This is a genomic window from Mesorhizobium sp. M0816, from assembly GCF_040320005.1.
Taxonomy (GTDB): Bacteria; Pseudomonadota; Alphaproteobacteria; order Rhizobiales; family Rhizobiaceae; genus Mesorhizobium.
Genome location: NZ_JAMYOT010000028.1, coordinates 1 through 56233, shown reverse-complemented (window position 1 = coordinate 56233; position 56233 = coordinate 1). Strand labels below are relative to the sequence as shown.

At 59.7% G+C, this 56233-nt stretch carries 53 protein-coding genes and 9 pseudogenes (1 of these 62 cut by a window edge); 27 read left to right on the top strand and 35 right to left on the bottom strand.

Annotated elements, in window-relative coordinates; all coding sequences use genetic code 11:
• The 3 genes from NKI17_RS29810 to NKI17_RS29800 form a co-directional block, all read right to left on the bottom strand.
• Positions 1-494 carry the 5' portion of an alpha/beta fold hydrolase gene (locus NKI17_RS29810; protein ID WP_352693770.1) on the bottom strand. Its footprint begins 418 nt before the window's first position, so 494 of the gene's 912 nt are visible here — the first part of the coding sequence; its start codon is at positions 492-494; its stop codon lies off the left edge, out of view.
• 181 nt (positions 495-675) lie between these two features.
• Positions 676-1662, bottom strand: coding sequence for an alpha/beta fold hydrolase (locus NKI17_RS29805; RefSeq protein WP_352725690.1), 987 nt, complete (start codon positions 1660-1662; stop codon positions 676-678).
• Between the two features lie 84 nt (positions 1663-1746).
• Positions 1747-2568, bottom strand: coding sequence for an alpha/beta fold hydrolase (locus NKI17_RS29800; protein ID WP_502894654.1), 822 nt, complete (start codon positions 2566-2568; stop codon positions 1747-1749).
• 393 nt (positions 2569-2961) lie between these two features.
• Here NKI17_RS29800 and NKI17_RS29795 point away from each other — a divergent pair, with 393 nt between their 5' ends.
• Complete coding sequence (locus tag NKI17_RS29795; protein ID WP_352725692.1) at positions 2962-9381, top strand: AAA family ATPase; 6420 nt, start codon at positions 2962-2964, stop codon at positions 9379-9381.
• Positions 9365-10015, top strand: a complete 651-nt coding sequence (locus tag NKI17_RS29790; protein ID WP_352693765.1) for a response regulator transcription factor — start codon at positions 9365-9367, stop codon at positions 10013-10015. Before NKI17_RS29795 ends, NKI17_RS29790 begins: the two co-directional genes overlap by 17 nt.
• Before the next feature lie 226 nt (positions 10016-10241).
• Here NKI17_RS29790 and NKI17_RS29785 read toward each other — a convergent pair whose 3' ends face one another.
• Positions 10242-10802, bottom strand: coding sequence for an MBL fold metallo-hydrolase (locus tag NKI17_RS29785; RefSeq protein ID WP_352907162.1), 561 nt, complete (start codon positions 10800-10802; stop codon positions 10242-10244).
• 269 nt (positions 10803-11071) lie between these two features.
• Here NKI17_RS29785 and NKI17_RS29780 point away from each other — a divergent pair.
• Together NKI17_RS29780 and NKI17_RS29775 are read left to right on the top strand one after the other, a co-directional pair.
• Positions 11072-11158 (top strand): annotated as a pseudogene (locus NKI17_RS29780) (ABC transporter permease); the annotation flags it as partial.
• Positions 11159-11400: 242 nt separating this feature from the next.
• Positions 11401-11679 carry a hypothetical protein gene (locus NKI17_RS29775; protein WP_352907166.1) on the top strand — a complete coding sequence of 93 codons (279 nt, stop codon included), beginning with the start codon at positions 11401-11403 and terminating at the stop codon, positions 11677-11679.
• Between the two features lie 73 nt (positions 11680-11752).
• Here the strand turns inward: NKI17_RS29775 and NKI17_RS29770 are convergent.
• Together NKI17_RS29770 and NKI17_RS29765 are read right to left on the bottom strand one after the other, a co-directional pair.
• Positions 11753-12501: pseudogene (locus NKI17_RS29770) on the bottom strand (amino acid ABC transporter ATP-binding protein).
• A 44-nt stretch (positions 12502-12545) separates the two neighbouring features.
• Positions 12546-13019, bottom strand: coding sequence for an ABC transporter permease subunit (locus NKI17_RS29765; protein ID WP_352725696.1), 474 nt, complete (start codon positions 13017-13019; stop codon positions 12546-12548).
• A gap of 310 nt (positions 13020-13329) precedes the next feature.
• Between NKI17_RS29765 and NKI17_RS29760 the strand changes: the two genes are divergently transcribed.
• Entirely contained in the window at positions 13330-14052 is a 723-nt protein-coding gene (locus NKI17_RS29760) for an RNA polymerase sigma factor (RefSeq protein WP_352693759.1), read from the top strand.
• A gap of 158 nt (positions 14053-14210) precedes the next feature.
• Positions 14211-15074: a ferritin-like domain-containing protein gene (locus tag NKI17_RS29755; protein ID WP_502894653.1), complete on the top strand. Its 864-nt coding sequence runs from the start codon at positions 14211-14213 to the stop codon at positions 15072-15074.
• Positions 15075-15274: 200 nt separating this feature from the next.
• Here the strand turns inward: NKI17_RS29755 and NKI17_RS29750 are convergent, their stop codons facing one another.
• Both NKI17_RS29750 and NKI17_RS29745 read right to left on the bottom strand, forming a co-directional pair.
• On the bottom strand, positions 15275-16126 hold the full coding sequence (locus tag NKI17_RS29750; RefSeq protein WP_352693757.1) for an alpha/beta fold hydrolase: 852 nt from the start codon (positions 16124-16126) through the stop codon (positions 15275-15277).
• A 193-nt stretch (positions 16127-16319) separates the two neighbouring features.
• Positions 16320-16843: pseudogene (locus NKI17_RS29745) on the bottom strand (transposase); the annotation flags it as partial.
• Positions 16844-16950: 107 nt separating this feature from the next.
• On the opposite strand from NKI17_RS29745, the gene NKI17_RS37100 reads away from it, so the two are divergent.
• The 3 genes from NKI17_RS37100 to NKI17_RS29730 all read left to right on the top strand — a co-directional run bounded on the left by NKI17_RS37100 (position 16951) and on the right by NKI17_RS29730 (position 18468).
• Positions 16951-17325, top strand: coding sequence for a hypothetical protein (locus NKI17_RS37100; protein ID WP_502894652.1), 375 nt, complete (start codon positions 16951-16953; stop codon positions 17323-17325).
• A gap of 493 nt (positions 17326-17818) precedes the next feature.
• Entirely contained in the window at positions 17819-18061 is a 243-nt protein-coding gene (locus NKI17_RS29735) for a hypothetical protein (protein ID WP_352693755.1), read from the top strand.
• Between the two features lie 170 nt (positions 18062-18231).
• Positions 18232-18468: a hypothetical protein gene (locus tag NKI17_RS29730; RefSeq protein WP_352907161.1), complete on the top strand. Its 237-nt coding sequence runs from the start codon at positions 18232-18234 to the stop codon at positions 18466-18468.
• Between the two features lie 97 nt (positions 18469-18565).
• Here NKI17_RS29730 and NKI17_RS29725 read toward each other — a convergent pair whose 3' ends face one another.
• A complete protein-coding gene (locus NKI17_RS29725; RefSeq protein ID WP_352693751.1) occupies positions 18566-18778 on the bottom strand; it encodes a hypothetical protein in 213 nt (70 codons plus the stop codon).
• A 1091-nt stretch (positions 18779-19869) separates the two neighbouring features.
• Here NKI17_RS29725 and NKI17_RS29720 point away from each other — a divergent pair.
• Positions 19870-20172: a DUF1236 domain-containing protein gene (locus tag NKI17_RS29720; protein WP_352648076.1), complete on the top strand. Its 303-nt coding sequence runs from the start codon at positions 19870-19872 to the stop codon at positions 20170-20172.
• A 583-nt stretch (positions 20173-20755) separates the two neighbouring features.
• Here NKI17_RS29720 and NKI17_RS29715 read toward each other — a convergent pair.
• The 11 genes and pseudogenes from NKI17_RS29715 to NKI17_RS29665 all read right to left on the bottom strand — a co-directional run bounded on the left by NKI17_RS29715 (position 20756) and on the right by NKI17_RS29665 (position 31627).
• Positions 20756-20893 carry a hypothetical protein gene (locus NKI17_RS29715; protein WP_352725698.1) on the bottom strand — a complete coding sequence of 46 codons (138 nt, stop codon included), beginning with the start codon at positions 20891-20893 and terminating at the stop codon, positions 20756-20758.
• 978 nt (positions 20894-21871) lie between these two features.
• On the bottom strand, positions 21872-22120 hold the full coding sequence (locus tag NKI17_RS29710) for an MAPEG family protein (protein WP_352725700.1): 249 nt from the start codon (positions 22118-22120) through the stop codon (positions 21872-21874).
• A 237-nt stretch (positions 22121-22357) separates the two neighbouring features.
• Entirely contained in the window at positions 22358-22846 is a 489-nt protein-coding gene (locus NKI17_RS29705; protein WP_023678366.1) for an SRPBCC family protein, read from the bottom strand.
• The gene (locus tag NKI17_RS29700) at positions 22843-23160 is read right to left on the bottom strand and encodes an ArsR/SmtB family transcription factor (RefSeq protein ID WP_023678365.1); all 318 of its coding nucleotides are present in this window, start codon (positions 23158-23160) and stop codon (positions 22843-22845) included. The genes NKI17_RS29705 and NKI17_RS29700 overlap by 4 nt, the downstream gene beginning before the upstream one ends.
• Before the next feature lie 540 nt (positions 23161-23700).
• A pseudogene (locus NKI17_RS29695) lies at positions 23701-24280 on the bottom strand (transposase family protein); the annotation flags it as partial.
• Between the two features lie 530 nt (positions 24281-24810).
• Positions 24811-26442 carry an ABC transporter ATP-binding protein gene (locus NKI17_RS29690; protein WP_352907160.1) on the bottom strand — a complete coding sequence of 544 codons (1632 nt, stop codon included), beginning with the start codon at positions 26440-26442 and terminating at the stop codon, positions 24811-24813.
• On the bottom strand, positions 26432-27316 hold the full coding sequence (locus NKI17_RS29685; RefSeq protein WP_352449149.1) for an ABC transporter permease: 885 nt from the start codon (positions 27314-27316) through the stop codon (positions 26432-26434). Before NKI17_RS29685 ends, NKI17_RS29690 begins: the two co-directional genes overlap by 11 nt.
• On the bottom strand, positions 27313-28359 hold the full coding sequence (locus tag NKI17_RS29680; RefSeq protein WP_352725706.1) for an ABC transporter permease: 1047 nt from the start codon (positions 28357-28359) through the stop codon (positions 27313-27315). The genes NKI17_RS29685 and NKI17_RS29680 overlap by 4 nt, the downstream gene beginning before the upstream one ends.
• Before the next feature lie 100 nt (positions 28360-28459).
• Complete coding sequence (locus NKI17_RS29675; RefSeq protein ID WP_352907159.1) at positions 28460-30067, bottom strand: ABC transporter substrate-binding protein; 1608 nt, start codon at positions 30065-30067, stop codon at positions 28460-28462.
• Positions 30068-30179: 112 nt separating this feature from the next.
• The gene (locus NKI17_RS29670) at positions 30180-30533 is read right to left on the bottom strand and encodes a Rieske (2Fe-2S) protein (protein ID WP_352694503.1); all 354 of its coding nucleotides are present in this window, start codon (positions 30531-30533) and stop codon (positions 30180-30182) included.
• An 11-nt stretch (positions 30534-30544) separates the two neighbouring features.
• Positions 30545-31627, bottom strand: a complete 1083-nt coding sequence (locus NKI17_RS29665; protein WP_352907158.1) for an amidohydrolase family protein — start codon at positions 31625-31627, stop codon at positions 30545-30547.
• Positions 31628-31760: 133 nt separating this feature from the next.
• Between NKI17_RS29665 and NKI17_RS29660 the strand changes: the two genes are divergently transcribed.
• The 5 genes and pseudogenes from NKI17_RS29660 (at position 31761) to NKI17_RS29640 (ending at position 35532) form a co-directional block, all read left to right on the top strand.
• The gene (locus NKI17_RS29660) at positions 31761-32618 is read left to right on the top strand and encodes a LysR family transcriptional regulator (RefSeq protein WP_352725714.1); all 858 of its coding nucleotides are present in this window, start codon (positions 31761-31763) and stop codon (positions 32616-32618) included.
• A 190-nt stretch (positions 32619-32808) separates the two neighbouring features.
• Entirely contained in the window at positions 32809-33786 is a 978-nt protein-coding gene (locus NKI17_RS29655) for an FAD-binding oxidoreductase (protein ID WP_352907157.1), read from the top strand.
• Between the two features lie 130 nt (positions 33787-33916).
• Positions 33917-34534: pseudogene (gene istB / locus NKI17_RS29650) on the top strand (IS21-like element helper ATPase IstB); the annotation flags it as partial.
• Between the two features lie 380 nt (positions 34535-34914).
• On the top strand, positions 34915-35223 hold the full coding sequence (locus NKI17_RS29645; RefSeq protein WP_352694271.1) for a hypothetical protein: 309 nt from the start codon (positions 34915-34917) through the stop codon (positions 35221-35223).
• Positions 35224-35280: 57 nt separating this feature from the next.
• A complete protein-coding gene (locus NKI17_RS29640; RefSeq protein WP_352694273.1) occupies positions 35281-35532 on the top strand; it encodes a DUF6894 family protein in 252 nt (83 codons plus the stop codon).
• A gap of 204 nt (positions 35533-35736) precedes the next feature.
• On the opposite strand, the gene NKI17_RS29635 is transcribed toward NKI17_RS29640, so the two are convergent.
• Positions 35737-36003 carry a DUF6894 family protein gene (locus NKI17_RS29635; RefSeq protein WP_352694275.1) on the bottom strand — a complete coding sequence of 89 codons (267 nt, stop codon included), beginning with the start codon at positions 36001-36003 and terminating at the stop codon, positions 35737-35739.
• A 166-nt stretch (positions 36004-36169) separates the two neighbouring features.
• Between NKI17_RS29635 and NKI17_RS29630 the strand changes: the two genes are divergently transcribed.
• Positions 36170-36430 carry a hypothetical protein gene (locus tag NKI17_RS29630; protein ID WP_352694276.1) on the top strand — a complete coding sequence of 87 codons (261 nt, stop codon included), beginning with the start codon at positions 36170-36172 and terminating at the stop codon, positions 36428-36430.
• 194 nt (positions 36431-36624) lie between these two features.
• On the opposite strand, the gene NKI17_RS29625 is transcribed toward NKI17_RS29630, so the two are convergent.
• From NKI17_RS29625 to NKI17_RS29595, 7 genes and pseudogenes are all read right to left on the bottom strand, one after another.
• Positions 36625-37032 (bottom strand): tyrosine-type recombinase/integrase, encoded by a 408-nt coding sequence (locus NKI17_RS29625; RefSeq protein ID WP_352725716.1) that lies wholly within the window; start codon positions 37030-37032, stop codon positions 36625-36627.
• A gap of 3 nt (positions 37033-37035) precedes the next feature.
• Positions 37036-37377, bottom strand: a complete 342-nt coding sequence (locus NKI17_RS29620; protein WP_352725724.1) for a phage integrase central domain-containing protein — start codon at positions 37375-37377, stop codon at positions 37036-37038.
• Positions 37378-37495: 118 nt separating this feature from the next.
• Positions 37496-37546, bottom strand: a pseudogene (locus tag NKI17_RS29615) (hypothetical protein); the annotation flags it as partial.
• A gap of 180 nt (positions 37547-37726) precedes the next feature.
• A complete protein-coding gene (locus NKI17_RS29610; RefSeq protein WP_352907156.1) occupies positions 37727-38638 on the bottom strand; it encodes a hypothetical protein in 912 nt (303 codons plus the stop codon).
• Positions 38635-39030: a phage holin family protein gene (locus NKI17_RS29605; RefSeq protein ID WP_352694281.1), complete on the bottom strand. Its 396-nt coding sequence runs from the start codon at positions 39028-39030 to the stop codon at positions 38635-38637. Before NKI17_RS29605 ends, NKI17_RS29610 begins: the two co-directional genes overlap by 4 nt.
• Entirely contained in the window at positions 39027-39797 is a 771-nt protein-coding gene (locus tag NKI17_RS29600) for a hypothetical protein (RefSeq protein ID WP_352907155.1), read from the bottom strand. Before NKI17_RS29600 ends, NKI17_RS29605 begins: the two co-directional genes overlap by 4 nt.
• Before the next feature lie 168 nt (positions 39798-39965).
• Entirely contained in the window at positions 39966-40226 is a 261-nt protein-coding gene (locus NKI17_RS29595) for a DUF2269 family protein (protein ID WP_352756874.1), read from the bottom strand.
• Between the two features lie 226 nt (positions 40227-40452).
• Here NKI17_RS29595 and NKI17_RS29590 point away from each other — a divergent pair.
• A pseudogene (locus tag NKI17_RS29590) lies at positions 40453-40744 on the top strand (DUF1236 domain-containing protein).
• A 527-nt stretch (positions 40745-41271) separates the two neighbouring features.
• Here NKI17_RS29590 and NKI17_RS29585 read toward each other — a convergent pair.
• On the bottom strand, positions 41272-41439 hold the full coding sequence (locus NKI17_RS29585; RefSeq protein ID WP_352694287.1) for a hypothetical protein: 168 nt from the start codon (positions 41437-41439) through the stop codon (positions 41272-41274).
• Between the two features lie 232 nt (positions 41440-41671).
• Between NKI17_RS29585 and NKI17_RS29580 the strand changes: the two genes are divergently transcribed.
• Together NKI17_RS29580 and NKI17_RS29575 are read left to right on the top strand one after the other, a co-directional pair.
• Positions 41672-41833 carry a hypothetical protein gene (locus tag NKI17_RS29580; protein WP_352726368.1) on the top strand — a complete coding sequence of 54 codons (162 nt, stop codon included), beginning with the start codon at positions 41672-41674 and terminating at the stop codon, positions 41831-41833.
• 139 nt (positions 41834-41972) lie between these two features.
• A complete protein-coding gene (locus NKI17_RS29575; protein WP_352694289.1) occupies positions 41973-42338 on the top strand; it encodes a low affinity iron permease family protein in 366 nt (121 codons plus the stop codon).
• A gap of 481 nt (positions 42339-42819) precedes the next feature.
• On the opposite strand, the gene NKI17_RS29570 is transcribed toward NKI17_RS29575, so the two are convergent.
• The 3 genes from NKI17_RS29570 to ligD all read right to left on the bottom strand — a co-directional run bounded on the left by NKI17_RS29570 (position 42820) and on the right by ligD (position 45378).
• On the bottom strand, positions 42820-43059 hold the full coding sequence (locus NKI17_RS29570) for a DUF982 domain-containing protein (RefSeq protein ID WP_352726370.1): 240 nt from the start codon (positions 43057-43059) through the stop codon (positions 42820-42822).
• A complete protein-coding gene (locus NKI17_RS29565; protein ID WP_352726373.1) occupies positions 43019-43492 on the bottom strand; it encodes a hypothetical protein in 474 nt (157 codons plus the stop codon). Before NKI17_RS29565 ends, NKI17_RS29570 begins: the two co-directional genes overlap by 41 nt.
• A 116-nt stretch (positions 43493-43608) precedes the next feature.
• Complete coding sequence (ligD, locus tag NKI17_RS29560) at positions 43609-45378, bottom strand: DNA ligase D (RefSeq protein ID WP_352907154.1); 1770 nt, start codon at positions 45376-45378, stop codon at positions 43609-43611.
• Between the two features lie 836 nt (positions 45379-46214).
• Here ligD and NKI17_RS29555 point away from each other — a divergent pair.
• A complete protein-coding gene (locus tag NKI17_RS29555; RefSeq protein WP_352907153.1) occupies positions 46215-48797 on the top strand; it encodes a caspase family protein in 2583 nt (860 codons plus the stop codon).
• A gap of 1128 nt (positions 48798-49925) precedes the next feature.
• Here the strand turns inward: NKI17_RS29555 and NKI17_RS29545 are convergent.
• The gene (locus NKI17_RS29545; RefSeq protein ID WP_352450279.1) at positions 49926-50129 is read right to left on the bottom strand and encodes a CsbD family protein; all 204 of its coding nucleotides are present in this window, start codon (positions 50127-50129) and stop codon (positions 49926-49928) included.
• Positions 50130-50528: 399 nt separating this feature from the next.
• On the opposite strand from NKI17_RS29545, the gene NKI17_RS29540 reads away from it, so the two are divergent.
• The 4 genes and pseudogenes from NKI17_RS29540 to NKI17_RS29525 all read left to right on the top strand — a co-directional run bounded on the left by NKI17_RS29540 (position 50529) and on the right by NKI17_RS29525 (position 52370).
• Positions 50529-50711: a DUF3606 domain-containing protein gene (locus NKI17_RS29540; protein WP_352798476.1), complete on the top strand. Its 183-nt coding sequence runs from the start codon at positions 50529-50531 to the stop codon at positions 50709-50711.
• 118 nt (positions 50712-50829) lie between these two features.
• Positions 50830-51138, top strand: a complete 309-nt coding sequence (locus NKI17_RS29535; protein WP_352907152.1) for an exonuclease/endonuclease/phosphatase family protein — start codon at positions 50830-50832, stop codon at positions 51136-51138.
• 82 nt (positions 51139-51220) lie between these two features.
• Positions 51221-52174 (top strand): annotated as a pseudogene (locus tag NKI17_RS29530) (IS630 family transposase).
• 49 nt (positions 52175-52223) lie between these two features.
• Positions 52224-52370 (top strand): hypothetical protein, encoded by a 147-nt coding sequence (locus tag NKI17_RS29525; protein ID WP_352907151.1) that lies wholly within the window; start codon positions 52224-52226, stop codon positions 52368-52370.
• Between the two features lie 139 nt (positions 52371-52509).
• Here the strand turns inward: NKI17_RS29525 and NKI17_RS29520 are convergent, their stop codons facing one another.
• The gene (locus tag NKI17_RS29520) at positions 52510-52692 is read right to left on the bottom strand and encodes a hypothetical protein (protein WP_352907150.1); all 183 of its coding nucleotides are present in this window, start codon (positions 52690-52692) and stop codon (positions 52510-52512) included.
• A 378-nt stretch (positions 52693-53070) separates the two neighbouring features.
• A complete protein-coding gene (locus NKI17_RS29515; protein WP_352450276.1) occupies positions 53071-53382 on the bottom strand; it encodes a PilZ domain-containing protein in 312 nt (103 codons plus the stop codon).
• Positions 53383-54447: 1065 nt separating this feature from the next.
• Here NKI17_RS29515 and NKI17_RS29510 point away from each other — a divergent pair.
• From NKI17_RS29510 to NKI17_RS29500, 3 genes and pseudogenes are all read left to right on the top strand, one after another.
• Positions 54448-54909, top strand: a complete 462-nt coding sequence (locus NKI17_RS29510) for a hypothetical protein (protein WP_352726423.1) — start codon at positions 54448-54450, stop codon at positions 54907-54909.
• Positions 54909-55110 (top strand): annotated as a pseudogene (locus NKI17_RS29505) (transposase); the annotation flags it as partial. The gene NKI17_RS29510 and the pseudogene NKI17_RS29505, both read left to right, overlap by 1 nt.
• 666 nt (positions 55111-55776) lie before the next feature.
• On the top strand, positions 55777-56233 hold a 457-nt coding region (locus NKI17_RS29500; protein WP_352907149.1), incomplete at its 3' end, for a pilus assembly protein TadG-related protein.

Here is a 56233-nt window from a genome sequence, read left to right as displayed (position 1 = left end):
GCCGAACCGTCTGCCCAATAGGCCTTGATCGGATCCCAGAATTCCTTCAGGCCCTCCTCGTAAGCGTTGCCGTTTTGCACGATCAAGGCGGTTACCCGTTCCGGATGTTTGAGCGCGAGCCGGTATCCGACCGGAGCGCCGTAGTCCATGACGTACATCGCGTAGTTGTTCGCGCCGAGTCGCCCGAGCAAGCCATCCACCAGATCGGCGTAGTGAGCGAAGGTGTACGCGAATTTGGTGTGATCAGGTGCCGCGCTCTCGCCAAATCCCGGGTAGTCGGGCGCGATCACGTGATAGCGGTCGGCAAGCGCCGGGATCAGATTGCGGAACATGTGTGAAGAGGTCGGGAAGCCGTGAAGCAGAAGCACAACCGGCGCGTTCGCCGGCCCTGCCTCACGATAGAAAACGTCGACGCCACCGATCTTGACCGTGTGGTAGTGGGTGGTCGAGTCCACGGTCTCAGCGGCGGCACTTGCAGGGGCATTGACCATCATCGGCAGTGGGGTCGAAGAAAGCAGTGCGGCAGCAAACACCAGCGCGGTGCGGCGGGTATTGAAAGTGAACATTTGATCTCCTTTGTCCGGCGGCTGCCGGGATTGTTGAGGAAAGGCGCTACGCGGGCACGCGGTCGCCCGCGTAGCGCAGTCAACGGCCTGTGGGGGAGGAGGCGGGGAGTCAGGCCGTTTGGCGTATGAAGGCGAGGAGCTCCGCGTTCACCTCGTCTTTGTGTGTCGTGCATAAACCGTGCGGTGCACCTTTGATCACCTTCAGTTTCGCATTCTTCACAAGCTTCGCCGACAGCAGCGCCGAATCCACGATCGGAACTAGCTGGTCGTCGTCTCCGTGCAGCACGAGCGTCGGCACGTCGATCTTCTTCAAATCCTCGGTGAGATCTGTCTCGGACTGTGCCTTGATGCCGAGATAGGACGCCGGGAAGCCGGCCATCATGCCCTGGAGCCAGAACGACTCGCAGACTCCTTGCGATATCTTCGTTCCCGGGCGGTTATAGCCATAGAAGGCAAGACTAAGATCCTTCCAGAATTGTGAGCGGTCCGCTTGAACACTGGCGCGCACCTGGTCGAACGCTTCGATCGACGCGCCGAGGGGGTTCGCTTCCGTCTTCAGTCGAAGCGGTGGTATCGCACTGATCAGTACAGCCTTGGCCACCCGTCCCGTGCCGTGTCGACCAATATAGCGGGTGACTTCACCGCCGCCGGTGGAATGGCCGACATGGATTGCATCCTTCAGATCAAGCGCGGCGGTGAGTTCGGCGAGATCGTCGGCATAGGTGTCGAGGTTGTTGCCGTTCCAGGGCTGGCTGGAGCGGCCATGTCCCCGGCGATCATGTGCAATGCAGCGATAGCCATTGGAGGCCAGAAAGAACATCTGGTCCTCGAAGGCATCGGAGGAAAGCGGCCAGCCGTGGCTGAACACGACAGGCTGTCCCGAGCCCCAGTCCTTATAGTAGATCTCGGTGCCGTCTTTGGTGGCGAGAGTATCGCCGGTTCGAGCCTTCTGAGGCTTTTTGGCAGCCGCCCGAGCCTCATTTCCACCTGGTACGATGGGGAGACCCATGACTGACGTTGCGACCAACCCGGTCGCTCCTATCAGCACGACCCGGCGCGACGCAGAGGCAAGGAATCCCGAAGCTTTCTCGGTCATTGATTTGTCCTTTCGACAGTCGGGCAGAACTCACCCAGCCGCCGGGCGGTTGTTTTCTGCGAAGCAGCAGAGGCGGATTTTGCGTCAGGATTTGATGAAGGCGAGCAACTCGTCGTTCACCTGGTCCTTGAGGGTGGTGCACATTCCGTGCGGGGCGCCTTCATAGACGACGAGTTTCGCGTTCTTGATCAGCTTCGACGAGAGGAGAGCCGAATCCGCGATCGGGACGATCTGGTCGTCGTCGCCGTGCAGCACGAGCGTCGGCACGTCGATCTCTTTCAAATCCTCGGTGAGGTCGGTTTCGGAGAAGGCCTTGATGCAGAAGTAAGACGCCGGGAAGCCGGCCATCATGCCCTGGAGCCAGAACGACTCGCAGACTCCCTCCGATACCTTCGCTCCCGGGCGGTTGTAGCCATAGAAGGGAACACTGAGATCCTTCCAGAATTGCGAGCGATCTGTGAGAACGGCTGCGCGCAACTGATTGAATGCCTCGATCGGCGTGCCGCCCGGGTTCTTCTCCGACCTGAGCATGACTGGCGGGATGGCACCAATCAGCACGGCCTTGGCCACTCGTCCCGTGCCGTGCCGACCGATATAGCGGGTGACTTCACCGCCGCCGGTGGAATGGCCGACATGGATTGCATCCTTCAGATCAAGCGCCGCGGTGAGTTCGGCGAGATCGTCGGCATAAGTGTCGAGGTCGTTGCCCTTCCAGGGCTGGCTGGAGCGGCCATGTCCCCGGCGATCATGTGCAATGCAGCGATAGCCATTGGAGGCCAGAAAGAACATCTGGTCCTCGAAGGCATCGGAGGAAAGCGGCCAGCCGTGGCTGAACACGACAGGCTGTCCCGAGCCCCAGTCCTTATAGTAGATCTCGGTGCCGTCCTTGGTTGTGATCATGCTCATGGTCTGTCCTTTCTGATCTGAATCGACTGCGGTGACCGTCGGCTCGGTGGCGATGGCGAACGCCGGGAGCGCTAATTTTGTCGGTGTGAGTTGGCTCGCGTCGCCGATCACGACGCTCTCGTAAAAGGCCTCGAAACTCGAACCCCGTTTGCTTGGGCTGTTCACTCGCTTCGCCGCTTTCTTCCGCCTTGGTATGCCTCCAACTTACGTCAGAGAACCGCATAGATCGAAGGAGATCGCGAGAGATTGCGTGAGGACTTGTTAGGCGGCCGCCCGCAGCTCGCTTGGGCAAAAACGCCTTGTTCTAATGAAAGGTAAGTTGGTTTTTAGCTACCGGCCGCCTTGCGGAACGACTACGGTTGCAAGGTTAAGTGCCGCGAAGCGGGGGCCGCCATGATGGACATTTCCGGATATGTGCTGGAAAGGCTGCGCGAAGACGGCGAGACCGCTCTCTATCGCGGACGAGCGTCTGGCAAGACGATCCTTGTTCTGTCCCCAACCTCCCTCCAACCGCAAAGGTCGACTCTCGAACGGCTGGAGCGAGAGCTTGCGTTGTCGGACCAGCTTGACCCCGCCTGGGCGGTCCGGCCGGTGGCGCTTGCACGCCATGAAGGCCGTATGGCGCTCGTGCTTGAAGACCCGGGCGGCCGTCCACTTGACGGGCAACTCGGCGCGCCTCTGCCACAAGGAGATTTCCTGAACTTGGCCATCGGGCTTGTCGCAGCGCTTCGGCAGGTCCATGCCTGTGGCCTGATACACAAGGATATCAAGCCGGCGAACGTACTCGTCGACGACAACTGGCATGTTCGGCTCATGGGCTTTGGCCTAGCGATCCAACTGCCCCGCGAACGCCAGCCTCCAGCGCCGCCGGAACTGATCGCAGGAACACTTCCTTACATGTCTCCCGAGCAGACAGGCCGTACGAACCGCTCAATCGATTCGCGCAGTGATCTCTATTCCCTCGGCGTCACCCTTTACGAGATGTTGACCGGAGAGCTGCCGTTCACCGCCTCTGAACCCATAGAATGGATCCATTGCCATATCGCGCGCCAGCCAATCCCGCCGCGTGAACGTGTGCCCAATGTCCCGCAAACCCTCGAGGCGATTTTGGTCAAACTCTTGGCCAAGACAGCGGAAGATCGATACCAGACCATCATCGCGGTCGAATCCGACCTGCGGCGTTGTTTCGATTCATGGACGACATATGGACGCGTCGACGCATTCGTGATTGCAGCGAGTGATCGCCCAGACCGGCTTCGGATCCCGGAGAGCCTGTACGGACGCTCCGGTCAGCTCGACAGCCTCCTGAAGGCCTTCGGTCGCGTCGCCAGACTGGGAGAGACGGAGGTCGTTCTAGTGTCGGGTCCCGCGGGAGTCGGCAAGTCGTCGCTGGTGGGGGAACTGCGCAAGGCGCTGGTTTCAAAGCCAGGCCTGTTCGCGGCCGGTAAGTTCGATCAGTACAAGCGCGACATTCCATACGCGACCATTGCCCAGGCTTTCCAAGGCATCGTCCGCCAGATCCTGAGCCTCGAAGAAACGGACCTTGATCGGCGGCGGCGAGAACTACTCGAGGCGCTGGGGCCGAACGGCCAACTGATGATCAACCTGATCCCGGAGCTCGCCGTCATAATTGGCGAGCAACCGCCGGCGCCCGATCTCCCGCCTCAGGACGCGCAGAATCGCTTTCACCTGGTTTTTCAGCGGTTCCTTGGGGTCTTTGCCCGGCCGGATCACCCGCTGGCGTTGTTTATCGACGATGTGCAGTGGCTGGATGCGGCCACGATCGAGCTCATTCGGCGTCTCGCTGCGGAGTCGGACGTTCGACATCTCCTGTTGATCTGTGCCTATCGGGACAATGAGATCGGACCGACTCATTCCCTCGCTCCGACCCTGGAGATGATGCGGAACGCTAATCGCAGGCTTGAAGAGGTGCGTCTTGGATCTCTAGCGCGCAACGAAGTATCGCTTCTGTTGGCGGACGCTCTACAGTCAGATGCCAATTTCGTTCGGCCTTTAGCCGAGCTTGTGTACGACAAGACCGAGGGTAACCCATTTTTCGCTGGGCAGTTCCTGGCAGCGCTTGGAGACGAAGAACTGCTCGCTTTCGACCGGAACGCGGGCACATGGCGGTGGGATGTGGCCCGTATCGGCGCCAAGGGGATCACCGACAACCTCGCCGAGCTTATGGCCGGAAGACTGGCACGCCTGTCCGGCGCGGCATTGGAGGCGGTGAAGATTCTGGCCTGCCTCGGAAATGGTGCGCGGCTGATGACGCTGAGCATCGTCGTCGGGCGGTCCGAGCAGGCAACGGATGACGCGCTTTGGGAAGCCATTCTCGCGGGCCTTGTCCTGATTGTGGACGGCGGCTTCGCATTCACCCATGACCGTGTGCAGGAAGCGGCTTATGCACTCGTCGCAGAAGGCGAGCGTGCCATTGTGCATCTTCGGATTGGCCGCCTGCTTGCAGCGCGGGCCACGACAGAGGAACTCGAGGAGAGCATCTTCGAAGTCGTGAACCAGTTCGCTCGCGGCGCGGCGCTAATTGCCACGCCGGAGGAGCGCGAGCAAGTCGCCGGGCTTGACCTCATAGCGGGCAAGCGGGCCAAGGCGGCAACCGCCTATGCCTCGGCCCTGCAGTATTTTACCGCCGGCCGCGCTCTGCTGGCGAACAACGAATGGGAACGGTGGTACCGACTCACGTTCGACCTTGAGCTGAACTGGGCTGAGTGCGAGTATCTATCCGGAGAGTTGGCGTCAGCGGAAGCACGTCTCTCGGCGCTGTCAATGCGCCCGCAGACCACCGTTGACGCTGCTGCCGTGACCTGTGTTCGCCTCAATCTCTACACGACCTTGGACCGCAGCGACAGCGCTGTCGAGGTTGGCCTGGACTATCTCCGGCGGGTTGACCTCCAGTGGTCGCGGCATGCGACGGAGGAGGACATTCGCCAGGAATATGGTCGGTTATGGCGGCCGATCGAGGCTGGCTCGATCGAGGCCCTGGTCGATCTGCCACTCATGACCGACCCCGACCGGCGGGCGACCATGAACGTGCTCACCGCGCTCCTATCGCCGGCCCAGTTCACCGACTTGAACCTGTTCCGTCTCGTCATTGTACGGATGGCAGCGCTCAGCCTCCAGTACGGCAACACCGATGGATCATGCCTCGCTTATGCGCTGCTTGGCAGCGTCCTCGGCATCTACTTGGGCAACCCCCAGGCCGGTAGTCGCTTCGGCAGGCTTGCCTTGGATCTGGTCGAGAAGCGAGGTCTCGACCGTCTCAGCGGCAGCGTCTATTCGGTGTTCACGCTCCACCTTGCCCATTGGACGCAGCATTTGGCGACCTGCCGAGTCTTCCTGCGACGCGCCTTTGAGGCGGCGCGGGACGCGGGTGACCTTACCTTTGCCGCCTTTTCCCGCGTCGACCTGGTCACCATCCTTCTCGCCTCCGGCGAGCCGCTCGGCGAAGTCGAACGAGAGGCGGAGAGTGCGCTCGAATTCGTGCGGCGCGCGCGCTTCGGTCTCATCAGCGATGTCATCGTCGCGCAACTCAGGCTTATCCGGACCCTCCGCGGGCAAACGCCGGATTTCAACTCTTTCAATGACGCAGAGTTCGATGAACTCCAGTTCGAGCAACATCTGGAGGACAACCCGCGACTGGCGATCGCCGCCTCCCGCTATTGGATTCGCAAGCTGCAAGCCCGCGTCTATGCCGGCGATTACGCATCTGCCGTCGCAGCAGCATCGAAGGTCGCGTCTTTGCTTTGGACGCTGCCGACTCAAATCGAGCTGCCAGAATACCATTTCTATGCGGGACTCGCTCGGGCGGGGCGCTACGACTCCGCGTCGGCGGAGGAAAGATCCAGCCAATTGGAAGAGCTTGCAGCCCATCACCAGCAAATCACGACGTGGGCGGAGAGCGGCCCCGAAAATTTCACGCACCGCGCGGCCCTGCTCGGGGCCGAGCTGGCCCGTCTTGAACGACGGGACTTGGACGCCATGCGGCTTTACGAGGACGCTGTGAGGTCGGCGCGCGAGCAGGATTTCGTCCATAACGAGGGCATTGCCAACGAGCTTGCCGCGCGGTTCTACGCAGAGCGCGGCTTCGAGACGATCGCCGACGCTTATCTACGCAACGCGCGGTCCTGCTACCTCCGTTGGGGTGCCGCCGCCAAGGTAAGCCAACTCGATCGGCTGTATCCCCAACTGGGCGGCGAACTATCGCCGCGCGTAGGAACAGCTGCGAGCGGGATCGAGCTGAAGCACCTGGATCTGGCTGCTGTGATCGAGGTGTCGCAGGCAGTGTCCGGCGAGATTATTCTTGAGCGGTTGATCGAGCGATTGATGACAGCGGTGGTTGAGCACGCCGGCGCTGTCCGTGGGCTCCTGCTCCTGCCGCTGGAAGGGGAGATGCGCATCGTCGCTGAGGCCATCACCAGCGCCGAAGGCGTAGTCGTGCATCCGCGGCGTCAATCCAGACCGGCAAGCGAGCTGCCTGAGTCCATCTTAAACTTTGTCACGCGCACGCATGATGTCATCATCCTGGATGACGCTTTGACTGCCAATCCGCATTCGGCCGACCCCTATCTGCTCCGCGCGTGTCCACGGTCCGTCTTATGTCTCCCGCTGGTCAAGCAGAAACTGCTTGTCGGTGTCCTCTATCTGGAGAACAACCTATCGTCCCATCTGTTCACACCGAACAAGCTGTCGCTATTGCGGGTTCTTGCCTCCCAGGCGGCCATATCGATCGAAAACGCGCAGTTATTCCTGGATATCAAGACAGCGCAGGAATACGCGCGAGGGGCGGAAGTCGAGTTGCGCCAGTCATTCGACATGATCCCCGCGCTGGCCTGGAGCGCACTACCCGACGGCTCGATCGAGTTTGCAAACAAGCGGTGGCACGATTTTACCGGGATCCCGCCACAAGCAATGACGGGCGATGTATGGATCTCCACCTTCCACGCTGCCGATGTCGACAAGGTCGTAAAGAAATGGACGGACGTTCTGGCGACTGGCGTTGGAGGAGAAATCGAAGCGCGCATGGTACGGTTCGACGGCGCGACCCGCAGGTTTCTGGTACGGGCCTCGCCTATGCGCGATGAAAGCGGCGCAATCGTAAAGTGGTATGGCACGAACACAGACATCGAAGACATCAAGCGTGCCGAAGAGCTGATTTCCGCAGAGAAGCGGCTCCTTGAAATGATCGCGGACGGCTGCGATCTGATGCCAATTCTGGACTCCCTGGTTCGAGCTATCGAAGATATGACAGGCGGATCTCCGGCAAGCTTGTTGGTCCTGGATGCAGCGGCCAACACACTTCGACATTGTATCGCTCCAAGCCTTCCGGCGAGCTTCACGAAGGCTATCGACGGCGGGCTGATCGGACCTGCAGCCGGATCGTGCGGCACCGCAGCCTATCGCGCGGAGAAGGTTTTCGTCTCAGATATCAAAACCGATCCGCTCTGGATTGACTATCGCAACTTGGCCCTGGATCATGACCTGAGAGCCTGCTGGTCAACGCCCATACTCTCAGGCAGCGGCGGCGTTTTCGGTACCTTGGCGCTCTATGCTCGTGAAGCACGTGAGATCACAGCATGGGAGGAAAGGATCTTGGAACAGTTTACCCATCTCGCAAGCGTCATCGTGCACCGGAAGAACGCCGAAGACGCTCTAAGCAAGAGCGAGTCGATGCTGGCAGAGGGCCAAAGGATCAGTCATACCGGGAGCTGGAGCTGGAGTGCCGGGACAGACCGTATATCGTGGTCTGAGGAGTGCGCACGGATCTTCGGGTTCAACGCAAGTGAAAGGGAGGTCACCTATCAGGCACTATTGGCGCGTGTGCATCCGCAGGACCGGGACCACGTCGAAGCCGTGCATGCAACCGCAATGGCAGATGGGGGAGAATTCGAATTCGAGCACCGCATCGTACTGCCCGACGGATCGGTCAAGTTGGTTCAGAGCCGTGGGCGATTGGCGTTGAATGAAAGCGAGGCTCCAAGTTACGGGGGGACGATTTTCGACATAACCGAACAACGAGCCAAAGAGGAAGACGCGCATCGGTTCGAGATGACGCTTCGAGAGGCTCAGGCAGGCCTTGCCCGCGCGGGAAGATTGACCGCCATGGGGGAACTGACAGTTTCGATCGCCCATGAAGTCAACCAGCCGCTGATGGCAATCGTGACCAATGCCGCAACTTGCGTGCAGTGGCTTACAGACGAACATCTCAATATCTCGAAGGCACGGCAAGCCGCAGAGCGCATCGTAAGGGACGGCCACCGCGCCGGTGATATCATCGCCAGCATCCGGGCCCTGGCCAAGAAGTCTCCACCGCAGATGAGCGAACTGAATCTCAATCAAGTAATCCTTGAGGTGCTGCTGCTGACGCGTGGCGAACTGCGCCGACATGAGATAGTCGCGGAGACAGACCTCACGATGGATGCCGAGATCCTTGGGGACCGTATCCAGATGCAGCAGGTGCTCTTGAATCTGATTATGAACGGTATTGAGGCGATCTCTGCGAGCCAGCATCAGCCTCGACGTATGCATATAGACACTCAACCGGGTGATCCTGGCTACATCTTGGTGACTGTTTCCGACACAGGAGTCGGGTTGGATCCGGACAACAGCGCCCAACTCTTCGAAGCCTTTTTCACTACGAAGCGCGAAGGAATCGGCATGGGATTGTCGATTTGTCGCTCCATAATCGAAGCGCATGGCGGTCGCATATGGACCGCGCCGAGAGTGCCCTTGGGAAGTGCCTTTTGCTTTACCCTGCCCGTTTTCGTCGACGACAATGCCCATGTCTCCTCGCATTGACGATACAAGGCCGACGGTCTTTGTCATTGATGATGACGAGTCCATCCGCGAGGCGTTGAACGAACTTTTCCAGTCGATTGGCCTCCGCGTGGAGCTATTCGCATCTGTCCAGGCGTTTCTTGCCGACGACCAGCCGGATCGTCCTGGGTGTTTGGTTCTTGACGTTCGCCTCCCCGGGCAGAGTGGGCTCGACTTCCAAGACTTCCTTGTCAGGGAGGGCGTCCGTCTCCCAATCATATTCATCAGCGGTCACGCCGACGTTCCGATGGCTGTTCGGGCCATGAAAGCCGGCGCCGTGGAGTTCCTGCCGAAGCCTGTCCGAAGTCAAGATCTATTGGATGCCGTTCATTTGGCAATCGAGCGGGACCAAGCCCACCGGGCCTGTGCTCGCACCGTCTCGAGAGTTGGCGCGGACTTTGAAACCCTGACGCCGCGCGAGCGCGAGGTCATGGCACTGGTCGTAACTGGGCGCCGGAACAAGCAGATCGCCGCGGACATTGGTCTGAGCGAGGCGACAGTCAAACTCCACCGCGGGCAAGTGATGCAAAAGATGAACGCGCGATCGGTCGCCGAACTTGTGCGAATGACCGATGCGATCGACCCTTCCAGCAACTCTAGACGTTTTGCCAAATAATCCGAGCCAAAAGAGATGCGCAAACCTGACCAGCTGCGCCTGGCCGGGTGCTCCACCTGAAAGTTGATTATGCCCGGAGCCCGACGGCAAGACCTCAGAGCGCCGCTACAGCCCCGCTGATGCACCGGCCTAAAAAGAACCGCATCGAAGGCTCGCCCGATCTGGGCTATGTCAGCGCATCCATGTCGAACCCCAGAACTTGACGATGCGGATGCAGACGCGTCGCTTAACGTGCCGACTTCTGCCTACAGTTCATAGACCCATTCGGCCGGCACGAAGCGATGGGCTTGCCGTGGCGCCCGACATGTCCGAAACCGGGGAACGGCAAATGCATCCCGGCGATCGGCATCCGATCGGCAGCGACCCGGTCGAGCGTCCGCTTGCGCGTCTCGGCGGCCAGTTTGGAATCGACATCGAACGCGATGCTCCACTCCGGGCGGGCGAACTGAGGTCGCCATGTGCACGACATCAGCGCCTCGCCATCCGATTCGACAATGAAGCCGGCATGGCCCGGCGTGTGGCCGGGCAACGGCACGGTGTGGATCGAGCCGAGCGCGTCGCGCTCGCCGTCCACTTGCGGCAGGCGGTCCGCATAAGCGGCGGCGGGCTTGCGTGCCCTGATGAAGAACGGCTTCGCCTCGTCCGGCGCCTGGTTCATGTTCGCGTCGTCATGCCAGAAAGCGTAGTCGGTTGCGGTGACGACGAGCTCTGCATTTGGAAATAGCGCCTCGCCGGCGGGAGTCAGAACGCCGTTGATGTGGTCGGGATGCATGTGAGTAATCAGCAAAGTGTCGATCTGGTCCGGAGCGACGCCGGCCGCCTCGGTAGCGGCCGAAAGGCGGCCGGGTGACGGCCCATGCTGTCCGACGTACCGGCGTCTACGAGCACCAGACGGTCGCGCAGATTGACGAGATAGGCATTGACCGGTGCGCGGCGCGGTCCGGGCTTGTTGAAGCTGACCTCCGCCAGCCGCTCCGCCTCGCGTCGAGCCCGATGAAAAGCTCGGATTTAATGTCGATATAGCCGTCCAGCGCCGGCTCGGATGCGAAGGTCTTGCGCAGTCTACTCGTCTCGATCACGCTCTCTGTTACCCATGTGACGATGGCGGTGCTGATCGCCGTCCTCTCCTTGCCGCTCGTGTCTAATGCATGTCGCGCAAAAGTGTGCAGCGGTTTGCGAAAACGGCATGCATAAAAACAAGAACCTAAAGCGTGTCGCATGAGGCCGGACGAACGTGACGCGCTTTTATTGTTCTGGGAAGTGTTGGCCGGGCACCGCTGCTCGAAGATGTCAGTCGCGCACTCCTCGGGCTCATCGGTCTGTGGATGGGTGGCGCGCGCTGAACCACCGGCAGGCACAAACATGAAGGGGAGGTCGTCGGTGTCATTGCCGGCCTGATCCCGTGTCCGCTGACGCTGTTCGTGATGAGCTTCGCCATGTTGCGAGGCGTTCCCGGAGCCGGCATCCTTTTCGCGATCACCATGATGCTTGGCGTCGCGCTGACACTCTCGTCAGTCGCGGCGCTGTCGATCCTGCTTCGCGAGCGGCTGGTGCATTTCTTCGAGAGTCGGCCCTTTTTGTTCGACCTCATCTCGCGCGGCATAGAAGGTGTCGCCGGCCTCATCCTCGCCGGCGTCGCGGTCTGGCAGGTCGCGGCGCGCTGATCCAGGACTCGGACCAGATTTCTGACTTGCGTCTGCTCATCCGGCCGACGCTTGGGCTGGCGGAAGAGGTTCGCTAGTTCAGGATCTGGGTAAGGAACAGTTTGCTGCGCTGGTGACGCGGATGCGAGAAGAATTCGGAGGGCGTGTTCATCTCGACAATCTCGCCCTGGTCCATAAAGACGATGCGGTCGGCGACCTGGCGGCAAATCCCATCTCGTGCGTGACACACAGCATGGTCATGCCATCCCCAGCCAGCGCGACCATGGTGTCGAGCACTTCTTTGACCATTTCCGGATCGAGTGCCGACGTGGGCTCGTCGAAGAGCATGATTTTCGGGCTCATACAGAGCGCACGCGCGATCGCAACCCGCTGCTGCTGACCGCCTGAAAGCTGGCCGGGATATTTGTGCGCCTGGTCCGGAATCTTCACCCGTTCCAGATAATGCATGGCGGTCTGCTCGGCTTGTGCGCGCTGCATCCTGCGCACCCAGATCGGCGCCAGCGTCAGGTTCTCCAGAATGGTCAGGTGCGGGAACAGGTTGAAATGCTGGAACACCATGCCGATGTCGCGGCGAATTAGGTCTATCTTCTTCAAATCATTGGTGAGTTCGACGCCGTCGACGACGATCTGTCCCTGCTGGTGCTCCTCCAGCCGGTTGATGCAACGGATCATGGTCGACTTGCCCGAGCCCGAGGGCCCGCAGATCACCAGCTTTTCGCCGCGAAGGACTGTCAAGTCGATGTCCTTCAGCACATGGAAGTTCCCGTACCACTTGTTCATCCCGGTCATTTCGATTGCCGGCGGATCATTGGGATCGGGCATGGGCGGAACGCGCTTGGCGGCGGATGATAACATCACAACATTTCCTAGTGAGCGGTGGGGCCGCGCCTCTCCAGGAAGTCGGCGAAGCGGGCGAATGAGAACGAGAGTGCGAAGAAGATCGCGCCGATGAACAGGAACGTCTCGGCCGCCGGCGACGGCCAGTCCGGGTCGGCCAGCGCCGCCTTACCGGAGCTGATCAGGTCGAACAGGCCGACCACCAGGACAAGGCTGGTGTTCTTGATCATGACGATGATGGTGTTGGCCAGCGCCGGGATCGCCACCTGGATCGCCTGCGGCAGGATGACGAGATATTGCGTGCGCCAGAAGGGCAGGCCGAGCGCCGCCGCGGCCTCGTATTGGCCATTCGGGATGGCCTGCAGGCCGCCGCGGATCACCTCGGCGAGATAGGCCGCGGCGAAGATGGTGAGGGCGACCAGCGCACGCACGAACTTGTCGGGCAACAAGGCTTCGGGCAGGAACAGCGGCATCATGATCGATGCCACGAACAGGATGGACAAGAGCGGCAGCCCGGTCGGGCGCCGGCAGGCGTACGCAAGTACCCGAGGAAGGAACCCGCGGGCCACAGGCCAGCGGGTTCGTTCATCGGCCTCATTGCGGTCATTCAAGGGCTCGCTACGGAGTGACTGCTTCTGGCGCGACCGAGCCGGCGGAAGGGTTCGGCTCCGCCCTACTGCCGTGGAGCGTTCTACGTCGCGGTTGGGTGGTGAGCAGACCTCTGGTTCGCTAGAGTCCCAAGTTTCCACAGGGCTGCAGACCGAAACCCGGAAAACGCTTATCTCATAGTAAGCTGATGCATCTGGACCGCCTATGGTGAAGCCGACCGGATCCAACGAGGCAGTGAGGATCGAAGACCTTGACGACGCGGGGCTGGTTGAACACGCGCGTCAGCGTGACCCCGCCGCATTCTGGTTAATCATCAAGCGTCACAATCAGCGGCTTCACCGGGTCGCCCGCGCCGTCCTGAATGACGACACTGAGGCGGAGGACGTACTTCAGGAGACCTATATCCACGCCTTCACCCATCTGGCCGAATTCCGCGCGGAGGCGCGGCTGTCGACCTGGCTCACCCGGATCGCGCTGAACGAGGCGCTGGGACGCCGCCGGAAAAGGCGGCCCACTGTCGACGTGAAAGCCATCGAAGGCATGGTCGCTCCATTCAGCGCCCACAACCCTGATCCCGAAGAAGCAGCCGCGCTCGTTGAAATCCGCGGCCTCCTGGAGGGGGCCGTCGGTGGCCTGCCAGAGCCCTTTCGCATCGTCTTTGTCATGCGGGACGTTGAGGAAATGAGCATTGAGGAAACGGCTTTTCTTTTGGCATTGCGACCTCAGACAGTGAGCACCCGCCTTTATCGCGCACGCCGGCTGCTTCGCGAGGCGCTGCGTGACAAGCTCACCACCGTGTTCACGGATACGTTTCTCTTCGCTGGCGCCCGTTGTGACCGCCTCGCGCAATCAGTCTTAGATCGGCTCGCAATCAGCCTGGTTCGAAAGAATACTCATCTGTTGAATGTGGCGACCGAGCGCACGTAGACGCAGTCCACGCCGAGATTACGCCGGCTTCTTTCGCGGGGCTTTTGTAGCGGGACACGGGAATATTTCGGCGCCCCGGACCATCTAATCGTCGGGCAAATGCATTCGGCGCCGCGGTGCTGACAGCGGTGTTGAATCAACAAACATAGGAGACCGCTATGCAGGGCGCACTTCACCTATCCCGGCGTCAGTCGCTTCAGGGACTTGTCGTACTCGGTGCCGGAGCGGCACTCGGCGGCATCGCGCGGCCTTCTCCGGTATTGGCACAGGACATATCGGACGAGGACATTTTCCGCTTTGCGCTCAATCTCGAATATATGGAGGCTGAATACTACCTCCGCGGCACCACCGGAAAGGGTATCGACGACGCCGATGCCGGCTCGAAACCGGGCGATGTCGTCGGCGGAAAGAAAGTGTCCTTCGAAACACCCGCCATCGGCCAATTCATGCAGGAAGTTGCTGAAAACGAACTTGCGCACGTCCGATTCTACCGCAAGACGCTTGCAAAGAACGCCGTCGACAGGCCGGCCATAGATTTCGATGCGGGGTTCAAGGCGGTTACGGAGGCAGCTGGCCTCGGGCGGGACTTCGATCCCTTCGGTAACGAAACGAACTTCGTTCTCGGCGGCATGCTGTTCGAGGATGTCGGCGTCACCGCCTATGCGGGTGCGGCGACAGTTCTGAAAAACAAAGACTTCCTCGCCGCCGCCGCAGGCATCCTGGCGGTCGAGGCCTACCACATGGGAATGGCGCGATCTACGCTATACCGGAAGGGAGAGAAAGCCTGGAAGGCCGCCAACGCTGTCTCCGATGCCCGAGACAAAATCGACGGATCGGACGATAAGGACCAGGGGATCCAGGTGGACGGCAAAGCCAACATCGTTCCTTCAACGCCGGACGCAATCGCCTTCACCAGAACACCGCAACAGGTGCTCCGGATCGTCTACCTCACCGACAAGGACGGAGTGAGCAAGGGCGGCTTCTATCCGGAAGGGATGAACGGCACGCTCAAAAGCACCTGAGCCAGTTGCGACGGGTGACGATCGGCCGCCGGAAACCGAGCGGCCTGATATCGGCTGCTCTCGGAGAAAGACCATGAATAATGATGATAATGGGAGCCACGGATCGTCAGCTTCGCCACAAGCGAACCTCGGCCCTTCTATGCGCCATGAGTGAATCCTCGCGCTGACGACATTGCTGTGGCTCGTCGGGTAGTACAACGCTACGCTGCCTTGGCCCTAGCCGACACAGCGCTCTTCGCAAAGTCGCGCACGACCTGGACGAATGCCTCCGGTTTTTCGAGGGGCATGAACTCGCCAGCTCCGCTGATGACCTTACCTGTCAAGGCCTCGGCACCAATTGCCTCGATCCCAGCAACATAGTCCTCGATTCCGCGGCCGTCCGCGTTGCCGCGCAGATAAAGCATGGGCGTCCTGATCCGCTTGTGCCGCATGTTCTTCTTGGCGTCCGCCTCGAACGCTCGATACCAGTCGAAGCCGGCCTTCAATGCCTCCGGTCGTTCATAGGCTTTGGTGAAGGCGGCTCGGTGTTTCTCCGTTACCGCCTCTTTCCTCCCGGCAAGGAAATTCGTGAAGAAGTCAAAATACTCCCGTTCGTGACCGGTAACCAGCACCTCGGGCAGCTCCGGTATGGCGTGGAAGGCGAAATGCCAGATATGCGGATTGCTGATCACCTTCGTCCAGGGTTCGCTGCCCGGCAAGACCGTATGGGCTACCACCGCGCCGCGTATGCGCGCCCCATGTTCGCGGGCCGATCCAAAGGCAATCATGCCGCCGACATCAAACCCGGCGACCACGATGTCCTTGGCGCCAAGCTCTTCCGCAGCCGTGAGGACGATATCCGCGAGCACTGCCTTTTCGCCGGTTCGTGGAGCGCCGATAGACTCGCCGATGCCCGGCAGATCAGGGACAATTGCGTAGAAATCCGCCGCGAAGGCGTCGATCACAGTGTCGTAGACCCGACGATTGTGTGGCCAACCGTGTAGCAGCAGCAGTGCCGGATGCTGCGGATTGCCGGTCACGTCGGCGGCCAGAACCAAATCATCAAGTTTCAATATTTCGCTGCGCACCGGATGACACCTAGGGGATCTCACCTCAGTATCGCCGCCAGCCTTGGCAATCTTGCGTCGTCCGGTCCGATCTCAAGCTCGCCATGTGCCATAGGGAGCTGCAAAGCAAGATCGTGTCCCAGGGAGTGGTGTAGCTGACGGCTTGGTCGCCGCGCTCTCCGGCACGGGGCCGGGCTGATCAGCGTGCCACGGCTGGCAGGCTGATCAGAGGATCATCGCTCATTTGGCTGATGGTTTCCAGCGTCATGTATCTGGCGCGCTGCACAGCCCATTCGTCGTTCTGTTCGAGCAGGATCGCGCCAACCAGGCGGACGATGGCGTCATCATTTGGGAAGATGCCGACGACCTCGGTGCGCCGCTTGATCTCGCCGTTGAAGCGCTCGATCGGATTGGTCGAGTGCAGCTTGGCGCGGTACTCCTTGGGGAAAGTCATGTAGGCAAGCACGTCGGGCTCGGCGTCGTCCATGATTGTCGCCAGCTTCGGCACCTTCGGCCGGATCTGGTCGGCGACGGCGCGCCATTGCGTGCTTGCGGCCCCGGGCGTTTTCCTGGGCGAAGGCGGTGGCGATGAAAGCGGAGACCGCGGCGCCCGCTCTTGCCGGCATGGGCCAGCACGTTCCTCATGAAGTGGACGCGGCACCTCTGCCAGATCGCGCACAGCACCTTGGTGACGGCCGCCTTGATGCCTTCATGGGCAGACGTCCATGGTTATCACGATCGAGCTATGTCCCTAGCCGTTCCTGGATGACCTTTGGTGGAAGGCCGAGCCCACAACCTTCTGGCCGATTGATCAACCATGATGCAGAGAAATGGCGAAGGGCGTGCATGCCGCCATACTTGGCCGCCATGACGACTTCGCCGTCCTGGTTTCTCTCTTCGCTCGCGACAGTCACGCCAGCCGACACCTGCGTTGGGAGGAAACCGCGTTTGGTGATGTTCGATCCGCTTTCGATATTGCCGCTTGCTATCGGGAACACCTAGTGCAATTCCCTGACGGGATTGCCCGCGGCGTCGTTGCCAGTCACGCGACGGGGGCAGGCGAGCTTCCAACCAGGGATCGTTCTCTCTCCCGCTTCAGGCTTTGGCCGGCCGATCGCCCCATAGTCGTCGGCGCGCTGGTGAACGCTAATCTGTGCTCGCTCGAAATCCACGTCACTCCATCGCAGCCGGCGAAGCTCCGATGATCGCGTGCCGGTAAAGACGGCAGTGCCGAGAAGCGGGCGCCAGCGTCCCGTCGATGAGGCAAGAATGGCCTTGATCTCTTCGCGCGTCGGTATGTCGACGCTGATATTGCGCTTGCTTTTCTGTCGCTTTTCCGCCTAGCGCTCCTTGCCTCTGCGCCGCGCGCGGCGGAGGCCCTGACCGGATCGCGTGTGGCCAGGCCGCGTTCCTGCGCGTCAGAGCAAAGCGCCCCAAGCGAACCGAGAGCCTTCCGGGCCATCGTCTGCAATCGGCCTTCGTTGCTTCGTTCCGCAGCTTGTCCGCGAACTTGCGCACCGCCGGCACCGTGATGTGGGAAAGCAGCGTCGTTCCGATGAACGGTTCAATGTGAAGTTTTCAGGTGCCGTTTCCAATGGTCAGTCGATGAACGCTCGAGGCCTTCATTTTTCGCCAGTCGCAATCCAGAACGCTGCGATACCCCGCTTCGCACGACAACAGGGAACGATATCGCCCCCCATGTATTACAAACCCATGGACACTATGGAACCCCACGGCCACGGGATGGCGGCCGATATTTTGACATCGGAAGTTGCCAATGCCAGGCAGCGCATCCACCGGACCGAGCTCGCGCTTCGACGCACTGAAGAAATGCTGGCCGAAAATCTCGCGCTCTGCAGAAGGATACGAACTGCGGTCGAGGCCGCAGACCGATTGGTGAAGATCGATCCCCCCAGCTTTGAAGGACGTCGCGCGGGTTGAACTGGGCCGGCGTTTCGTTCGTCGCGATCTTCAGGCCACCGGCGCCACCACTCTCGCTCCAGAACCGTGCCCGCCACATCGACGTCTGAGCGACACGCTCGCGAACAGCCGGAACCAACGTCGACCACAAGCGGTTTACAAATCGAAGGGACCGCAATGGATTCGGAATAATGGAACTTTTGGATATGGAACTGGCGAGAGCCCGACAGCGGCTTAACCGGGCCGAACGCTCCCTCGAACGTGCAAATGAAATGCTGGATGAAGACTGCGGTGTCGGTATCAACCTCGCGCTGTGCAGCACGATCCAGGCTGCGCAACGACGCGTGGCCGAGGCGAGATCGCGGTTGGCGAAGATCGATCCTGGCAGCACGGACACAGCCGCACGGTTTGAGCCTTTTGGCCGCTAGCCGCACACCGATGTAGCGACAGAGCGAGGTCGGACTCATGCGGCGTTCGCTCGGGCTCGTCAGCATTTTGACGAGTTCTCCAAGGCCATCAATGAACTCACCACCGGCGAAAAACGGCTGCCTCATCCGCCGGGCTGGAGAAACACCAGGGTTCGGCAAAGTACGCGAGCGCCAATGGCTCAGCCTCCACATGGTCCAGTACGAGGCAAGCAGTGATCCTCGCTGCCGTGGTCTGATCGTCGAGCGGCACCATGAGATCATCGGGCTCCAGAAGCAAAACGGCGCCTGGCAAGGTCATGTCATGGAACAAGCTGAGGTCCGAATATGAGTCCCGAGGCGTCTTCGTAACGCTTATCTTTCCCGCCGCTATGGAGTAGCGGCTGGGGAATTTTTGGGACGAAGAATGCTACGTTTCGCTCTCACGAGCTCGGGCAGATCGGTGTCGTTCGAGCCTGTCTCTCGAAAGACGCCAACTATTTGCATTGCGAGCATTTGGTCAGCTTGGGAGGAGCGGGCGATCTTCTCCTCACTGCAGAGTTGGTCGAAAAACGCGTTGGAAAAGGTCCAGATCGGATGGGTATAGACCGGCTCGTTTGAAAGGCATTTTGAACCCCCAAGATTCAGAAGACCGTCGCTGTAGTAGCTGATGCATCAAAAATAGTGCCCGTCAGGATGCACGAGTGAACGGTGTGTAAAAAGCGAACATGAGGCCGGATATGGAATCCCCAACTCTTGGTTGGAGTGCGGCGGGTTTTTCAATGGCGATCTCGCAGCTTTTTCACTGCCTTGGTGAGGGTCTGGCGGTCGTTGCCGATCTTTTTAATCAGTTTGCTGACTTGACTTGGCGAAATGCAATTTTTCCGCGCGAAACGTTCCACCTCATAAAACGCATCGATCGATCGATAGGCGGCCTCGGTCGACGTAGGCTTGGTTGCCCTTGTTCTCGTTCATTTCCGTTTTCCTACTCACTCAGCAGCTGCAAATGAGAATCCGCCCGCCACTCCTCGATTTGGCGGGCGGATCCCATCAGCGCAGGAAGGGACTCTAGCTGCGCAAATACAATTTCTGGGGACTTTTTGAGCGTCATTTCTGGCTAACGACCATCAACTCGCGACTATTCCAATCACCAAGCAGGTGAGGGAGATGGCGAAAACCGGTGCAAGCAGCCAGCGAGCTTCGTGAACACTGTTCTCCATAGGCTCCTCCCTTGAGGGACCGCAACGAGTACGAACAGACGCAGTTCCGGACGGCTACACTGTGGGGGGCCATTGCGCGCAGCGACTCAGACTTAGGTCCTACGCACGCAAGCCTTAAGGCTCAGTTTGGAACGTCTAGAGAAGCTGCAGGTTTGGGGCGCTTTGGCGCGATGTTTTGCGCCCACGAGCCCACAAGGAGATAGCTATGAGAATTCATCTTTCCACCGCAGTCGCGGGATTCTTGCTGCTTGCAGGTGTCGGCGCCGTAGCCGCTCAGGACGTCGTCATCGAGCCTGAGCAGGAAACCGTCATCAAGGAATATGTCAAGAAGCAGCCGCTCGCATCGGTGAAAGTCCCTGGAGTGGAGCTCAATATCGGTTCGACGTTGCCCGATACGGTCGAGCTTCATGAAGTGCCTAACGTCAAGAAGTATCGCTATACGGTCGTCGACGATCGGACCGTCGTTGTCGACCCGGGCACACGCAAGATCGTCAAGATCATCCAGTGACCTGACGACTCAGAGGACAGCCCGCCGTTCCGAAAGGTACGGCGGGAAGGTCGCGACCGGAGAAGCGCAAGGGGGGAATTGAAGCCGACGATTTGATAGCCGCATCCTTCGTTGACGGGCTGGACAAGCTTTGAGCTCTCCAGAATGCGAGGCGCTGCAATGTCCCTCTCTCCCATTCTATCCTCTGCCGGTCTGACTTTCCAATGCCCGCATTGCAACTTCGCTCGTCAAGAACGGCGGCTGGTTCCAGGTTGTTTCCCATTACAAGTGCGAGGGGTGCGGACGCGAGGTCCGGATTACCTATACCGACACGATTGGGATTTTCCAGAAGCACACGCACTTGGCCATGCCCCCGCCGGGAGCGCGGAAGATTTGCAGGCCCCGAAAGTGAGTTCGAAATGCCGGGCGCCGAGTGCGAGCCGGGAATGCCGGCACTCGCCTGAGATCGGCACGCGCAATACGTCGGCAGCGCTTTCGTCAGCAGCAATCGAGAGATGCGCGAGCACCTTCGGAAGTAGGTCCAGGAACATGCCGGCCCACCCAATGCCCAGAGCAAGATCCGCACCGAGCAACTGAGAGGAGGCTACATCAGAGCAATGAAGACCACCGGTGCGAAGATCAGGAAGATCGCCATTAGTGTGGTCACGGTAATGGCAAGGCGCTCGGTTCGCCTGACGAGTGCAGAGACCTCCTCGTCGCTCGACGAAATGAGATCAACCATCGAGAAATTTGTTGGGTCAGGAGTTTGATTGTCATTTGCGGGTCGGCTTGCGACCTCATCTACGTCCTGTCTGCTCTGGATAAGGTCACAGTTCTTTCCGCTTTGTTAAAGGCATCATATCGATCGAGGCATACAGTGGGCACCCGGCGGACCACCGATGAAGGGACATTGCTCGGCGGCCTACCCGCCTCGGATCATAGCCCCGTGGCGGAGCTAAGTACCTGCCGCTCCATCCGGCGGCACGCAAAGACGCACTGTTCAGCACGGTCGGGGCGCATGCCTGCACGAGCGGCGGCCGGTGAGGCTGGGATCCGATTAAGCTCCGGGGGAACTGAAGCGCTCGCGTCGCGCTGAAGATGGCCGGCACCCATCGGGAGCGGGGGAGGGCATGGGATAGGTGCCGGCCAGGCGGAATCAAGTCCGCCGCCGCGTCAGCGTAGCTGACCCATTCCTCGGTGTCATTGGCTGATTGCCGGGTCGGCGCCCTATCCGTCGCACGCACAGCCCGGTGCTTTGTGGTACTTTCTCTGCCTCGATATGCAGCTATCCCCGCACGCTTGCCGGCGGAGCAGATTTTGCAGCATCCCTCAACGAGGATGGTCGACCAGGGTATGGACGTTTCGAAACGCCCCAGCCGAAGATTGTCCGCCGGGTGCCTCCGCCGAAGGTCGTCAAGCCCGTTCGCAAACAAAAAATCGCGAAGAAAGTGATTATACCGGTTGCGGACGAGCCTGTTCCTGCGCCTGTCATTCCTTCTGGTGGCGGCGGCGGTGGAAGCGGGGGAGGCGGCTGGGGTTGATCAGGTCAGACGGAAGAAGGATTGCATGAGGCTATCCTCAAGGCCAAACGGGATGCTTCTTCAACAGCCTGCTAGAGGCCGAACGTCCCCTGCATGCTCAGGAGCTCTTATCGGGGTGGGGATGCTGCTTGGAGTGGAACGACTTCTTTCCCTGTGGCCTCCAAGGAGTGGCGCCAACGTCACTTGAGTGCTGCCCATCCAGTCACAAGAATAAGGACAAACGTGACCAGCGCGCCAGAGACGTACAAGATCGTTCTGACACTACCTCCCTTGGCGGCGTTTCCGCCGCGCAGGTAGACTCCCAGGTGGAGGAGGCGTATCGCGACGTGGGTCCAGACCAATATCGCCAAAGTGGCCGGTTCAACGCCAACCATCATGGCTAGCGCCGAGGGCACGACAAGGGGCGCCAGCGCCTCGACCGAGTTCATGTGAACGCGGTCGATCCTTTAGAGCCGGTTCTCGTCGTCTGCTGGGACTACCGGTCCTGCCAGCGCTCCTGCAAACCCTTGGACGAACCTGAGTAGACTGCCAATACGACCGATAGCAAACAGAGCGCGAGCACGCCGAGAACGCTTAACAATAGACTTCCGTCTTGTCTCCACTCACTGGGATCGCAGTGGACCAAACGGTTCTTGCCAGTCACGCCCTCAAAGTCGCCAGCGGTGTCAGGCGGTCGCACCGGGGAAAAGGTCGTGGAACCGCCGCAAGTACAGCGGCCAGCCTTGATCGCTATCAACCCCCCCGCGCACGCCCTCCCAGCCTTCGCCATGGCGTTCGAGATTCCGGTGCTCGATCTCAACCCGGGTTCGGTTCTCCGTCTCAGCCGTGAACCGGACTTCCCATTCGCTGGTTTTGTTCAGGTCGCTCTCAATCTGCCACCGAGGGCTGATGTCCCAGCTCAGAATCAGCCGGCTGGGGGGATTGTAAGCCAACACGCGAGCCCAGCGGCACTCGCTGCCGTCCACGCCGCGATCGTAAACGTGGCCCCCGACCCAGGGTTCGAAGATCGTCTCTGCGATCGGTACGGCAAGAAGATTGTGCTCGCGAGGTTTGAATTTCCCGAAATCCTCGGTGAAGACCTTGAAGGCACGCGCGATAGGTGCCTCGACAACGACGAAATGCCTTACGGGCGCGGTTGCAGGAAGCTTGCTCATGGCTGGTCCTTCTTTGGGTGCTCGACGGCCAGTTTGTAGCTCGCCAGGGTCTTGCTCCAGAACTGATCGATTTCCGCGCGCAGACTTGCTAGGCCGTCCGGATCGATACGGTATATTCGTTCCTTGCCTGAGCGCGTGTCGGCCACAAGCCCGGCATCCTTGAGCACTTTCAAGTGCTGAGAGACCGCCGGCCTGGTTACAGGCAGCACACGAGCAAGTCCGCTGACCGAACAAGGCTGTTCGACCAACAATTCGAATATCGTGCGCCTCGTCGAGTCTCCGAGCGCTGTCCAATGTTTCGCGTTAGTGGCCACTAACGCGAACTTAAATCGATGGGCCTGCGCTGTCAACCTGGAGGGATCGACGGAACTCAGCCCTGGTCCAGACCCCGTCGTTAAAAGTTCAGGTGATGTCGCGCGCTACTCGGTGACTAAATGTAAGGTACGCCGCCTCCACTGCTCAATCAGCGCAGCAACCGGAAAGCCGCCCGAAGTCCCTGGGTGAAGATTTCCGGCTGCTCCCATGCCGCGAAATGTCCGCCGTTTTCGGCGTTGCTGAAGTAGACCAGGTTGTTGTAGCAGCGCTCGACCCAGCTGCGCTCGCGCGATAGATCTCCCCGGGGAAGACGGTCACCGCCACGGGCATCTTCACAATGTCACGGCGTTGAAATTGTTGGAATGATCTTCCCAATAGATCTGTGCGGCGGAAGCCCCGGATTCTGTGAGCCAGTACAGCGAGACGTCATCGAGCATCTCATGTCTCGTCACGACCGCTCCGGTTTGCCGCCACTGTCGGTGCATTGAGCGAACTTCAACGCCGCCATCTTTGGGCGGACCTCCGCCGCGAAATGGCTGGCTGAGAACGGTGTGGATCCTGTAGGGGACGGTCGCGATCAGGCGTAGCAGAAACTCTTTGGAAATGGCTGTCGGAGCCTTCTCGTGCAGCTCGACAGGCGAACCCGCGGTTCGGTCGATGGCGACGAACATGTGTAGCTTGCCCTGTTCGGTTCGAACCTCCGCGATATCAACGTGGAAGAAGCCGATCGGATAGGCCTTGAACTTCTTTTTCGCCGGCTTGTCGCCCTCGACATCCGGCAATCGGCCGCTGCCGTGGCGCTGCAGACAGCGGTGCAATGAACAGCGCGTCAGATGCGGGATCGTCGGCTGCAACGCGTAGCGGCAATCGTCGAGCGGCAGCAGAGTGTAGCGCCGGAAGGGACGATGACGGCCTCCTCCTCGCACAAGAGCACTGTCGATCTAGGCTCTCTCGGACCGATCGGCAAATCGGCCACCGAGGTCCGTTCCCGCCATTTGGCAACAGTCTTCTGGTTGATCCCGTAGCGCTTCGCCAGCGCTCTCAGGCTCTCTTGACTGTTCTGTATCGCTCGAGGACCGCCTCTGTCGTCGTGGCGTGCCCATGCAGAACCTGGCCCATAGCGCATCACTTGATTCGGAGGACAAGGATGCCCCATCAAAATCTGGGATCAAACATCTGGTCGACCTGAGCTTTTCGCTAACCAACCCTGCCAGTCCGCCTCACGACAGCGGACATAAGGGCTGCCCAAGGGTCCCACCTGTCAGATCGATCAGTCCGTTTTAGGTTAGCCTGCCACGTCAGCTCGGACTGGAACGTCCCTATCTTCCTGCAGGGCTCCGAAGGTGCCGGTCTGCTCTCGGCCCTACAGCGGCCGGGCGGCAATGCGCCCCACCGCGGACGTTCGAGTCACTTCTCTTTGTTGACCGAAGCTGCGATCCATCCGGAGCTCAATACGGAAGGTGGCAGACCTTCTTGTCGTCAGCATATTTAAAGCGCCACGCGCGGTGAATTGGCGGGCTCCAGGGCTCGGATTAGCGTCGCTTCATGCGAAGCGTGCAACGAGTAAGGACTATTGTTTAGCGGGAGACAAAGATCAGGCGACAAGTGTACGCGGTTCTCGTCTTATCGAAAACACCTGCTGCGCTCCGTCAGATCTTCCGGCTGGCCAGCAGCCTTGTCAGCCAATCCGGATCCATTTCCGGCACGGAGGATAAAAGCCGTTCGGTATAGGGGGCATGCGGCGGCGTGAGAATTTCGCTCTTTAATCCCTGCTCAACGACTTTCCCCTGGTGCATGACCACAATCTCGTCGGCGATCGCCCGCACGGTGGCAATGTCATGGGTGATGAAAATGTAGCTCATGCCGAGCTCGCGCTGAAGCCGCATTAACAGCTTGAGGATTTCCTCCTGCACAATCTGGTCGAGCGCAGACGTGATTTCGTCGCAGATGATCAGTTCCGGATCGGCGGCCAACGCTCGGGCGATGCAAACGCGCTGCTTCTGGCCCCCCGACAGTTCGGCCGGCAGACGATCCAGGTAAGTTTCGCTCATCTCGACCATGTGCATGAGTTCGCCGATCCGCCGATCCCGCTGCGCTCCCTTGAGGCCAAGATAGAATTCAAGCGGACGAGCTATGACTTCTTCGACCGTCTGGCGCGGATTTAGGGCGTTGTCGGGCATTTGATAAATCATCTGTATGCGGCGCAGGATCTCTTTTGGGCGCAACTTAAGGGTCTTAGAAAGGGCCTGACCGGCAAAGGAAATCGACCCCGAAAGCGGGGGCAGCAGGCCGGTAACAACGCGTGCGAGCGTCGATTTCCCGGAACCGGATTCGCCGACCACAGCCACTGTTCTTCCGCGTGGAACTTTGATGGAGACATCCTGGAGCACCTTGACCGTCCGCGCGTAAGCCGCGGTGACGTTGTCTATCGTAAGCAGATATTCATCGGCCGGAACTTCGGGCTTGGCGAGCTTGCGCACGGCCCAGAGCGTCTTGGTATATTCCTGGGTGGGCGAGGCGAGCATCTGGCGTGTTTCAGCCTCCTCCACGGTTAGTCCATGGCGCAAAACCATGATGCGGTCCGCCATTTGCGCCACCACAGCCAGATCATGCGTCACATAGATTGCAGCGGTGTTGAACTCCTCCACGATGTTGCGAATGGAGGCGAGAACTTCGACCTGCGTCGTCACATCGAGCGCCGTCGTTGGCTCGTCGAAGACGATGAGGTCCGGACGACAGGCCATCGCCATCGCGGTCATTGCCCGTTGCAACTGTCCGCCGGAAACCTGATGAGGATAGCGAAAGCCGATGGTCTCCGGGTCTGGAAGCTGAAGACGCCGATAAAGATCGACGGCACTCCGGTTCGCTTTCTCTCGGCTGGCAATCCCATGCGCCACCACAGTTTCGACAGTCTGGTCGAGGAGCCGGTGGGCCGGATTGAAAGAGGCCGCGGCGCTTTGTGCGACATAGGCGATACGGGAGCCTCTGAGGCGACGCCGCCCTGTTTCGCTGAGTGCCAGAAGATCGAGCCCGTCGAACAGAATCGAGCCCTGTGTGATACGGCAGCCCGGCTTGGCGTAACCCATCGCGGCGAGGCCAATGGTGGATTTGCCGGCGCCTGACTCGCCGATCAGGCCAAGAACCTCCCCCCGCTTCAGCGCCAGATCGACCCCGCGGACAATGGGATGCCATCGCTCGTCCGAGAAGCCCTCCACATGGAGATTGCGGATCTGAAGTAGATCCTTACCTTTTTCGCGCGAGGCCGGACCGCTACCTTTCATCCCGCAACCCGCTTGTTGCGTGCAGGAACCAGTCGACGACGAAATTCACGGATACCGTGAGGAGGGCAATCGCGCCGGCCGGCAGCAGCGGCGTGACATCGCCGTAGGTGATCAGGGTTGCATTCTCGCGCACCATCGATCCCCAATCGGCGGTCGGCGGCTGAATGCCGACGCCCAGGAAGGACAGTGCCGCGATCGTGAGGAATACGAAGCAAAATCGCAAGCCGAACTCGGCGACCAGCGGCGGCATGACATTGGGAAGGATTTCCTTGGCGATGATCCATTTCGGGCCTTCGCCGCGCAATCGCGCCACCTCGACATATTCCATCACTGCTACGTTAAGCCCGACGGCGCGTGCGAGCCGAAAGACGCGGGTGGAATCGAGCAGCGCAATGATGATTATCAGGCTGGTGATCGACGACCCGAAGATCGAAAGCAGCACCAGGGCGAAGATCAGGCTTGGGATCGACATCAACACGTCCACCGCACGCGACAGTATCTGGTCGAGCCATCCCCTGTACAATGCGGCAAGAAGGCCGAGCGAGACGCCGACGGCGAAGGACAGCAGTGTGGTCGCGACGGCGATACCGATGGTGTTGCGCGCACCGTAAATCAAGCGTGTGAGCATATCGCGGCCGAGCTGGTCGGTTCCCAGTTTGAACTGCTGGCTCCACGGTGCGAAGGCTTCGCTGAAGACCTGCGTTTCGCCGTATGGGGCGATCCAGTGCGCGAACACCGCAACGATGACATAGCCGATGATGACGAGGATGCCGAACCAGGCACTGAAGGGTGCCTTCTTCAGCGCCGTTTTGGCCCGGGTGGCGCGCGAGCGCCTCAGCCTGTGAACCTGAGCGATGGGTTCGTAGCTGGTCATCGTGGATGCAAGAGCCTTGGATTGGTGGCGATCGAAATGATGTCGGCAGTCAGATTGAGCAGGATGTAGGTCGCCGCGAAAATCAGGGCGCAGGCCTGGACAACCGGAACATCCCTGGATTTGACCGCATCAACCATCAGTTGACCGATGCCGGGATAGACGAACACCACTTCGACAACGACCACTCCGACGACCAGATAAGCAAGATTGAACGCCACCACCGTGACGATCGGAGCCCAGGCGTTGGGCAAGGCATGCCTGAGTACGATGGCCATGGGCGACATTCCCTTCAGCCGCGCCATGTCGATATAGGGGCTTGCCAGCATGTTGATGATCGCCGCTCGTGTCATGCGCATCATGTGGGCGACGATGACGAGCGTAAGCGTGGTTGCCGGCAAAGCTACTCTCCAGACGTGATTCCAGAACGGCGTCTGGTCGTTCACGTTGGACAAGGTCGGGAATTTGGGAACTGCGTTGAGTATCCAGTTCAGTGACACTGCGAGCCATTGCGGCAGGGATTGTGCGAACTCGGATCCGATGAACGTGTCGCGCGAGATGACCAGGTAGGCAAGCATATAGGCGACGAAAAACTCCGGGAACGAAATGGTTGTCAGCGTCACTGCGTTCACCAGCCGGTCGAACCAGCCATTGCGGTAGAGCGCAGCGAGGACGCCAAGTCCCAGGGCCAGCGGAACTGCGATCAGCGCGGTCATCGACGCGAGGAACATCGTATTGTAGAGGCGCGGCGCGATGATCTCGGCCACGGTGCGCCGATACCCGGTGCGGCTCGCGAACGAAGAGCCGAAATCCCCGTGGAGCATCTGCCCGACCCAGACGAAGTAGCGCTCGACAGGCGGACGGTCGATGCCAATTTCTCGCTGGAAGGCGGCGACCGTTTCGGGTGTCGCGGATTGCCCGAGCGTCGCCTTGGCGAAGTCGCCCGGCAGCATTGCGATCGCCGAGAAGATAATGATGGAGACGATGAACAGCGTGACCAGGCCGAGGCCAAGGCGCTGCAGAACCGTTCTTGCGACGGGGTTCATTTGCACGCGTTTCCCGTTGCGGCCGCTGCCCTGCCACATCCGGCAGGGCACACCGGGGCCAACCGGACCCTCGCAACCATCGCGGGTCCGGCCCGCACTCTCACGCAGTGGCGATCCACCAGCGTTCGGCCATCTTCAGTCCATCGTTCTCCCAGTTCGGCGCCACTTCGCCATGTGCGAGCTTATTGGATTTGGCGCTGACGAAATTGTTGAAGACCAGTACGATGCTGCCGCCATCATCATGGGTCAGTTGCTGCATCTCGGCATACATTGCCGCCCGCTTGGCCTCGTCGGTCTCGGCGCGCGCCTGGACAAGCAACTCGTTGAAGCGGGGATTTTTCCAGAACGACTCGTTCCAGCTGGAGTCCGCGGCGAAGGCTTGCGTGAACATCCAGTCGGCCGTCGCGCGACCGCTCCAATAGGAAGCGCACCAAGGTTTCTTGAGCCAGACATTATCCCAATAGGCGTCCTCGGCCTCACGCACGACGTTTACGTCGATGCTGCACTGGGCGGCCGTCTCGCGGATGAGCGCAGCCGCGTCCACAGCGCCTGCAAAAGCGGCATCCGCAACCGAGAGGTCCACTTTCAGTTTTTCCATCCCGGCCTTTTTCAGATAATGCTTGGCTTTCTCCGGATCGAAACTGTGTTGCGGCTGCGGATTCGTGGCGAATTTGATTGCCGGCGCGATCGGGTTATCGTTGGCCACAGTGGCGTGGCCGAGAAAAATCTTGTCGACGATCTCCTGACGGTTGATCGCCCATTTCAAAGCCATTCGGACGTCTGGATTGTCGAACGGCGCCATCGTGACATTCATCGGCAACGTATAGTGGCCATAGCCGGTGACCTCGACGATCTCCACCTTGGGATTGCGTTTCAACATGCCGAGGGTCTTGAGGTCGGCGCGGCCAATATAGTCCACCTCCCCTGTCGATAACGCGGCCATGCGAGCGGCGAGATCGGTGATGGCGATGAACTCCACCTCGTCGAGATAGGGTTTGCCGTTCTTGAAGTAGTTCGGATTGCGCTTGAGCTTGGCCGAAACTCCGGGCTGGAAGTTCTCGAGCACGAAAGCACCGGTGCGAACGCCCGATCCCCAATCCGCCTTGCCGTCCTTGGCCGGCATGATGACCAGATGGTAGTCACTCATGATGTAGGGGAAGTCGGCATTGCCGCTCTTCAACGTGAAGACAACCGTCTCCGGGCCGTCCGCCTTGATGCTGGCGACCGGTTCAAGCAGCGGCTTCGCCGCCGATTTGGTTTCGTCGCCCATATGGTAGCGCAGCGAAGTCACGACGTCGTCCGCCGTCACATTCTTGCCGTTGTGGAAGATTGCGCCCTTGCGCAGCTTGAAGACCCAGGTTTTGGCCCCGTCGGATGATTCAAAGCTCTCGGCAAGGTCCGGATGGACGTTGCCTTTCGCGTCGACCTCGGTGAGGCTGTTGGACATCGAGCCCGAGAACGCGGTTTGTGTGAACGTATCCGGGTAGCCGGCCGGATCGATCGAATCCGTTGTTGCGCCATGTGCCATGCCCAGCTTGGCGAAGCCGCCCTGCAGCGGTTCGGCCCGTGCCGTGCTGACGAAGAGCTTGTCCGCAGCGGCGACGCTCAGCCCCGCGGCCAGCCCAAGATGAATGAAGTCGCGGCGAGAAATCTTGCCGCGACCAATCAGGCTTTGAGCGATAGCAAGCTTGTATTCAGATTCTGACATTTGACTCTCCCATTGCGGATTTTCCGCGTTATTGTTCGTCAAGCACCTGTGAAGAAATCTGCTCGTCAGCCGCGATCACCCTTTCTTCTGACCGCTCAAATCCGCACCTCGATCAGGCCGTCACATAGATGCTGCCCGCCTCGACGGTGACTGGAAATGTGCGCGCGCGAACGGACGGATCGACCAGGGCCGCACCTGATTTGATGTCGAATTCCCAGCCATGCCAGGCGCAGCGCACGATCTCGTTTTGGCGGTGATAGATGAATTGCGCCCCTTCGACCGGTGCAGTTGTTCCGCATTGCGGCCCCTCGCAAAGCGGAGCGCCGCGGTGCGGACAAACATTCAGCAGCGCGTGGAATGAATCTCCGATGCGGAAAACGCCGACCGAAAGGCTGCGGATCTTGGCGATGAAAGGAGACCCGGTTTCGATCTCGTCGACGCGGCAGATGTATGTCTTCTCGGGCATCGTCTGCTTCCTCAGGCAGCATTCGCCGCTTGCGCGCGCGGGATGCGCTTGTAAACCTCCAGCGCATTCAGCCCCATGATCTTGCTCTTCCAGGCAGGAGGGATTTGCAGCGTGTTGGCATCGTCATAGTCCCAATGCGGATAGTCGGAGGCAAACATCAGCGTATTTTCGCCGTCCATCGCCTCGAGAGTGGACCAGAGATGCTGAATATTTGCGGGCTGCTCCAGCGGCTGCGTGGAAAAGCGGATGTTGCGCCGGCAATATTCGGACGGCAGCATTTTCAGCCATGGCGTCTCTTTGCGTAGGGCTTTGTAGTCGGCGTCCAGGCGCCACAATACCGATGGCACCCAGGCGACGCCGCATTCGATGACGACGAAGTAGAGGTCCGGCCATTTTTCGAAGACGCCATGCGCAATCATGCTTGCGACATGCGAAATGGCCGACATGTGCAGGATGGCATGGGTCTCCCAGAAGAATGTCGTCGGGGCCGGAGCAATCGCGGTCGAGTTCACGCCGCCATGGCCGCCCAGATGAATGGCAAAGGGCAGCCCGACCTCGGCGCAAGCCTCATAAATTGGATGGTAAAACGGATCGCCATAGGGCTTGACGGAGCCTTGCGAGGCAAGAACCTGAACCATGCGCGGATGATTGCCCAAGCGGCGTATCTCGGTGGCCGCGAGCTTCGGATCCTGTGGCGCAATGATGATCGAGCCCACGAAGCGATCGTCCTTCGGCAGCCAGTGGTCGATCTGGTAGTCATTGTAGGCGCTGACGAGAGCGCTGGCATAATAGGGGTTGGCGAGGGTAGACGCCTCGATCGGCTCATCGCCGGTCAGGATCGCCACGTCGACCTTGTACTTGTCGAGGTGTTTTTCCTTCATGATGAGATAGTTGTCGGCTTCAGTTTTCGGACGGACGTCCTTGCGGGAGAAGTCCTGCGGATGAAACCAGGGACGATGGCCATGCGGGAAGGCGCCAACGGGACCTGTCTTCTCGCCTTCGACGAACATGTCCCTCCACAGGCCGGAAAGGTAGGGCTCCAGTACAGTGGCGCTTGACCAGTAATTGTGACAATCGCAGTCGACTATGAACACGTTGCTCAGCTCCGTAGCTTCAGCCTGGTCGATGCTGCCGGCCGATTTCTCCCATGCAGCTTCCGCCTTGAGTATTGTTTGATCAAGCTTATGATCCAGCGCAATATGATCGACTTTTTCGATTGGAGGTCACGTGCAGCTAGATCACATCGAAACCTTTCTCGACATCATCGAGTCGCGAAATTTCAATCGCACCGCCGATCGGCTGGGATTGACCCAGTCGACGATCAGCACCCGGATCAGGAATCTGGAGAGCGCGATCGGGTCCGAGCTCTTCCAGCGCGGGCGCGCCGGTGCTGAGCCGACAGCCGCAGGACGGCGGTTCGAAGCCTACGCCAGATCCCTGCTGTCGACCTGGTCGCAAGCTCGACACGACGTGCGAGCGTTCAACCGGTTCGAGGGCACCTTGCGCATCGCCGCACAGGTAGGCATGACCCGTTCGGTCCTGCCCGGATGGGTCGAGACACTGTGCCAGGCCCTTCCAAAATCCTCGATCCACGTCGAGTCGGACTATTCGAACCAGATGGTCAGCGACCTAAGCATGGGAAATCTGGATATCGCCGTCCTTTATGCGCCTCGCTACCTGCCTGAGATCGCCTACGAACACCTGATGGTCGAGGAATATGTGATGGTTTCGACGGCTGCCAGAACGCTGTCTGACGTCGACCCTGAAACCTACATTCGCCCGGGCTACACCGCCGTGCTGGAAAAGACGCACGCAGAGCTGTTGGCCGAGTTAACGATCTGCCGGCTTTCGACGGGATCGGAAACTCTGGCGGAGATCATGCTGCGGCGAACGGGCGGCACCTGCTATATGCGTAGCGACGATGCGCGCCGGTTCACTGCTGAACTCCCATCGTTTCTCGTCGAGGGAGCGCCGACGCTGCACCAGCCAGTCCACACCGCGATACTCGCGCGCCGCAAACACGAACCAATTATTCGCAAAGGCATCCGAGCTCTCCAGGTTGCTGTGATGTCACTGGAAGTCTAATCGAAATTACCGATCATAAAGGCAGGATTGCGCGGCTGTTCAGCGGGGTTTGAAGTGGCATGTTGGCTCGACTTCAAACCCGAGTTGACTGATGAATGCATACGCGGCCTTTGCAGCCTCCGGCTTCGTCCCAACAAAGCGTCACCGGCAATGGGCACAGACCACACCGCAGCTTGTGCTCTGCCGGCGCGTGATCGACGAAACGCACGATGTGAAAACCTTCGTTCTCACACCCGCTTCAGGTCGGATGTTCTGCTTCAGCGCTGGCCAGTATGTTCTGGTGCACCTTAGGATCAACGGTGCCGCGGTGACGCGCTCCTACTCTGTTTCGTCACCGCCGACGCGACCGCTCGACCTGCAGATCACCGTGAAACGGACGCCGGGCGGGCTCGTTTCGAATTGGCTGCATGACAATTTGAAGCCGGGCGACGGGATCGAGATCGAAGGGCCGCTCGGCTCGTTCAATCTCGACGATCTGCCGCATGCAAAGTCCCTCTTCCTTTCAGGTGGCAGCGGGATAACTCCCGTTATGTCAATGCTGCGCGCATTTACCGACCGCGCAGCCGACCAGGATATCCACTTCATTCATAGTGCGAGAACGCCGGACGACATCATTTTTCGGCTCGAACTGGACGCACTTGCCGCTCGCTTTCCCAATGTTCATGTGACTTGCATTTGCAGTCACGGAGACCCGGCCTGGACGGGTCCAACCGGGCGAATTAACAGTGAGATGCTCCTGACCTTGGTTCCCGATCTCCACAGCCGTACGGTGTTTGCCTGTGGCCCGGAATCCTACATGAAGGCTGCACGCAGCTGCCTCGATGCAATCGGGCTCGCCCGTTCACAGTATCATGAGGAGAGCTTCGGAGGCGGCAACAGTTCGCGTTCGGTACCGGCTTCAAAGGTTTCGTCTTCGGTCCGCTTCGTCAGGTCTGGCGTTGCGCATGACTGCGCGCCCGGAGAGACCTTGCTGGAAGTGGCGCGCCAATGTGGCGTCTACGTCCCCACCGCCTGCCAGCAGGGAGTTTGCGGCACGTGCCGGATCGCCAAGCTGTCCGGCGAAGTCGTCATGGATGACCTGGGCGGACTGACATTGGACGACAAATCGGCAGGCTACGTCCTGGCGTGCTGCAGCCGCCCGCAAGGCGACGTTTTGCTAGATCTTTAACCCCGGGTGAGTTTGGATTGAAGCCCAACGTGTCCGCTTCGAAGCACCACACGAACTTCGGCCTCAGGCACGTTCCCTCATGAATTGAAGAGACGATTACTGCTTTGGGTCAGCTCACGACAACGCTCGCGCCTGGAAACTGGCGCAGTTCCCGTTCGTGCGCGAACTCGACGGCTTCGACTTCGACGCGCAGCCATCGCTGGATCAGGGACAGATCAGGGAACTTGCGACCTGCCGCTGGATCGCCCACGACGACACAGTCCTGTTCCTTGGCCCTCCGGGCACGGGCAAGACCCATCTTGCAGTGAGCCTTGGCCGCGAGGCAATCCGCCAGAATTACAACGTGCAGTTCGTCACGGCAGCCACGTTGGTGGCGATGTTGGCCAAGGCCCACAGCGACGGCTCGCTCGACAAGCAGTTAACGATCCTGTCACGGCCGAAATTGCTGATCATCGACGAGCTCGGATATCTTCCCTTCGAGCCCAATGCCGCCCACCTCTTCTTCCAACTGGTGTCCCGCCGCTACGAGAAGGGATCGATCCTGATTACCTCCAACCGTTCGGTGGGTGAATGGGGGAGCGTTTTTGGAGATCCCGTGGTGGCCACGGCAATCTTGGATCGCCTGCTTCACCATTCAACGGTGATCACCATCAGGGGGGACAGCTACAGGCTGCGCGAAAAGCGACGGTCCGGCCTTCTGCAGAAGGTCGGCTCGGTGCCCGAAACAAACCAAACAGCAAACCAATGAAGGGTCAGTTCTTCAGTTCGCCAAAGGGTCAATTCCTGGATTCGTTTGACACCTAAGATTGGGCCGTCCCCTTGTCCATCACAGACGGAAGTGTCTGCCCTTGAGCATCAGGATATCCGGATCATCTTCCTCGTCTTCATCGGGTTCGTAAGCGGCCGGTGCCTCCAGCAGGTCGATTCGTCTGAGCTCCGACCGCCCATGGGAGCGTCCAGCGACAGCGTTTTGAACGTGTCGTATTGCCGATTGTAGCCGGCCACAAATCGTCCAGCCGCTTGCCATGCGCGCGATATAACGAGAGTTTAGCCAGTCCGCCAAGCGGTATCGTCGCTGTACATTAGCAGCATCTTGACTAAGGCGCCGGCCGCTCCAGACTCAAAGGCATGGCGCGGGGCATTGGCATCGGTGACGTGGTTGCAATCACGGCCACGGTTCGAAGGCGGGTCACCGAGGACCGCGTAAGCGTCTCTATTCCGTCCTATAACTTCCCGCATTCGATCCGGGATTCTTCCAAGGTCAAGCGAGGCCAGCAAATCGAGCTTACAGGCGAGGTCACGCGCACAGACGAGGAAGGCCGCAAGGTGACCATTGACATGTGGCCCCTGGTGACGATCGACATCGACAAGATCAGGCTGGTGGAGAAATACCGGCCACCGAAGCGCAAGAAGCCCCTGCGGGACATGGTGAATTAGCTCTTTGTATGTAAAAAAGAGATATTGAACATTTTCCGGCAATCCTAGTTAGGACTGATGCCGCGCTATTTCTTCGACTTGTCCAGCAATGGAGAGACCTTCCCAGACCCTGAAGGTTCAGAGCTTCCGAACCTGGAATCTGCGGAGGACGAGGCAGCAAAAACGCTGCTTGAAATCGCAAGAGAAAAGCTGCCCGATGGCACCTACCGCGAGGCTAGCATTCAAGTCCGCGATGAAGCAGGCAACCAGCTAGTGCAGATCGTGGTCAAATTCGAACTGAGCCGCATAGCGGGCATCAGCAGCGCCTAGGTAGGGCGGGAGGAGCTGCTTTCTGACGAGATGGCCCCGTGGCCTACGGCTAGCCGGTCCAACAGCTTACGGGCCGCTGCGATTACACGGCGGGTTTCGCCGATGGTCTGCCGAAGGTCTTCGATGTCTGCGCGGGCGCGGCGCTCATTCAATCGAGCAGTTACTATGTCAAACTTGTCCCAGGCGGAAACCATTTGAAGACCCCTAGCGCTCCCGCAGCTCAAACTTGAGCACTGCGTCTGCGAACGTCTGGTCACTCTCGTCGGGTACCTTCATCACAAACTCTCGATAGGGGCCATCCGGCAGCTTATCTGTGGTGATCTCGACCAAGGCTCTCACCGCCTCTTGTTTTGCAGCTTCGAGATCGGGCAGATCTGTGCCTTCGACGTCGCGGAAGACTTGCCCGGTATCGGTGAAGTCGAAGAAAAAGCGAGGCATCCCTCCAAACACAATAATGCGGGAAAGGTTCATCTTGCTTCACGATTGGCTATGCAGCCGGCGCCCGCCGCTCGAATGCACGCAACCGCTAACGAGCGTGATCTGACGTCCAATGATGTCCGCGCATTTGGTTAAAAACGTACGCCGCCAGACTCATCGCCCTGATCGGCTTAGAGTTACTTCCGAAAGGAGTGCTCTCATGCTGCCATTGCCCCACGTCGTCGATCCAAAGGTAGTTGCTGAGATCAATAGTCTGCTAGCCCATCACGCCGGGGCGGTACCGGTCCCCGTTCACAAACTCGCGGCGGTTGTCCGGCTGCGCCTCAAAAGCCATCTTTCCATCGCGACTATTGAGGAGCTGATCGTCGACGAAGCCGAGTGTCGCCATCTGCCCATGCTGTTCGAACTGCCGGGAACGGAAGCGGCTGTAGTTTCATCCGCTCTGGGTCGTGCGACTTGAAGGTTAGGGGCACGGGCATCGCTGTGTGATTGGCGAACTAGGTCCATTCATATCACAGCGGCCGCTGTTCGCCGCGCCTCGGCTACCAACGCGGCAATCTCTTTGCGCTGCTCGATCGCCTCGCAAGTGAATCGCCAATGGCGGCAGAGGCCATGAGCACTACCTTTGGGCGCGTCAGACCGGCGGTAGGCTCGTTAGGTTTCATCCCCGACCTTGTGAGCCAGGGCGGCCTCCGCAACTTCGCGCGAGAAGCTTGTGGCGTCGCCGCACCTATCCCGGAAACCAGAGCGGAAACCGTGAACTGTGATTTCCGTCTGCTTCATGCGCCGAAGCAGCATCATCATGGCCATATTTGACAGAGGGTTCTCACCGTCACGGGTGAAGATGAATTCCTGTCCCTCCTGCCGTTGCTCGTGCAGGGCTTCCAGAATCGCCAGGGCCTCGATCGATAGCGGAACGGTATGCGGGGCGCCGGCCTTCATGCGCTCTTTCGGCACATTCCAGAGCTTTCCCTTAAAATCGATTTCTTTCCACGTCGCGCCAAACGTTTCGCCGGATCTGGCCACAGTCAGGATTGTGAACTCTAGCGCACGAGCTGCCATCGCCTATGCCTTCCGCAAGCGAGCCGTGAACGCGGGGATTTCAGCATACGGCATTGCCGGCTGATGGCCTCGCTGCAACCGCTGGCGCTTCGGCAAGAGGTTCCGCAAGTTGCCGCGCCATGCCGCCGGGTTCTCTCCCGAGCGCCAGCCCTTCACCTTTGCGAACTCTAGAACGCGCTCGATACGCCCGCGAAGCCTCGATGCCGTCTCGGCTTTGGCCTGCCAGATGGGCGCAAGAACTTCTAGAAGGTCTTCGGTTGTGATTGTCGAAACCCGCTTCGGCCGGATGCTCTCGCAGAAACTGGTGAGCGTCTGATTCCACTGATATTCGTGCTTGTCCGCCATTCGGACTTGATGGTGGCGATGTACTTGTCAGCGCAGTCCCCGAAAGTCGGCTCTGCTCCTTCGCTTTCTCTGCAATTGGATCGCGGCCTTCCTCAACCGCAGACCTGCACTCGGTGGCCTTCGCTCGTGCCTTTGCAAGTGTGACGACGGGATAGGCGCCCAAGCCCATTTCACGCCGCTTGCCGTCACGAGCCCACATGAGTACGGGACGGGGCCGGACAGTGCGAGACAAATAAATCCAGAAGCCCCATTTTCAAAGAAGCAGGGGACGGTACGGAATAGCTGAAACGCTAGTTAGGTGGACCTCAAGAACAGCTGCGCCAGCGCACCACGAAAACCGGCGGCAGCGCTATGACGAAGTCTTGGGAGGCTCGTCCGTCTCCGGCAAACGATCGCGAATAGCTTCCTCGGTTTTGCTTGCCGTCTTCTTTACCAGTTCGCCGACGCGGTCGACTAGCGTCTCGTCGCCGCTGGCGCCCTGGCGGTCAGCCTCTTCCTTTACGGTCTCATAGGCTTCGGCGGCGACCTGCTTGGCTTGCTCCATGCCAGTCTCGAGGACGACCTCGGCACTCTCACGGAGCTCGTCGCTGTAGCGGCCAAGTTGCTCGTCTTCCGAGGCGGTGTGGGGCAGCATCACACCGATGGCGGTGCCCACGGCGAGGCCGACCGCAGCCATTGCCAGAGGTTCGCGCTGGAACAAGTCCAGCGCAGACTCGCGCGCCTGTGCAGTCGCATCACTAACGCCCGAGGCGACTTGTCCGCCCGTGCTTCTCAACTTTTCTCTGGCCCCGCTCGCAAGGTCTGCAACAGCTTCGGTAGCACCGCCTGCTACCGAAGCCACCGAATCAGCGGCATCTGAGAGCATGGAGCCGCCTCCGGCAGCTTCGCTTTCGGGACCATTGTACTCGCTGCTCGACTCATGCCAGCCCTCGCCGAAGCTCTGCCGGTCGGAGAAATTGCGGGAGCCCCCAGATGGCCTGCTCCGATACGCGCCTGGCGCTGAACTGTCTAGCGAAGTGCCTTTGCCGAGCATGAGCCACGCCAGGCCGGCGCCCACCAATGTAAGGGGCAGGGGATTGTCCCTGACCTGAGCCTTGAGGTTGCTGAGCATGGCCGCCCCCTCACCGGTGAACATCCCGGTGAATTCGTCGATCAGCTGACCCGGTGTCATCTTGCTGCGGATCGAATCTGCGGTGTCCGTTATCTTGGCTCGGGCAATGTCGGCATCGCGTTCGAGTTCGGCTGAGGATTTGTCGATCATCTTATCTGGTCCTTGATCACGCGTGCGTCGCGCTTGAGTTGGTCTTGCGTGCGGTCGGGCGTCAGCTCCGAGGGAGCCATGCTTGCCGTGCCGGTGCGCAAGAGTATGATCCCCAGTATCGCCACCATGATTCCGACCAGCAGCGAAGACCAACCCGCCCCCAACCCGGCGCTCGCCAAAGCAATTACCAGCGCCTGCAAGAGCACAATCAGGGCGGCGAGCAGGCAAATGGCACCTCCCAGGACCTCAACCGCGCCAGCGCCCGCCTTGGTCACTTTTTCCGAAATTTCAGCCCGCAACAGCCTGCTTTCGGTTTGAAGCAGCGTCGTGACCTGCTGTGCGAGATCCCCCACAAGTGTTGTCAGGCTGCGACTGTCCTGATTGTCGGTCATGGGTTTTGCTCCACCCTTGCATTGGCCCAGTCGTCGCCGGACTGATCGGATCGTAGCGGCGTCGGCTCTAGTGCCTCAGCCGATCGCGAGTTCGAACCCGTTTCGGATGCTTGGCCTGTTCCCGGCTGGACCGGTGTCCCGGTCGAGGCAGATGGTGGCGAGCTCTTGATGAACCGTCCCAGCGCCAGGCCCGCCAATACGGAACCGGCGATCAGCGCCCCCGAGTTGTCGCGGCCGAACGACCGAATCTCACCAAGCACCTCGTCGAACGGTTTATCCTTCAAGGACGACGAAAGCCGCTCGAGCCCGCCTGCGGCGTCAAGGGCCAACTTCGAAGCGGTCCGTTGATCGCTATTGGCAAGATGCTCGCTGGCCGCGCGCAAGGCGCCGCTGAAAGCCTTCAGATTGGCGCTCACGTCGCGCTGCGTTCCCTCCGCCTTGTTGAACAACGCTTCCTTTGCTTCCGAGGCGTAATCGGCGGCTTTCCTAGTGATTTCGTCGCGAGCATCGTGGAGCGCCTCTGTCGCGGTCTGCTTTTCCCGTTGTAGTCTTTCCGAAAGCTCGCTTTTGGCTGCCTCGAAATCGGCCGTCTGACGGCCCTGGTCGTCCTGGTCCTGCATGGTATCTCCTAGTGGAATCCGAGAAAGGAGAGGATCGCAAGCACGATGACAACAAGGCCGATGAGATAAATGACACTGTTCATGGCGCAATCTCCTCCACTGCCCACCGAACTTGCCTGCGCTTTCTGTGTTCCGTTCGAACAGCACTTTTTTGGTAAGCTCCGCCTAACCAGCCTGAAGGGGTGCCTTATGCCCACGGCAGTGAGCGCCGTTAGAATGATATCGGCGACCGGACTCCGGTGCGACTAACGGGCATTTCTCTCAGAACAGCAAAGCCGGCGGCGCGGTAGACATCTGCCGAGAACGTCATCACCGTTAACGCGAGGGTAATAGGCCCGTTCCGGCGGATATTCGCTCTGCATGGGGCGGGAATTTTCCGCAAATGCTTTGACTGCGCGTGATCGCAGCATGCCCTGCCTGCGACTCGATTGCTGGGCGAGCTATTACCAGCCAGAAGATCCCGAGTACGGCAGCGAAGGCGGGGAAGCCGAAGGCGACCGACAGCCAGAAAAACCGATGATAGCGCGGCGGCCACGGTGCGCCTGCAGCGGCGGCTTGCGACGCCAGCTTGTGCATCTTTTGGCACCGCTGGCGACCAGCCCTGTCCCTGTGAAGAATGCCCACATCCCGATTGTCCTGACCTAAAAGCTCCTTTCTACGAAGGAACCAAGCCATCGTGGCGGCCGGCCGCGGGGTTGCTCAGCGCCAGCGGAACAACAATTCCTTCCGCCCGTTCAGGTAAGTAGCCCCGTGCGGGACCATCAAGCACCGCAGCGGAAGGTTGCCTCGTTTGGAGGACTATATAGGAAAGCAATTTTTATCTGCTGCGACAGGAATCCTTCTTTTCGTAGGTGTCGGAGCGGTCGCCGCTCAGGATGTCATCATTCAGCCTGAGCAGGACACGGTGATCCGGGAGTATGTAAAGAAGAAACCGATAGCATCGCTGAGCTTCCCGGTGTTGAGCTCAAGATTGGCGCCGCTCTGCCCGACACAGTCGAGCTGTACGAAGTCCCGGACGTTCAGTACCGTTATGAGTCGTTGAGGGACGAACCGTTCTGGTTGACCCAGGTACCCGCAGGATTGTTAAGGTCTAGATTGATTTTCTACCAAAGCCCGCCGTGCCGAAGGTGCGGCGGACTTTCGCGTGGGTCCGGGATCGACGCGGTCGTAAGCAGAATGAGAACATGGAATCGGGGTTTCATGCATTCCGCCAACGAATTTCCGGCATGCCAGCAGCCATGAGGAGATGAGGTCGACAGCTTCGTCATTCTGACGCATCCAGCGCGCGCCGACGCGGCCTTGCGAAGTCGAGGCCGTCCTGCCCGGAATTCGATTTCCTGGCCATGGCGAAGCTGAGTCGTTCGAAGGCGACTACTAGGCCATACCGATATGCGACTAGCGAAAGGGCCGAAATCTGGATGTTGCACCACACCCGTGAAATCAGAGATGTTTCGGCTACGATCAAGATGCGGGCGAGCGCACTGCCTTAATTCATGGATCGCAAACGGCACATTCGCCAAGATCCTTTCATCGGGGCATGACGACTTCCACTGGCTGCCAAGCGCAACGAACTGAGGCGCCAGCGAGAGGCACGGCAGAAAGCGGTCCGAACACTGCGAGCCTAGTAGGATCTGACGGCGGCCGAGGTGAGCACTTTTGCGTTGCGGATCAACTTGAGCGCCTCGTCCGTCGTCAGCCCGCATTTTCGCGCATAGAAGGCGGCCTCCTGAGTCTCCTCTGGAGAAGGTGGCACCTGACGCGCATCGAGCTTTCGTTTCTGCTTTGCCATTCAGTCTGACTGCGTCAATCAGTTAGTCAGCTAATCTGTCACTTTTGGGGGCGCGAGAGCAAGCTTTCGTGCTGTGAGTTCCAACCGATCCCGGCAACTGCCGGCAATCACCGCCTCCGGGCACGAAGTACAAAAGCGGAAGCAGGTGACTAAGCAATCTGCACGAGGTTGGTTCCGGCCGCGGAACTTTGCTCCTCATATCGAGTTGGCGTTTCTCAATGGAGAGAGAGCCATGTCGAAAAACACCCGTTTTGAAAAAGAGCTGGCCGGCAAGCCGCAACCAGAGGCGGACGCGAGGGGCCAGTCCGAGAAGAACCACAAAGGGGGAATGAACGACGGCGTCTCTCGTGCCAACCCTCGCGTCCTATCCGGAAAGGATGACGTTCCCGCATAAGTGGAAAAGTAGGGACGACTGCACAGCAACTGTTCATGCGCAGTCCCGGAGCCTCATTCCGCTGGCTCATAGGCGAGAGCCGTCCGCATCTCGGACCGCATTGACGAGCACCCAAGATCGAGGCCCAACCGGGATTCACATGAACCGATTTCTCTTTGTAGTTGCTGACTTTTTGTCCCGGCCGCCCGGCTTTTATCTGATCATCGTGGCCATGATAGCCTGCACTGCGATGGTCCCTTTCGGCCTAACAAGCGTAATCACCTATGCGCTTTCAGTAGCAGCGATTGTGATTACCGGCGTTGTTCTGATCCAGGGTTATCGCGACACTGCTGCCATCCATGCCAAGCTCGATGAGATTATCGTTGCATTGAAGGAAACGAGGAACAATGTCGTAGGGCTGGAGCACGCCGAGCCTGAGGAAATCAAGGCCCATTTGGCGCGGCTCGAAATGGAAGCGGCTGCGGCTGATCGAGAAACCAAGCACGGGGGAGTCTCTGGCGCGTGAGCGCTACTCAAAAGCCATCATGGGCAAGCTGAGTCCAGCAGGACGCGGTCGCTCAAGGTCCCGCCAGCGGCGGCCAAGCGCCACGAGATGCGCGGCAGCGGTAAGCGTAAGCGGAGGGCGGTTAATCTAACGTATGCGCATTGTTTGGTAGTCGGCAAGAAAACTGGCTGTTGCAAAACGGGATGGACGCGAGCGGGCTCGCCGGACTTGCCGCTAGGGCGCAGCTCGACTGGTTGTGCCGCGGTCGCAATGTCGAAATCATAGCGGCCTATCGTATTCGGTGGGAGTGCATCTTTCGCCGACCTGGCGGAAGCACTTCCAAGCCATGTTCAGGTCTCCCGGCTTTGACCGCGCCATGTGGAAGCGCACCGCCGTCGAGCGCTGCCGCATTCTCAAGAGAATGCCGACGCCGCGGAATTCGTCGGCATAGCGATGGCCGGCGAAGCCTGCCAGCGGTCCAGATGGCGAGAGCAGTATGGGCTCACACCATGTCTCTAACAACCGCGTCGAATTTCGTGAGGCCTACGCTCGGAGGCCTTTGGGTAAAAAGTCCCTGTTCGATTGCGGCCGCCTTGAAGGCATCGATCGCAGCTTGTTGGTTGCAATGACCGGCCAAGCATTCCTTGATCATTCGGACGGCTTCGAGCCGCTGCGGCTTGGCCACGTGTGGCCATGGTTGTTCAAGGGCTTTCGCAGCATCGGATATTGATGCAACCACCATCGGCTTGCAATTCAGGTAAATTGTAATCGGAATGAACGCCGGCATTTTCTCGCTCGCCAGGGTTGAACGCGGCTAAACGCGAAGAAAGGGCGGAGGTTGCATGAACGCGCATCTTCGCGATTTCAAGCCCCGCTACCCGATGCAATTGAGACTGAACAGGCTCTTCTCGGGGCAATCCTAAACTCAAATGACGCCCGTTGGCGGGTCGCTCGGCCTTGGCAAAATCAATAGGGCTGGGGCGCAAGGCAGAAACGCCTGCAACAACTGCGGCGGACAAACCAAAACGAGCTGCTCGCGCCGCAGCCGTGACAACAATTCCATCGGCAGTCAAGTCACCGGAGAAGAAGGCGCGCAACGCGCTCGTGAAAGCACAGCGTGCTGCATTCGACAGAAATGTGAGGCCGCTTGGGTTGGGTAAGCCACCCTGCCGCATCGGAACTACTCTGAGGATGCAGCGAGGCGCAATGCTCCACATATGCAGCGGAGGAATCTCAGACGGGCCTTCCGTCGCGTGTGGGCTGCGAGCGCAAGTTGGCGGCTCTCGACACGCTACGCTGCCCTTTTCTTGGCCGCCGTGAAGGGATGGCTGATCGTGAAGGCGTCCGGCTTAATGCCACGCTCAACCTGGCTCCAGGTCACAGGATGCGCGATCGGGAAGCCAGGCCGCACTCGCGGGGAGAAGGCGCCAGCGGCCGTATTGCCACGTCCGTTCCGCAGATAGTCGATGAAAATCCGGCTTCTTCGGGCTGCCGGATCGGCCGACAGCAAATAGCGATCGGGATCAGCATCGACAAGGCACTGAGCAAGGGACTTTGCGAGCTGCCGGGCGCGCTCGTGGGTGATCTTCGTTTGAAGCGGGGCCATCAGGTGGATCCCCTTGCCGCCTGTGACCTTTGGCCAACTCTTCAGACCTGCCGCCTCCATGATGTCGCGCAGCGCCAAAGCGGCATCGATCACTTCACACCATTCGACGCCTTCGCCGGGATCGAGGTCCAGAACGACGCGATCGGCATGCTCGATGTCGTCCACCGTAGCGTTCCAGGGATGAAGCTCCACGGCGTCCATTTCGACCAGTCCGAGCAAACCGGAAAGATCATCCACCCACACGCGCACCCCTTCACCACCCTCGCGCTTCTGGACCCGCAATTGGTGCACTGCTGCGGGAATGTCCGGCAGCGGTCCCTTGTGATAGAAGATGGCCCCCAAGGCATGGCGAACCAGCTTCAGCGGCCTCCGGCCAAGATGAACCAGCGCCTGATCGGCAACCCGTTCCCAGTAGCCGGCGAGCTCTTCTTTGGTGGGTGAGACCGCATCGGGCAGCAGTTGCAGGATGTTCTCGCGCGGGACGCCATGGTTCCGGTCCAGCCGTCGCTTCGACCGTGCGGGCGGTTTTGCCGGGATAGGCACGAGGTCTTCGCGCAATCCCTTGAACACCGCCTCGCGCAAGATGCCGCGATCCGTCACGCCAGTGAATTGCACCTCCGCCAGAACGTCTGGTCTGACCCAGGTCGCTTTGGGCTTGTCGACAGGCAGTGACAGCGGCGACTTGTCGATGATCAGGGGGTTGAGCCGCTCGCGAAGACGTTGAGATGCTTCAAGCGTATAGCCGGTCTGGACCTTGCCTGCATAAAGCAGCCGGTCGTCCTGTCGCCTGCAAATGTAGAGCGATGCGATGCGGCGCGGACGGGCGCCGAGCTTCTCGACGAAAGCCACAATCGGGAAAGTGTCGCTCTTGATGCATTTGACCTTGACCCAACTCGTCTGGACGCCGGAGCGATAGGGCGCATCCGCGCGCTTGGACACGATCCCCTCCAGGCCCATCCTGCAGGCCTGTGCGAACATGGCGCTGCCGCTTACCTTGAGGTGCTCGGCATAGATCAATTTTGGCGCTGTATCGCTCAGCAGCTTCTCCAGTGCGGCCTTGCGCTCAACCAGCGGCTGCTGGCGAAGGTCGCGCCCGTCAAGGTGCAGCAGATCGAACGCATAGAAGATAAGCCTCGGCGAGTTCGGGTTGCCCAACTCCCGCTCCAAGGCTTGATAGTCCGGCAGACCCGTTTCGCCGAGGACAACGGCTTCGCCGTCGATGATCGCAGACTTCACCGGCAGGTTCGCCGCGGCCTGGACAATGCTCTTGTAGCGATGCGACCAGTCGTAGCCGCGACGTGTGAAGGCTCGTGCTCTTGCTCGCTCGACGATGAGTTGGGTCCGGTAACCATCGTACTTAATTTCGTGAAGCCATTCGCCGTCTTCGGGAGCTTTGGCCACCAGGGTGGGTGATTGAAACTCGATGAAGGAAAGCCGGTCCCTTGCGCTACTCATGAATCTGCGACTCCAGAAATCGACTCAAGCCGCAGGACGAGCCTCGGTTCCGGGCATTTTAGGAAAGTTGCATAAAGTTGGGCGGGCCCTCAGATCTTCGGTGGACCGGACTGTCCTTTGGCGAAGATTCCAGTTCGTGATCTTTGCCTCGACGCGGGAGATGCGATGGCCGACGATGTGTGGCGGACTAGCTGCGTCGGTCGCAACCTCGAACCTCTCATGCACTCCCGTCCCAAGGCCGAGGATAGCAAGCTGATCGCAGCAGAAGGCGAGGGGCGATGACCCGGGCTCAACGCCGTTCGGTATTTTCGCTTTCGGTCAGTTGGCTCGCGCCGCCCAGGTTGTTATCGCATGACCTCGACGGAGATTGCGGCAAGGGCTCGCTCCATGCTCTCAGCACGTATTACAAGAACACTAAGCGAATGACGTCGGCCACCCAGCCGATCGTTGAACTTCTGGGGAAACTCTTTTTGCACTCCGGCCGAGCCTGCAAAGAGCCTGTGACCTTACTGCAGAGGCCCAGGCGAGCAAGTGTCGCCTGCGATGTCGCCCCCGTGCGGAGCAAAGGGTGTTCCCAGCCGAAAAAATGCCAGAAACTCGCAGCCGCAATCCTCGCCTCCCGCAGCTGCTCCTCCCGATATCAGTGATATCAGTGGCGGAATTGGGATTGGCGGTAGCCTGGAGGTGTGACAGACGTTGCAGACACTCGGTCCCTGATGTAATTTAGTATTCGATCAAGTGAGGAATATGCCCGCCGTCGCGACGGCTTTTCTCTCTTTCTGTCTCGGCGGATTGCATGCTCTCTGACGGACCTTGCTAGCACATGCCGTGTTCTTGTGGGCGAGGCAATAGCGTTCAAGGGAATTGCCATGCTCCGACTTTGCGGAATCATCGCAGCCTTCCTCTTCGCGAGCTTCACGACCTTTGACGCTTGCGCCGACCGAAGAGTCGCCTTTGTCATCGGCAACTCGGAGTACCGACAATTCCCCGCACTCAAGAACCCGGCCAAGGATGCCGAGGACGTGTCAAAAACCTTTCGACTGGCAGGGTTCGAGGTCTTCGTCGCAAGCGATCTGACGAAGCTGCAATTCGAGGAGCAGTTCCGCAACTATCTTGCCGCCGCAGACGGCGCAGAACTGGCCGTCGTCTACTACTCCGGCCACGGTTTTCAGATCGGCGGCGAAAATTTTCTGATCCCGGTCGATGCCTCCTTGAAGCAGGCGGCGGACATCGAAGTCCAGGCCATCAAGCTCAACGATGTGCTGGAACAGTTACGCTCGAAATCAAAGATTCAGGTGATCATACTCGATGCCTGCCGCAACAATCCGTTCCCACGCAAGAATTACTGGCTGAGAGACCAGCTCATCACTGCCGGCAATACCGGGCTCGCACAGGTGAGAAGCTCGCTGAACACCTTGATTGCCTTTGCCACCGAACCCGGGGCGGCGGCTTATGACGGCGCCGGCGAACTCAGCCCGTTTTCGGCGGCGTTTTCCCGTCGCGCGCTGGCCCCGAACCAGGAGATCCGCACCGTGATGGCGGCGGTGCGCCGCGATGTGGTCGAGGCCACAAACGGCCTCCAGGTTCCCTGGGAGAACTCATCGCTGATCGACGAAGTCGTCCTGATGCGCCGCAGCAATCGACCATCGCTGCCGCCCGTGCTGGAGAAGGTGGTGCTGTCAGGAGTCGGACCCGTCGACTTGGGCTTGCCTGAACCGGTCGATGTCGATGGTGGCACGATTACCCTGAGCATCGAAAGACCGCCCGGCCTGGGACGTTTGATGCTGGACGGCAAGGCTGTTGAGTTGGGCGTGCCGATCCAGGGCAAGGATCTGCCGCGCCTGCAGATGGATGTTCCCAAGGGAGTCGCCCCGCAGGAAGAGGTCGACATGCTGGCCTATGCGACGCATGACAACTGGGGCGGCCAGACCCAAGGCATCGTCGTGTTTCGGGTCAAGAGCGGTGAAGGCGCGCAAGGCGAACAGATCATGGCTTCGCTCGAGGCCGAGCAGAAGCAGCAGGTGCTGGAGCGTGGCATTCATATCACCGGTGCGGCCGAGGCGATCGAGAACCGCGACATCGACGTTCCCGTGGGCGTGGGTCCAGTTGCGCTGAATCTGGATTTCCCGACCGATGATCCCGCCGTCAGCCTTAAAGTATCGAGTTATCCGGCAACGGGAACGCTCTCGCTGCCCGATCGAACCCTGTCGCCGCAGTCGAGCCTGATGGCCGGAGAGGTCGATCGGCTGCGCTATGAACCGCAGATCGGCGCGGAAGCCAAGGTCGAGGTCGGCTTCGAAATCCGGGCGGACAGCAGCTCATCAAAGCCCGCCACGATGAAACTGTCGCCGACGATCAATCCGTGCGACACGGCTGCCGGCGAACCTCTCGATCTGCAAGGCGTCAGCCCCGGCCTGCTGCCGAATGAAATTGGCGCTAGCGCGGTTGAGCTTTGCGAGGCCGCGGTAAAGGCTTATCCGGAAGTCCCGCGCTTCCGCTACGAACTGGGGCGGGCGCTGCTTGCGGCAGGCAAGGTCGAAGAAGCCAAGACAGCCGTCGAGGAGGCGGCCAGGAAGGGACATGTACGCGCCGTGTTCGAACTCGGCTACATGTATGCGACCGGAGCCGGCGTGGCCCTGGACCGCACCCAGGCCAATGCCCTCTACGCGGCGGCCGCCGACAAAGGCGATCCCTACGGAATGACGTCGTGGGGTCGCGCCTTGTTCAATGGGTATGGCGTCAAGCCCGACACCGGCAAGGGTTTGGACCTGCTGCTCAAGGCGGCAGCGATGGGGCACACCTATGCCATGAACGATCTGGCCGCGATCTTCACTGAGGGCCGCAACGGCGTAACCGCTGACCCGGCCCGCGCTGTTGCCTTCCTGCAAGCCGGTGTCCAGCGGCAGGACATGTATTCCATGAACCTGCTCGGGCGCAATTACTTGTCCGGGCAGGGCGTGGAAAAGGACCCCAAAACGGCGTTAGCGCTATTTCAGAAGGCAATCGATCTCGGTCAGCCGTATGCGCCCGGCAGCCTCGCACGCATGTATCGGGATGGTGTCGGGGTGGGACGGAGCCTCGCAGAAGCGCAAAGATTCTTCGAAATTGGGATCGCTCGGGGTGATCCGTCCGCAGCTTACGATCGCGCGGCCCTCGAAATGCAAAAGGGCGATAAGGCCGATCAGGCCCTTGCCGTGCGCTTCCTTGCGCTTGCCGCCGCACTTGACGTGCGCAAGGAACTGCCGGACGCCCAGAGGTCGCTGGCAAAGTTCGGACCGAAGCCAAAAACAGCGGCGTTGAAGCAACTGCGACAGGAACTGAAATCGAAGCTTCCCGGGTCCGGTTCACAAGACACTCAACTGGTTAACGCGGCCAGACGAGTCTGGGAAGAAGCCAATCCGCGTCGGGACTTGTTCTGACCAAGGAGGAGACAATGGCGAGCAGAGTATTGAAACACGCAATACTTGGAACAGCGTTATCCGGCTTGTTGGCGGGCCTCATGGGCTGCACTTCCCTGGTTCCGAGAGTTGAACCGACGCCACTGGTCGAAACGCCCCAGCCGAAGATTTTCCGCCGGGTGCCTCCGCCGAAGGTCGTCAAGCCCGTTCGCAAACAAAAAACCGCGAAGAAAGTGATTATACCGGTTGAGGACGAGCCTGTTCCTGCGCCTGTCATTCCTTCTGGTGGCGGTGGCGGTGGAAGCGGGGGAGGCGGCTGGGGTTGATCAGGTCAGACCGAAGAAGGATTGCATGAGCCTGGCGTCCGATGGCGCTTTCTGATCCTACCAGACTTGCCAGTCGTCATCGACATCCCGCCGAACACGACAAAAGACAGCAGGGAGAACCGGCCTCTGACGGAAATGGGTGAAGTCGTCCTCAGGCCTCGGTCAGGCAGGCGGGGAGGATTCAATTGCTGGCCGCGTCATGCCTTCCGGGACGAGGCTGACCCGCTAGCTCTGACGATGAGACCTGACTGCCTTCGTGAGGGAGTCACGCCGGCCGGGCGCAAGATCGTCATGCTGCAATACCGGACCAATGCCGGCGTCCGCCGTAAACCCTCGATCGGGAAGTCCGGTGATTTGACGGTCGAGCAAGCTCGAAAAGTGGCGAACTTGAGCTTCGAGGCGAGGTCAGCCACTTCGACGAGAACGCCCGAAAGGGTATTTGGGGAACGCTGCTGGCTTGCTGTCGATGCTGGATTTGGCTGCATGTTGTCGGCGCAAGTGGCTATTGCTGTCGCATAGACGAGATTGCCGCTGCCCGTTTGGGAGCTTGGGGGAGGCGCCGGCCGAACAGACATCAGGTCCGCCGCCCGCAGAACTTAACAGCGGCCACGCTCGCGCCTACGGCGTTATCGCGGAAAGCCGGACGGCAGCCGGTCAGCGCATAACTCACATGCGAGTCCGTCTGCGCCTTACAATCGCAGCGGCTGGGTCAGACCGCTGGCTGTCTCAACACAAGCCGGGTTGACCTTGCAACTGCCAGCGCACCAAGGAGCGCCGTTAAGTGAACAGCACCTCTTCCTGTAGATGACGGCGTGATGCGATCCTACCAGACTTGCCGATCATACCAATCGTCAATATCCTGCCGAACGCGGTCCCTTTCGATACCGTAGCGTTCCTGGATCTTGCCTTCGAGCTGATCGCGATTGCCAGCGATGCGATCAAGATCATCATCGGTAAGTTTGCCCCACTGTTCCTTGATCTTACCCTTGACCTGCTTCCAGTTTCCTTCGACGCGATTCCAGTCCATGACATATCCTCCATTGTTTTGCACAAGGCGAAACGGTCGTCCGGCCAGGGAGTTCCGGGACGAAGATCTCTGATGTTCACGTCTCCAGTTGGGAAGGTGACGACGCCAATCAGGAGATGGTGGGCCTTTGGGGACGCGTCGACCTCCCCGAGCGGAGCGTGACGTGTTGAGCGAGAGGAGCACGGCTGTCCTGCGCATGATCATCCATGTCGAAATCGCCCACCCAGGCTTCGAGCCGCTAGGCTCGCCCGCGGTAGCGACGTGCCGGATCCGAATACATGGGCCTCATTCGATACCCTGCCTGGGAGCTGGCTCCGTGCCACGCGCGTCGCCACGATTGAACCGGAAGAGTCCGGCAACGTTGTCTGAGGACTGGTACGGCGATTGTTGTAGATAGAAATGGCGAACACTGGCACAACGCGTGGACGCAACCAGGACCGGCCAAGGGTCGCTGGTGGGCAGGACCACGAAATGAAGTATGAGGCGAGCAAAACCGGCGCCAGCAAAGCTGACGTCAAGTCGGCGGTGAAGTCGGTCGCCAACACTCGCAAGAAAGTCGACGACAAGCTGGGCAGGAAGTGAGGCTCGGCCGCACAGACGCTGGCGAAGTTGCAACATCAGGAGCTCGAGGTTCAGCGCAGGGGATAGGCCACATTGCCTATGACCGGCTGCCGCGAGGTCCTCATGAGGGGGCACGCACATGACTCGCATCGCTACCTTCAATGTGAACGGCGTCAACGGCCGATTACCTGTGCTCCTGAAGTGGTTAGGCGAAAGCGACTACGGCCAGCACTTGCTCGAAGTTGGGGCACCCAGTATTCTCTGCGGCGACTATAACGTCGTTCCAACCCAAATCGACGCCGTGGTGCCAAGGCGATGGCTGGGCGATGCGGTCTATTTCCCGGAATGCCGGCAGGCCTATGCTAAAATGCTCAAAGATGGCTGGGTCGATGGCGTCCGGCGCATCCATCCGGAGAAGGGCATCTACACCTATTGGAATTTCTCCTAGAGCGTCGGACGTTCAGTTTGAATCGCGAGGGATTCCAGTGAGGCGTGGTTCATGATTCACTTCCTGTAGGAGGTGATTTGCCATGCCCAAGCCCTATTCGCTCGATTTGCGTGAACGTGTTGTGCGGTTTGTCGAGGCTGGCCACTCGCGGCGTGCGGCGGCGGCACATTTTGGGGTGTCGGTTTCGTTTGTCGTGATCCTGATGAGGAACTATCGAAAGACCGAGAGCCTGGCGCCCAAGGCCAGCGGTGGCCGCCGCCATTCCAAGCTCGACCCGCATCGTGCGTTCCTGCTTGGCCGTGTGGCCGAGAAGGATGACATCACCATGCCGGAGCTTGCCGCCGAACTGGCCGCTGCTACAGACGTCCAGGTCGCTCCTGCCTCGATCTCGCGCTGGCTCATCAGGAATGGCTATCGCTTCAAAAAAAACGCTGCTGGCCAGCGAGCAAGATCGTCCCGACGTCAGCAAGGCGCGGCAGGAGTGGCAGACCAGGCGCCAGCCGCGGATGCGGCTTGAGCCACATCGGCTGGTGTTCATCGACGAAACCGGAACCACTACGAAGATGACACGTCTGCGCGGCCGCTGCCTAAAGGGCCAACGGCTGCGCTCAAAGGCACCGTTCGGGCATTGGAAGACGCAGACCTTCATCGCCGGGTTGCGCTGTCATGGGCTCACGGCCCCTTTTGTTATCGACACGCCGATGAACCGGCGCATCTTCGAAACCTATGTCGAAACGCAGCTCGCTCCGACGCTGGCAAAGGCGATGTCGTCATCCTCGACAATCTCGCTGCCCACAAGAGCCCGGCCGCCGAGGCAGCGATCCGGGCCAGAGGCGCATGGCTGCTCTTCCTGCCGCCCTACAGCCCAGATCTCAATCCCATCGAAATGGCATTCGCCAAGCTCAAGGCGCACCTGCGCGCAAAGGCCATCAGAACCATCGACGCCCTGTGGCAGGCCATTGGCGATATCTGCAATCTCTTCTCTCCAACAGAATGCAGAAATTACTTCGCAGCCGCAGGGTATGGACTCACATGAAAGTCCGCCGCTCTAGTGGGGCGGCTACGATCGGAGTTCGGGCCTGCGAATGGACCATCTCCTTGTGAGCCTCTCGCTTTCCGACCGGCTGCGCAGTGCCGGCGTGGATGTCGACATGCGCGGCTGGGAGAAGCCAAGCGACCATGCGCCGGCCTGGATCAAGCTCTATCGAACCGCGAGGAACACTGATGATTAACCGGATTCTCTCGAAATGATAGGCTTGGCGCGCCGTTCCAGACCGGGAAGCTGTTGTCCAGCCGGGCGATGTCGCCTGCACGAGCGAACTCGAAGCGGCGTTTGACGAGTATACTGTACCGGGTCGCGTCGGCGCGCAGCTAGGCTGCCTTCTTAAGCTCCGCCACCTGAACGCCCAGCCGGAACGCCTGACCATCTGCAAACGAGCGCGCGTAGCTCTCGGATGTAAAAGGGACGGTGGTCGTGGTGCCATTGACCGTCACGCGAACCGACCAGTCTTTGTCTCTGACGATTTCAACGGCGTGTCGGTCATGCGGAGTCATACATTCCTCCCAGAATCTTACGTTGAGGAGGGAGGATAGCGTCGCAACACTCGTTTGCATGCAAATAATCCGACACCGCGATGTCGAAATGTCAAAACAGCGCACAGCTAGGCGAACTTAAGTCGATGTCGTCGCCTTGAGCTGTTCAAGGTGGTCTCTTGGCGAAGTTACAAAGTGCGGTGGCAGTCTCTTCAGCCGTCCAGCCTTGCTCGATGCAAGAGGAATGAGAGCCGTGAAAGCGGTTTCAAGGACGGCTGCGCAGTTCACGTCCTGTCCAGGCTGTCCTCGGCAAGAATGTGCGGTGCAACTTGTGCTGTTCGGGACATGAAAAATAACTGGCGAGTGCCAGAAAAAGTCTGACTTTCATCTTACCGTCGGTCAGCCGTAGTGAAGTTTCGGTTTTGGCTCGGTGCCGGTGAATTTGACGCCGATGCGGTCGTTGCGACGCCAGCGAACCTCCGATCGATAGGCAACTCCATCGACCGACACGTAGAGCAAGAAGCGATCGGGAACCCGGGCATCGGGCGCGACCTTCAGCTCAGCGCCCCCCTCATGCTGATTGCGCAAGGTGCAGCTGATCTCGGAATTCTGGATCCCGGTGATGATCGTCCCGCCCTTTAGCACACGTTGGCGGCGCTCGCGCCGATGCTCGTCGGATCTCTCATCAACTGGGTTCCCGGTGTTTGCCATCGATAAAATGTCAATTCGCCCCTAGGTAATACCGAACACAGACGCGCAGCAATGGATGGGTCATGTTGCCCTATTTCGTGACATTACAGGGCATGCTCAGGTGAATCTGTCGGGTCGCGCAGAAAAAGGCAATGATCTAGAAAAGGTCCCGCGTTTGCCGACATGCCGATCAACACGGTTCCAAGCTTCTGGTCGACGCCGACCTAAATGCTGACCTTCCGGCAGACAGGCCCAGTAGCCGTCGAACTCCACCTCGTGTATCCAGGCGTCGCCCTCGGGCGGCTTCTCGACCAAGGTCGGCATCAAGGCTCAATGAACTCCAGCCGGCTGGTGCCGGCGCCTGGCCACCTACGCAAGGAACCGAGTCTGGATCGTGAGATCCGGCGGCTAGGGCAACGGAACATAATCAGATTACCAAATAAGCAATGATGCATGAGATGGCCTATAACTTGCGCAACCGGCGAACGACCCAATTGTCGCTAGCTTAGTTAGCGCCAGCGGCCGCTGGTCCCCCCGATTGGCTGCCGGGCCGTTCCTATCAAACCGCTACGCTCGATGGATCGGCTACTCGCGACTATCGAAAGCCACCAACAGGTCAAGGGCCGCAGCGACTTCGAGGATAGCCTCGGTTATATGGTCGTCGCATAGTGTCAAATCAGGCGCAGACTGCCGAACGTGGTATAATGCGGCTTTAACCGAGACGGTGTCCCCCCGGTCCGCCCTGTTGAGGATTGCGGCAATCGCCTGTTCTAGAACTGGACCGACCCTTTGGACGATGCTCATCCACCTTCCCCCCCCGGGAACGCTAGCGTCAAAAATAACGTGTTCGAGGCCGGAATGCAACCGACGGGCGAAATCGCGACTATTTTCGGTCTAATCGTTGCGCAAATCTGCAAAGGAGACCGAAGGCAAACATGCCGCAGCGGAGCCAACGGCGATGAATCGTCTCAAAAGGCTCATCGTTGTCAGAGTTACAAAAGTTGAGCTTCATCGGGGAACACTCTTTCTGTCTGCGGGCCTGTTGGATTTACAGCGCACCCCGCGCATTTAGACAGGAGAAAGAAGATGAAACGCATCCTTTTGGCTTCGGCCGTGCTGGCGCTGTCGGCCGGGCTTTCCTTTGCCCAGACGACGAGCGGAACCTCAACGAGCGGAACCTCGACCACGACAACCATGCCCAGCACGACGGATCAGGGCACCGGCGCGACGAGCAGCGGCACCAACATGTCCGGCGATCAGGGCACCGACACGACCACCACCAGCGGCACCACAAATCCGAACTCGGCCAGAGACTGCGCGCCCGGCCAGCAGACTGGCAGCGCTCAGCAGGCGGCGCCAGGTCAGCAGGACACGGCAGCCAAGAGCCGCCGCGCCGGGCCAGGTGAAAAAGACCGACGAAGGTTGCTGATTGGCACATCGGCACAGGTTGGAATCACCAGCGTGTGGCTGGCCAGTCTCCCCGACCACCGCCTGGCTGGCGAGCAAGTTGCCGGCAGCCGAGCATCAGTCCAGGAACTCTGCGCGTGATTGAGCGGCTCAACGGCGAGATTAAGCGGCGGACCGAGGTCGTCGGCATCTTGCCCAACGACGCTATCGTCCACCTCGTACGCGCGCTCCTTCTTTGAGCAGAACGACGAATGGGCCGTCCAAGCCAGATACATGACACTGGAAACCATCAGCCAAATGAGCGATGATCCGCTCATCAGCCTGCCAGCGGTGGCACGCTGATCATCCCGGCCCCCATGCCGGAGAGCGCGGCGAGCAAGCCGTCAGCTCCACCACATCCTGGGACACGATCTGAAAATGGGTTTAGCCAAAGACTTATCTAATGTTGCGCTCACATTCAATTGTCCGGATTGCTCCTATCCGGCAGTAAGGAAAGGCTCTGCACTAAGAACGATCGCGCACTTCAGATGCCACGGGTGCAACGCCAAGGTGCGGATCACTTATCAGCAGAAGCTAGCGATCTTCGAAAAGCACAGGCTATCGGCCGCCCAGGTGGCGTTGCGACAACTCAACTCTGCTTTGCGGTAAGCCTAGGCGGCTTTGCCCAAGGGTGAGGCGCGGCATGGCCGGTGTCGCCCTAATCCTGATCCCGGAAGTCCAGCAGCGAGGCGTTGCGTAGACCCTCTTCGCGGTGCACATGCTTACGCGGCCAATCAGCCCCGGCTTGACCCATTGGGTGGCTGGGCGCTTCATGCCCTTTGGCGGCGGCCCGGCATGCTCCTGGCGCCGCTTCCATAGCCGCTCGCGGGTCGCTCGGGTGCGCCCAACGCCGAGCAGCTGGCCGAATGCGGTCGCCGGACTTTGTGCCGGTCGGGGCTAAAGAGTGCCCATATCAAATGGAATGAAATCCTTAGTCGTTCCTTCATTCATCCTGGCTTAAATATTTCCATGGAATGGGGTGCCCGTATCTTGAGGCGGTTTGTTAGCCGTCTGCGACAAACAGGCGAGAGCGGCAACGTTGCTACTATTTTTGCTCTGTCTTTGCCGATTGTCGTCGGCGGTGCGGGCCTCGGTATCGAGACTTCCTATTGGTATTACAGCAGCCTGAAGCTACAAGCGGTGGCGGATGCGGCGGCCTATGCTGGCGCTTTGGAAAAGGTTTCGGGATCCGACACGCCAAAGATTGTCTCCGCAGCGACAGCGTCAGCGACCACGAACGGCTGGGGACCGTCAGCAGGTACAATAGAGGTTTTCTCGCCTCCGTCAGCCGGTCCAAATGTCGGAAAAAAGGCGGTTGAGGTGGTCGTTCATCAGAACCTCGATCGGTTCTTTACGTCGATATTCACGCAAAACGCAGTTGGCGCACAAGCAAGGGCGGTGGCTCTTATTACGGATGCTTCAAAAG

Coding starts and splice junctions, on each gene's coding strand:
- NKI17_RS29805 (WP_352725690.1), bottom strand. CDS start 1,662: ATGACCGAGAAAGCTTCGGGATTCCTTGCCTCTGCGTCGCGCCGGGTC.
- NKI17_RS29800 (WP_502894654.1), bottom strand. CDS start 2,568: ATGAGCATGATCACAACCAAGGACGGCACCGAGATCTACTATAAGGAC.
- NKI17_RS29795 (WP_352725692.1), top strand. CDS start 2,962: ATGATGGACATTTCCGGATATGTGCTGGAAAGGCTGCGCGAAGACGGC.
- NKI17_RS29790 (WP_352693765.1), top strand. CDS start 9,365: ATGTCTCCTCGCATTGACGATACAAGGCCGACGGTCTTTGTCATTGAT.
- NKI17_RS29760 (WP_352693759.1), top strand. CDS start 13,330: ATGGTGAAGCCGACCGGATCCAACGAGGCAGTGAGGATCGAAGACCTT.
- NKI17_RS29755 (WP_502894653.1), top strand. CDS start 14,211: ATGCAGGGCGCACTTCACCTATCCCGGCGTCAGTCGCTTCAGGGACTT.
- NKI17_RS37100 (WP_502894652.1), top strand. CDS start 16,951: ATGGCGAAGGGCGTGCATGCCGCCATACTTGGCCGCCATGACGACTTC.
- NKI17_RS29735 (WP_352693755.1), top strand. CDS start 17,819: ATGTATTACAAACCCATGGACACTATGGAACCCCACGGCCACGGGATG.
- NKI17_RS29730 (WP_352907161.1), top strand. CDS start 18,232: ATGGAACTTTTGGATATGGAACTGGCGAGAGCCCGACAGCGGCTTAAC.
- NKI17_RS29720 (WP_352648076.1), top strand. CDS start 19,870: ATGAGAATTCATCTTTCCACCGCAGTCGCGGGATTCTTGCTGCTTGCA.
- NKI17_RS29715 (WP_352725698.1), bottom strand. CDS start 20,893: ATGGTTGATCTCATTTCGTCGAGCGACGAGGAGGTCTCTGCACTCGTC.
- NKI17_RS29710 (WP_352725700.1), bottom strand. CDS start 22,120: ATGAACTCGGTCGAGGCGCTGGCGCCCCTTGTCGTGCCCTCGGCGCTA.
- NKI17_RS29705 (WP_023678366.1), bottom strand. CDS start 22,846: ATGAGCAAGCTTCCTGCAACCGCGCCCGTAAGGCATTTCGTCGTTGTC.
- NKI17_RS29690 (WP_352907160.1), bottom strand. CDS start 26,442: ATGAAAGGTAGCGGTCCGGCCTCGCGCGAAAAAGGTAAGGATCTACTT.
- NKI17_RS29685 (WP_352449149.1), bottom strand. CDS start 27,316: ATGACCAGCTACGAACCCATCGCTCAGGTTCACAGGCTGAGGCGCTCG.
- NKI17_RS29680 (WP_352725706.1), bottom strand. CDS start 28,359: ATGAACCCCGTCGCAAGAACGGTTCTGCAGCGCCTTGGCCTCGGCCTG.
- NKI17_RS29675 (WP_352907159.1), bottom strand. CDS start 30,067: ATGTCAGAATCTGAATACAAGCTTGCTATCGCTCAAAGCCTGATTGGT.
- NKI17_RS29670 (WP_352694503.1), bottom strand. CDS start 30,533: ATGCCCGAGAAGACATACATCTGCCGCGTCGACGAGATCGAAACCGGG.
- NKI17_RS29645 (WP_352694271.1), top strand. CDS start 34,915: ATGGCGCGGGGCATTGGCATCGGTGACGTGGTTGCAATCACGGCCACG.
- NKI17_RS29640 (WP_352694273.1), top strand. CDS start 35,281: ATGCCGCGCTATTTCTTCGACTTGTCCAGCAATGGAGAGACCTTCCCA.
- NKI17_RS29635 (WP_352694275.1), bottom strand. CDS start 36,003: ATGAACCTTTCCCGCATTATTGTGTTTGGAGGGATGCCTCGCTTTTTC.
- NKI17_RS29630 (WP_352694276.1), top strand. CDS start 36,170: ATGCTGCCATTGCCCCACGTCGTCGATCCAAAGGTAGTTGCTGAGATC.
- NKI17_RS29625 (WP_352725716.1), bottom strand. CDS start 37,032: ATGGCAGCTCGTGCGCTAGAGTTCACAATCCTGACTGTGGCCAGATCC.
- NKI17_RS29620 (WP_352725724.1), bottom strand. CDS start 37,377: ATGGCGGACAAGCACGAATATCAGTGGAATCAGACGCTCACCAGTTTC.
- NKI17_RS29610 (WP_352907156.1), bottom strand. CDS start 38,638: ATGATCGACAAATCCTCAGCCGAACTCGAACGCGATGCCGACATTGCC.
- NKI17_RS29605 (WP_352694281.1), bottom strand. CDS start 39,030: ATGACCGACAATCAGGACAGTCGCAGCCTGACAACACTTGTGGGGGAT.
- NKI17_RS29595 (WP_352756874.1), bottom strand. CDS start 40,226: ATGCACAAGCTGGCGTCGCAAGCCGCCGCTGCAGGCGCACCGTGGCCG.
- NKI17_RS29585 (WP_352694287.1), bottom strand. CDS start 41,439: ATGGCAAAGCAGAAACGAAAGCTCGATGCGCGTCAGGTGCCACCTTCT.
- NKI17_RS29580 (WP_352726368.1), top strand. CDS start 41,672: ATGTCGAAAAACACCCGTTTTGAAAAAGAGCTGGCCGGCAAGCCGCAA.
- NKI17_RS29575 (WP_352694289.1), top strand. CDS start 41,973: ATGAACCGATTTCTCTTTGTAGTTGCTGACTTTTTGTCCCGGCCGCCC.
- NKI17_RS29570 (WP_352726370.1), bottom strand. CDS start 43,059: ATGGTGGTTGCATCAATATCCGATGCTGCGAAAGCCCTTGAACAACCA.
- NKI17_RS29565 (WP_352726373.1), bottom strand. CDS start 43,492: ATGCGGCAGGGTGGCTTACCCAACCCAAGCGGCCTCACATTTCTGTCG.
- ligD (WP_352907154.1), bottom strand. CDS start 45,378: ATGAGTAGCGCAAGGGACCGGCTTTCCTTCATCGAGTTTCAATCACCC.
- NKI17_RS29545 (WP_352450279.1), bottom strand. CDS start 50,129: ATGGACTGGAATCGCGTCGAAGGAAACTGGAAGCAGGTCAAGGGTAAG.
- NKI17_RS29540 (WP_352798476.1), top strand. CDS start 50,529: ATGGCGAACACTGGCACAACGCGTGGACGCAACCAGGACCGGCCAAGG.
- NKI17_RS29535 (WP_352907152.1), top strand. CDS start 50,830: ATGACTCGCATCGCTACCTTCAATGTGAACGGCGTCAACGGCCGATTA.
- NKI17_RS29525 (WP_352907151.1), top strand. CDS start 52,224: ATGGACCATCTCCTTGTGAGCCTCTCGCTTTCCGACCGGCTGCGCAGT.
- NKI17_RS29520 (WP_352907150.1), bottom strand. CDS start 52,692: ATGACTCCGCATGACCGACACGCCGTTGAAATCGTCAGAGACAAAGAC.
- NKI17_RS29515 (WP_352450276.1), bottom strand. CDS start 53,382: ATGGCAAACACCGGGAACCCAGTTGATGAGAGATCCGACGAGCATCGG.
- NKI17_RS29510 (WP_352726423.1), top strand. CDS start 54,448: ATGAAACGCATCCTTTTGGCTTCGGCCGTGCTGGCGCTGTCGGCCGGG.